At 58.4% G+C, this 55628-nt stretch carries 57 protein-coding genes, 3 tRNA genes and 1 other RNA gene (1 of these 61 running past the window's edge); 46 read left to right on the forward strand and 15 right to left on the reverse strand.

The features are described from left to right. The 3 genes from MLC70_RS00595 (at position 1) to nadA (ending at position 1380) form a co-directional block, all read left to right on the forward strand. Positions 1 to 76, forward strand: a tRNA-Lys gene (locus MLC70_RS00595). A gap of 51 nt (positions 77 to 127) precedes the next feature. After that, a tRNA-Lys gene (locus MLC70_RS00600) sits at positions 128 to 203 on the forward strand. A gap of 115 nt (positions 204 to 318) precedes the next feature. Beyond that, on the forward strand, positions 319 to 1380 hold the full coding sequence (gene nadA / locus MLC70_RS00605; protein WP_248181035.1) for a quinolinate synthase NadA: 1062 nt from the start codon (positions 319 to 321) through the stop codon (positions 1378 to 1380). Positions 1381 to 1385: 5 nt separating this feature from the next. On the opposite strand, the gene MLC70_RS00610 is transcribed toward nadA, so the two are convergent. Further along, entirely contained in the window at positions 1386 to 2804 is a 1419-nt protein-coding gene (locus MLC70_RS00610; RefSeq protein ID WP_248181291.1) for a M48 family metalloprotease, read from the reverse strand. Positions 2805 to 3018: 214 nt separating this feature from the next. Between MLC70_RS00610 and MLC70_RS00615 the strand changes: the two genes are divergently transcribed. The 7 genes from MLC70_RS00615 (at position 3019) to MLC70_RS00645 (ending at position 9029) form a co-directional block, all read left to right on the forward strand. Then, positions 3019 to 3246: a sulfurtransferase TusA family protein gene (locus MLC70_RS00615; protein ID WP_248181036.1), complete on the forward strand. Its 228-nt coding sequence runs from the start codon at positions 3019 to 3021 to the stop codon at positions 3244 to 3246. A gap of 61 nt (positions 3247 to 3307) precedes the next feature. Next, positions 3308 to 4387, forward strand: a complete 1080-nt coding sequence (locus MLC70_RS00620) for an AI-2E family transporter (RefSeq protein ID WP_248181037.1) — start codon at positions 3308 to 3310, stop codon at positions 4385 to 4387. Between the two features lie 87 nt (positions 4388 to 4474). After that, a complete protein-coding gene (gene dapA, locus MLC70_RS00625; RefSeq protein WP_248181038.1) occupies positions 4475 to 5353 on the forward strand; it encodes a 4-hydroxy-tetrahydrodipicolinate synthase in 879 nt (292 codons plus the stop codon). A 34-nt stretch (positions 5354 to 5387) separates the two neighbouring features. Then, entirely contained in the window at positions 5388 to 6485 is a 1098-nt protein-coding gene (bamC, locus tag MLC70_RS00630) for an NlpB/DapX family lipoprotein (protein ID WP_248181039.1), read from the forward strand. 44 nt (positions 6486 to 6529) lie between these two features. Next, positions 6530 to 7243: a phosphoribosylaminoimidazolesuccinocarboxamide synthase gene (gene purC / locus MLC70_RS00635; protein WP_248181040.1), complete on the forward strand. Its 714-nt coding sequence runs from the start codon at positions 6530 to 6532 to the stop codon at positions 7241 to 7243. Positions 7244 to 7278: 35 nt separating this feature from the next. Beyond that, positions 7279 to 8007: a TIGR04219 family outer membrane beta-barrel protein gene (locus MLC70_RS00640; RefSeq protein ID WP_248181041.1), complete on the forward strand. Its 729-nt coding sequence runs from the start codon at positions 7279 to 7281 to the stop codon at positions 8005 to 8007. A gap of 14 nt (positions 8008 to 8021) precedes the next feature. Beyond that, entirely contained in the window at positions 8022 to 9029 is a 1008-nt protein-coding gene (locus MLC70_RS00645; RefSeq protein ID WP_248181042.1) for an NAD-dependent epimerase, read from the forward strand. A gap of 48 nt (positions 9030 to 9077) precedes the next feature. Here the strand turns inward: MLC70_RS00645 and MLC70_RS00650 are convergent, their stop codons facing one another. Further along, on the reverse strand, positions 9078 to 9899 hold the full coding sequence (locus MLC70_RS00650; protein WP_248181043.1) for an RluA family pseudouridine synthase: 822 nt from the start codon (positions 9897 to 9899) through the stop codon (positions 9078 to 9080). Between the two features lie 135 nt (positions 9900 to 10034). On the opposite strand from MLC70_RS00650, the gene MLC70_RS00655 reads away from it, so the two are divergent. Then, positions 10035 to 10559 carry a lipocalin family protein gene (locus MLC70_RS00655; RefSeq protein WP_248181044.1) on the forward strand — a complete coding sequence of 175 codons (525 nt, stop codon included), beginning with the start codon at positions 10035 to 10037 and terminating at the stop codon, positions 10557 to 10559. Between the two features lie 86 nt (positions 10560 to 10645). Here MLC70_RS00655 and MLC70_RS00660 read toward each other — a convergent pair whose 3' ends face one another. The 5 genes from MLC70_RS00660 to MLC70_RS00680 form a co-directional block, all read right to left on the reverse strand. Next, positions 10646 to 11200 (reverse strand): PEP-CTERM sorting domain-containing protein, encoded by a 555-nt coding sequence (locus tag MLC70_RS00660; protein WP_248181045.1) that lies wholly within the window; start codon positions 11198 to 11200, stop codon positions 10646 to 10648. A gap of 233 nt (positions 11201 to 11433) precedes the next feature. Next, positions 11434 to 11510 (reverse strand) — tRNA-Val (locus MLC70_RS00665). A 54-nt stretch (positions 11511 to 11564) separates the two neighbouring features. Further along, positions 11565 to 12515, reverse strand: a complete 951-nt coding sequence (locus MLC70_RS00670; protein ID WP_248181046.1) for a DMT family transporter — start codon at positions 12513 to 12515, stop codon at positions 11565 to 11567. A 254-nt stretch (positions 12516 to 12769) separates the two neighbouring features. After that, positions 12770 to 13375 carry a YceI family protein gene (locus MLC70_RS00675; RefSeq protein ID WP_248181047.1) on the reverse strand — a complete coding sequence of 202 codons (606 nt, stop codon included), beginning with the start codon at positions 13373 to 13375 and terminating at the stop codon, positions 12770 to 12772. Beyond that, positions 13372 to 14097: a CDP-alcohol phosphatidyltransferase family protein gene (locus MLC70_RS00680; RefSeq protein ID WP_248181048.1), complete on the reverse strand. Its 726-nt coding sequence runs from the start codon at positions 14095 to 14097 to the stop codon at positions 13372 to 13374. Before MLC70_RS00680 ends, MLC70_RS00675 begins: the two co-directional genes overlap by 4 nt. Before the next feature lie 130 nt (positions 14098 to 14227). On the opposite strand from MLC70_RS00680, the gene MLC70_RS00685 reads away from it, so the two are divergent. From MLC70_RS00685 to MLC70_RS00700, 4 genes are read left to right on the forward strand one after another with little or no spacing between them, the layout of a single operon-like run. Beyond that, complete coding sequence (locus tag MLC70_RS00685; protein ID WP_248181049.1) at positions 14228 to 15274, forward strand: zinc-dependent alcohol dehydrogenase; 1047 nt, start codon at positions 14228 to 14230, stop codon at positions 15272 to 15274. 53 nt (positions 15275 to 15327) lie between these two features. Then, a complete protein-coding gene (locus MLC70_RS00690; protein ID WP_248181050.1) occupies positions 15328 to 15726 on the forward strand; it encodes a 6-pyruvoyl trahydropterin synthase family protein in 399 nt (132 codons plus the stop codon). Continuing rightward, positions 15713 to 17647 carry a glycosyltransferase gene (locus MLC70_RS00695; RefSeq protein ID WP_248181051.1) on the forward strand — a complete coding sequence of 645 codons (1935 nt, stop codon included), beginning with the start codon at positions 15713 to 15715 and terminating at the stop codon, positions 17645 to 17647. The genes MLC70_RS00690 and MLC70_RS00695 overlap by 14 nt, the downstream gene beginning before the upstream one ends. Next, the gene (locus MLC70_RS00700) at positions 17640 to 18602 is read left to right on the forward strand and encodes a lysylphosphatidylglycerol synthase transmembrane domain-containing protein (protein WP_248181052.1); all 963 of its coding nucleotides are present in this window, start codon (positions 17640 to 17642) and stop codon (positions 18600 to 18602) included. Before MLC70_RS00695 ends, MLC70_RS00700 begins: the two co-directional genes overlap by 8 nt. Here the strand turns inward: MLC70_RS00700 and MLC70_RS00705 are convergent. Continuing rightward, on the reverse strand, positions 18577 to 19473 hold the full coding sequence (locus MLC70_RS00705; protein ID WP_248181053.1) for a RibD family protein: 897 nt from the start codon (positions 19471 to 19473) through the stop codon (positions 18577 to 18579). The genes MLC70_RS00700 and MLC70_RS00705 overlap by 26 nt on opposite strands. A gap of 162 nt (positions 19474 to 19635) precedes the next feature. On the opposite strand from MLC70_RS00705, the gene MLC70_RS00710 reads away from it, so the two are divergent. Then, positions 19636 to 20052, forward strand: coding sequence for a helix-turn-helix transcriptional regulator (locus tag MLC70_RS00710; RefSeq protein ID WP_248181054.1), 417 nt, complete (start codon positions 19636 to 19638; stop codon positions 20050 to 20052). 13 nt (positions 20053 to 20065) lie between these two features. On the opposite strand, the gene galU is transcribed toward MLC70_RS00710, so the two are convergent. After that, positions 20066 to 20902: a UTP--glucose-1-phosphate uridylyltransferase GalU gene (gene galU, locus MLC70_RS00715; RefSeq protein WP_248181055.1), complete on the reverse strand. Its 837-nt coding sequence runs from the start codon at positions 20900 to 20902 to the stop codon at positions 20066 to 20068. Between the two features lie 353 nt (positions 20903 to 21255). Here galU and MLC70_RS00720 point away from each other — a divergent pair, with 353 nt between their 5' ends. From MLC70_RS00720 to MLC70_RS00760, 10 genes are all read left to right on the forward strand, one after another. Next, positions 21256 to 22431, forward strand: coding sequence for a ShlB/FhaC/HecB family hemolysin secretion/activation protein (locus MLC70_RS00720; RefSeq protein WP_248181056.1), 1176 nt, complete (start codon positions 21256 to 21258; stop codon positions 22429 to 22431). Positions 22432 to 22548: 117 nt separating this feature from the next. Then, positions 22549 to 22860, forward strand: coding sequence for a glucan biosynthesis protein (locus tag MLC70_RS18710; RefSeq protein WP_427902078.1), 312 nt, complete (start codon positions 22549 to 22551; stop codon positions 22858 to 22860). Then, the gene (locus MLC70_RS18485) at positions 22778 to 23068 is read left to right on the forward strand and encodes a glucan biosynthesis protein (protein WP_345799525.1); all 291 of its coding nucleotides are present in this window, start codon (positions 22778 to 22780) and stop codon (positions 23066 to 23068) included. Before MLC70_RS18710 ends, MLC70_RS18485 begins: the two co-directional genes overlap by 83 nt. Next, on the forward strand, positions 23011 to 23148 hold the full coding sequence (locus MLC70_RS18625; RefSeq protein ID WP_248181057.1) for a hypothetical protein: 138 nt from the start codon (positions 23011 to 23013) through the stop codon (positions 23146 to 23148). The genes MLC70_RS18485 and MLC70_RS18625 overlap by 58 nt, the downstream gene beginning before the upstream one ends. A gap of 76 nt (positions 23149 to 23224) precedes the next feature. Continuing rightward, positions 23225 to 23905: a GntR family transcriptional regulator gene (locus MLC70_RS00735; protein ID WP_248181058.1), complete on the forward strand. Its 681-nt coding sequence runs from the start codon at positions 23225 to 23227 to the stop codon at positions 23903 to 23905. Between the two features lie 71 nt (positions 23906 to 23976). Then, positions 23977 to 24864 (forward strand): methylisocitrate lyase, encoded by an 888-nt coding sequence (gene prpB / locus MLC70_RS00740; protein ID WP_248181059.1) that lies wholly within the window; start codon positions 23977 to 23979, stop codon positions 24862 to 24864. A gap of 119 nt (positions 24865 to 24983) precedes the next feature. Further along, positions 24984 to 26111, forward strand: a complete 1128-nt coding sequence (prpC, locus tag MLC70_RS00745) for a bifunctional 2-methylcitrate synthase/citrate synthase (protein ID WP_248181060.1) — start codon at positions 24984 to 24986, stop codon at positions 26109 to 26111. Between the two features lie 11 nt (positions 26112 to 26122). Further along, the gene (acnD, locus tag MLC70_RS00750; protein ID WP_248181292.1) at positions 26123 to 28735 is read left to right on the forward strand and encodes a Fe/S-dependent 2-methylisocitrate dehydratase AcnD; all 2613 of its coding nucleotides are present in this window, start codon (positions 26123 to 26125) and stop codon (positions 28733 to 28735) included. After that, positions 28732 to 29910: a 2-methylaconitate cis-trans isomerase PrpF gene (gene prpF, locus MLC70_RS00755; protein WP_248181061.1), complete on the forward strand. Its 1179-nt coding sequence runs from the start codon at positions 28732 to 28734 to the stop codon at positions 29908 to 29910. Before acnD ends, prpF begins: the two co-directional genes overlap by 4 nt. 122 nt (positions 29911 to 30032) lie before the next feature. Next, positions 30033 to 30716 carry a PEP-CTERM sorting domain-containing protein gene (locus MLC70_RS00760; protein WP_248181062.1) on the forward strand — a complete coding sequence of 228 codons (684 nt, stop codon included), beginning with the start codon at positions 30033 to 30035 and terminating at the stop codon, positions 30714 to 30716. Positions 30717 to 30868: 152 nt separating this feature from the next. Here MLC70_RS00760 and MLC70_RS00765 read toward each other — a convergent pair whose 3' ends face one another. From MLC70_RS00765 to MLC70_RS00790, 6 genes are all read right to left on the reverse strand, one after another. Further along, complete coding sequence (locus tag MLC70_RS00765; protein ID WP_248181063.1) at positions 30869 to 31114, reverse strand: hypothetical protein; 246 nt, start codon at positions 31112 to 31114, stop codon at positions 30869 to 30871. After that, complete coding sequence (gene prsR, locus MLC70_RS00770) at positions 31114 to 32385, reverse strand: PEP-CTERM-box response regulator transcription factor (protein ID WP_345799524.1); 1272 nt, start codon at positions 32383 to 32385, stop codon at positions 31114 to 31116. The genes MLC70_RS00765 and prsR overlap by 1 nt, the downstream gene beginning before the upstream one ends. A 128-nt stretch (positions 32386 to 32513) precedes the next feature. Then, positions 32514 to 34646: an XrtA/PEP-CTERM system histidine kinase PrsK gene (gene prsK / locus MLC70_RS00775; protein WP_248181064.1), complete on the reverse strand. Its 2133-nt coding sequence runs from the start codon at positions 34644 to 34646 to the stop codon at positions 32514 to 32516. A gap of 66 nt (positions 34647 to 34712) precedes the next feature. Then, positions 34713 to 35660, reverse strand: coding sequence for an SDR family oxidoreductase (locus MLC70_RS00780; protein WP_248181065.1), 948 nt, complete (start codon positions 35658 to 35660; stop codon positions 34713 to 34715). Beyond that, a complete protein-coding gene (locus MLC70_RS00785; protein ID WP_248181066.1) occupies positions 35660 to 36475 on the reverse strand; it encodes a lysophospholipid acyltransferase family protein in 816 nt (271 codons plus the stop codon). The genes MLC70_RS00780 and MLC70_RS00785 overlap by 1 nt, the downstream gene beginning before the upstream one ends. A 17-nt stretch (positions 36476 to 36492) precedes the next feature. Then, positions 36493 to 37386, reverse strand: coding sequence for a D-hexose-6-phosphate mutarotase (locus MLC70_RS00790; protein ID WP_486626034.1), 894 nt, complete (start codon positions 37384 to 37386; stop codon positions 36493 to 36495). A 146-nt stretch (positions 37387 to 37532) separates the two neighbouring features. On the opposite strand from MLC70_RS00790, the gene MLC70_RS00795 reads away from it, so the two are divergent. From MLC70_RS00795 to MLC70_RS00890, 20 genes are all read left to right on the forward strand, one after another. Beyond that, positions 37533 to 38288: a 2OG-Fe(II) oxygenase gene (locus MLC70_RS00795; protein WP_248181067.1), complete on the forward strand. Its 756-nt coding sequence runs from the start codon at positions 37533 to 37535 to the stop codon at positions 38286 to 38288. Between the two features lie 102 nt (positions 38289 to 38390). Further along, positions 38391 to 38487, forward strand: an RNA gene (gene ffs, locus MLC70_RS00800) — signal recognition particle sRNA small type. A gap of 141 nt (positions 38488 to 38628) precedes the next feature. Continuing rightward, entirely contained in the window at positions 38629 to 40587 is a 1959-nt protein-coding gene (dnaX, locus tag MLC70_RS00805) for a DNA polymerase III subunit gamma/tau (RefSeq protein ID WP_248181068.1), read from the forward strand. Between the two features lie 13 nt (positions 40588 to 40600). Next, positions 40601 to 40924, forward strand: coding sequence for a YbaB/EbfC family nucleoid-associated protein (locus MLC70_RS00810; RefSeq protein WP_248181069.1), 324 nt, complete (start codon positions 40601 to 40603; stop codon positions 40922 to 40924). 47 nt (positions 40925 to 40971) lie between these two features. Beyond that, positions 40972 to 41574, forward strand: coding sequence for a recombination mediator RecR (recR, locus tag MLC70_RS00815; RefSeq protein ID WP_248181070.1), 603 nt, complete (start codon positions 40972 to 40974; stop codon positions 41572 to 41574). Positions 41575 to 41594: 20 nt separating this feature from the next. After that, on the forward strand, positions 41595 to 42746 hold the full coding sequence (locus tag MLC70_RS00820; protein ID WP_248181071.1) for a ribonuclease D: 1152 nt from the start codon (positions 41595 to 41597) through the stop codon (positions 42744 to 42746). Then, positions 42743 to 43036 (forward strand): YcgL domain-containing protein, encoded by a 294-nt coding sequence (locus MLC70_RS00825; protein WP_248181072.1) that lies wholly within the window; start codon positions 42743 to 42745, stop codon positions 43034 to 43036. Before MLC70_RS00820 ends, MLC70_RS00825 begins: the two co-directional genes overlap by 4 nt. Then, positions 43033 to 43479: a YcgN family cysteine cluster protein gene (locus MLC70_RS00830; RefSeq protein WP_248181073.1), complete on the forward strand. Its 447-nt coding sequence runs from the start codon at positions 43033 to 43035 to the stop codon at positions 43477 to 43479. The genes MLC70_RS00825 and MLC70_RS00830 overlap by 4 nt, the downstream gene beginning before the upstream one ends. After that, a complete protein-coding gene (locus MLC70_RS00835) occupies positions 43479 to 43823 on the forward strand; it encodes a hypothetical protein (protein WP_248181074.1) in 345 nt (114 codons plus the stop codon). Before MLC70_RS00830 ends, MLC70_RS00835 begins: the two co-directional genes overlap by 1 nt. 35 nt (positions 43824 to 43858) lie before the next feature. Continuing rightward, a complete protein-coding gene (locus MLC70_RS00840) occupies positions 43859 to 45871 on the forward strand; it encodes a VWA domain-containing protein (RefSeq protein ID WP_248181075.1) in 2013 nt (670 codons plus the stop codon). 78 nt (positions 45872 to 45949) lie between these two features. Continuing rightward, on the forward strand, positions 45950 to 46792 hold the full coding sequence (locus MLC70_RS00845) for an AAA family ATPase (protein WP_248181076.1): 843 nt from the start codon (positions 45950 to 45952) through the stop codon (positions 46790 to 46792). A 22-nt stretch (positions 46793 to 46814) separates the two neighbouring features. Further along, positions 46815 to 47993 carry a vWA domain-containing protein gene (locus tag MLC70_RS00850; RefSeq protein ID WP_248181077.1) on the forward strand — a complete coding sequence of 393 codons (1179 nt, stop codon included), beginning with the start codon at positions 46815 to 46817 and terminating at the stop codon, positions 47991 to 47993. Between the two features lie 305 nt (positions 47994 to 48298). After that, a complete protein-coding gene (locus tag MLC70_RS00855) occupies positions 48299 to 48859 on the forward strand; it encodes an AraC family transcriptional regulator (protein ID WP_248181078.1) in 561 nt (186 codons plus the stop codon). Between the two features lie 24 nt (positions 48860 to 48883). Further along, positions 48884 to 50539, forward strand: a complete 1656-nt coding sequence (locus tag MLC70_RS00860) for a tetratricopeptide repeat protein (RefSeq protein WP_248181079.1) — start codon at positions 48884 to 48886, stop codon at positions 50537 to 50539. Further along, a complete protein-coding gene (locus MLC70_RS00865; RefSeq protein ID WP_248181080.1) occupies positions 50536 to 53340 on the forward strand; it encodes a tetratricopeptide repeat protein in 2805 nt (934 codons plus the stop codon). Before MLC70_RS00860 ends, MLC70_RS00865 begins: the two co-directional genes overlap by 4 nt. Continuing rightward, the gene (locus tag MLC70_RS00870) at positions 53330 to 53713 is read left to right on the forward strand and encodes a hypothetical protein (RefSeq protein WP_248181081.1); all 384 of its coding nucleotides are present in this window, start codon (positions 53330 to 53332) and stop codon (positions 53711 to 53713) included. Before MLC70_RS00865 ends, MLC70_RS00870 begins: the two co-directional genes overlap by 11 nt. A gap of 39 nt (positions 53714 to 53752) precedes the next feature. Beyond that, the gene (locus MLC70_RS00875; RefSeq protein ID WP_248181082.1) at positions 53753 to 54064 is read left to right on the forward strand and encodes a hypothetical protein; all 312 of its coding nucleotides are present in this window, start codon (positions 53753 to 53755) and stop codon (positions 54062 to 54064) included. Positions 54065 to 54080: 16 nt separating this feature from the next. Continuing rightward, positions 54081 to 54728, forward strand: coding sequence for a MotA/TolQ/ExbB proton channel family protein (locus MLC70_RS00880; protein WP_248181083.1), 648 nt, complete (start codon positions 54081 to 54083; stop codon positions 54726 to 54728). Between the two features lie 15 nt (positions 54729 to 54743). Further along, entirely contained in the window at positions 54744 to 55283 is a 540-nt protein-coding gene (locus tag MLC70_RS00885) for an ExbD/TolR family protein (protein WP_248181084.1), read from the forward strand. Further along, positions 55280 to 55628 carry the 5' portion of an ExbD/TolR family protein gene (locus tag MLC70_RS00890; RefSeq protein WP_248181085.1) on the forward strand. 146 nt of this gene lie beyond the right edge of the window, so only the first 349 of its 495 coding nucleotides appear in the window; it begins with the start codon at positions 55280 to 55282; its stop codon lies off the right edge, out of view. The genes MLC70_RS00885 and MLC70_RS00890 overlap by 4 nt, the downstream gene beginning before the upstream one ends.

Consider the following 55628-nt stretch of genomic DNA (forward strand, 5'->3'; position numbering starts at 1 on the left):
GGGTCGTTAGCTCAGTTGGTAGAGCAGTTGGCTTTTAACCAATTGGTCGAAGGTTCGAATCCTTCACGACCCACCAAATTGAAAGTATGGCAGCTGGCTGAGCGGTTGCGGTGCTTGATCCTGTTATGGGTCGTTAGCTCAGTTGGTAGAGCAGTTGGCTTTTAACCAATTGGTCGAAGGTTCGAATCCTTCACGACCCACCAATAAGAGACGAAGCGTCATGCTTCTGATCTGAAAAAGAGCCTTCGGGCTCTTTTTTTTTGCCCGCACGCACCCAATGATATACTCCGATGGCCACTGAAACACAGAGACGCAGTAATGACACAAGCCGAAGACCGCATTCTGGTTCAAGAGCATCTGGCGCACCAGGCTGAACCGAAACCGTTAAGCGATGACGAGAAAGCCCGGCTCGAAGCTCGCATCCGTCAGGCGTTGAAAGAGCAGGATGCGGTGTTGGTCGCGCATTACTACACCGACCCGGAAATCCAGCGTCTGGCTGAGGAAACCGGCGGTTGCGTCGCTGACTCTCTCGAGATGGCCCGATTCGGTAATCAGCATCCGGCGACGACCGTTGTGGTGGCGGGTGTGCGCTTCATGGGTGAGACCGCGAAAATCCTCAACCCGGAAAAGCGAGTGCTGATGCCCACTCTGGAAGCTACCTGTTCGCTCGACATCGGGTGTCCGGCGGATGAGTTCGCGGAGTTCTGCGATCAGCATCCGGACCGCACTGTGGTGGTGTATGCCAATACCTCAGCCGCGGTGAAGGCGAGAGCCGACTGGGTTGTCACCTCCAGCTGTGCTCAGGCCATCGTGGAATCACTCGATGCCAGGGGCGAGAAGATCCTCTGGGCGCCAGACAAGCACCTGGGCCATTATGTGCAGAAAACCACGGGCGCCGATGTGTTGTTGTGGGATGGGTCGTGCATTGTGCATGAGGAATTCAAGTATCGCGGTCTCGAAGATCTGAAAGCGATCTACCCGGATGCCGCCGTGCTGGTCCATCCGGAATCTCCGGATGCCGTTGTGGAAATGGCCGATGTGGTGGGATCCACTTCACAGCTTATCCATGCGGTTCAGACGTTGCCTAACCAGCAGTTTATCGTTGCCACCGATAACGGCATTTTCTATAAGATGCAGCAGCTGGCTCCGAACAAAACGCTGATTGAGGCGCCGACTGCGGGTAACGGAGCAACCTGCCGAAGTTGTGCTCATTGCCCCTGGATGGCAATGAATGGGCTAGAAAACCTGCTCCATGTGCTTGAGCACGGAGACCAGGAAGTGCTGGTGGGAGACAACCTCCGTGAGCAGGCCCTAAAACCACTGACGCGAATGCTGGATTTCACGGCGGGGATGAATCTGCAGGCTGCCGGCAACGCCTGATCCGGCTAGCTGCGCCGGGCAATCAACTGTTCGGTAATCTCGGTCAGGCGTTCGGTCACAATCTGGCGCATGGGTGCCCCGGCCGGCAGCTTTTCCTGCGCCTGGCGAAGCTGTCGCTGGGCTGCTTCCAGATTTCCCATCAGCGCCTCATACTCCGCCCGAGCCCGATGCACACCGACGATATTCCGTGCCATGCCCTCTGCCTCGGCGAGCAGGCTCCACAGAGTCTCTTGATTCGGACGTTCCCGGGTCAGTCGCTTCAGATAGTCGGCGGCTGCCTCGCCGTTGCCCTCAGCAGTTTCCACCTCCGCCAGCCGATAGGTGATCGGATAATTTCCCGGATTGCGTTCGAGCGCGTTTTTTAATCGGCTCCGGGCCTCGTCCAGGTTGCCCTGTGTGATCAGGGCTTCAGCCAACGTCACCACATAGGTAATGCGCCCGGGATTATTTTCCAGCAGCCTCTCCAGCACGGCGATGGCACTACCGGGGTCGCCGTTGCGCAGGTGAGCGGCGGCCAGGCCATACCGTATGGCATCGGTTTTTTCGGTGTCCGAACGATTCAGGTAGTCCTGGAAGGTATCCACCGCGACTTTGCCGGAGCGGGCGTAGTGAACCTGCAGCCGGGAGCGTATCAGGTGGTACTCCTGGGTGTCCTGGACGTCCCGAATCGGGTACTGCTCTGCGCGGTTACGGGTATCGGAGACGCGGCTCTGGGTAAGAGGGTGGGTCGAGAGGTACTCAGGGACCCGGTTTCCCTGCAGGCGGTTCTGCCTCATCATGATTTCAAACATTTCAGGCATGCCCCGTGGGTCCATACCGGCGTCAGCCAGAATGTCCATGCCGACCCGGTCCGCCTCCTGCTCGTGGGCGCGGCTGTAGGCGAGCATGTTCTGGATCGAGAGCGCTTGAGTGCCGGCAATCGCCGCAATGCCGATGTCAGACTGGGTGACGGCAGACAGCACGATGCCGGCGAGCATCCCGGCGAGGGCCAGCGGGGCGCTGGTTTCCTGTTGCTCCATCCGGCGCGCAAAATGCCGTTGGCTCAGGTGGGCCAGTTCGTGGGCCAACACGGAGGCAAATTGCTGCTCGCTGCGGGCATTCAGCATGAGGCCGCCGTTAATGCCGACAATGCTGCCAGGCACCGCGAAGGCGTTGATATCCGGGCTGTCGATAATCGCCAGAGTCAGGTCGCGGTTTTTCAGGGGGGCCGAGGGCACCAGGCGGTAGATCACGTCGTGCAGGTAGTCATAGACCAGTGGGTCGGATATCTGGGGCGCGGACCGGCGAATGGAGACCATGACCTGACGACCGATCTCTGTCTCCTGCTGCTCCGAGATCAGACCGCCGCCCGCTCCCCCGATGGACGGTAGCGTGCTGTCCTGGGCCTGGGCCGGGATTACCGGCAGTGCCGCGATCACAAGCATCAGCGCCCGTATCAGCCATGCCCGGGCCGGTGTGTGGTGAGAGGAGAAGGTAAGCATCAGTGTCTGAAATCCATTGCCAAATCGCTTGATAGGACAGCATTTTGCCATTAAAAGTTCTAGTACCCTTCATTAAATACGATTGAGGTGCAATCAGGGGGCAGTGCCGTCATAATGCCGCCTCGTTAATACAGGTTCTGCAAGGTGTGGACCGTTCATGGCTCAGAAAATTCTGGATGCATCCGGGTTGCGGTGCCCGATGCCCTTGTTGAAAACCAAGCTCGAACTCAACAGCATGTCGCCGGGCGATGAGCTTGAAGTGATCGCTACCGATTCCGGCTCTGCCCGTGACATTCCTGCGTTCCTGAAACTCTCCCGCCATCATCTGGTGAGTTCCGAGGAGGCCGGAGGCCGCTTCCGGTTCGTGATAAGGTGCGGCGACTGACAGCGCCGCCGTCGATGTTCAGGTACTAACGGTCCCACACCGTGTTTCCACGGAGATGTACATGGTCAGAATTTTACGCGGTCTTGCCCACAAATACTTTTCAGATGACGAAGCCGTCATCCTTTTTCTGCTTCTGATCACGGGCACGGTATTTGTCATTCTGTTCGGCGCCATGCTGGCGCCGGCGATTGCCTCGGTCATCATTGCGTTTATCCTGCAGGGTCTGGTTACCAAGCTGACAAGAACGGGTGTGCCTGAAATTGTTTCCATCATTGGCGTTTTTCTGGTGTTCCTGGGCATTCTGGTCGGGTTCATCTTTGGCTTGCTGCCGCTGCTGTGGACCCAGGTGACCTCGCTGGCCGGTGAGGCGCCCCGGATTATTCGGGAGTTGCAGTCCTACATGGAGTTGCTGCCGCAGCAATACCCGACGCTGATATCCATGGAAGCGGTCAGTACCGTCTATCGTCAGATCAGCACCGAAGCAGGGCATCTGACCCAATGGCTGGTGTCTTTTTCCCTCTCGAGTATTCCGGATCTGGTGGCGCTGCTGATCTACATAGTGCTGGTGCCGATTCTGGTGTTCTTTTTTCTCAAGGATCGCAACCTGCTGCTGACCGCGATCGCGCGGCTGCTGCCCCCGCAGCGTCCGATGATGCTCAGAATCTGGCACGAGGTGAACCTGCAGTGTGCCAACTATGTCCGCGGCAAAGCGGTTGAAATCCTGATTGTGGGTGGGGTCACTTACATCTCCTTCAAGGTGCTGGGCATGCCTTATGCGGCGCTGCTGGCCTTACTGGTGGGCCTGAGTGTGGTGATTCCCTACATCGGTGCCGCCGTGGTGACCATACCCGTGGCCATGATCGCATTGTTTGCGTTTGGCTGGGGCTCACACTTCATCTGGGTGATGGTGGTCTACGGCATTATTCAGGCGCTGGATGGCAACGTGCTGGTGCCGGTGCTATTTTCCGAGGTGAACAATCTGCACCCGGTGGCCATTATCGTGGCCGTGCTGTTTTTCGGAGGCATCTGGGGGTTATGGGGCGTATTCTTTGCCATCCCGTTGGCCACCATGCTGAAGGCCGTGTTTTCGGCGTGGCCGGTGAAGGACAGCCCAACTGAGGAAAGGGTCGAGCAGGGCTGATGGACAAGGGCATGACATCGCCTTTAATTCCCTTGTGTCAGTACGCACCCAACATTACCATATCGGTTTTATTCGGACGGAGCTTTTATGATTACGGGTAGCCTTGTCGCACTGGTCACACCCATGCATCCCAATGGTGACATTCACTGGGAGGATCTGGACAAGCTGGTGGACTTTCATCTTGAAAACGGCACCGACGGTATTGTTGCCGTGGGCACCACCGGTGAATCCGCGACACTGGATCCCAAGGAACATTGCCGCGTCATCGGTCACATCATAAAGCGTGTCAGTGGCCGTATCCCGGTTATTGCGGGAACCGGTGGCAACAGCACCCGGGAAGCCATCGAACTGACCACTGAGGCTCACAAGCTCGGCGCCGACGCTTGTCTGCTGGTTGTACCGTATTACAACAAGCCGACCCAGGAAGGCCTGTACCGTCATTTCAAGGCGATCGCCGAAGCCGTTCCGGGTATGAGCCAGATGCTGTATAACGTCCCGGGCCGCACGGCCTGCGACATGCTCAACGAGACGGTTGAGCGCCTGGCAGATATCCCCAATATTATTGGCATCAAGGACGCCACCGGTAACATTCCACGGGGTACTGAACTGATAGCGGCGGTGAAGGGGCGCCTTGCGGTCTATTCCGGTGATGATGCGACAGCCGCCGACCTGATTCTGGCCGGTGCCAAGGGCAACGTTTCGGTTACCGCAAACGTGGCGCCGAAGGACATGGCTCTGCTTTGTAAAGCAGCGATCGCCGGTGACCGTGAGGAAACGGCACGGCTGAACGAGTTGCTGATGCCGCTCAACCGCAAGTTGTTCCTCGAGGCTAACCCCATTCCCGTCAAGTGGGCGTTGCAGCGGATGGGGATGATCGGCGAAGGTATACGTCTGCCGTTGACCCCACTGAGTGACAAGTTCCACGGTGAAGTTGAAGATGCCCTCAAGGCCTCAGGTGTACTCTGAGCTTTCCGTACCACCAAAACTCTGGAGTAGCCTGATGGTGTTCCTGTTCAGGACAGCAAGAAAAAACGTGATGGGCACGGCAGCGAGGATAACCGGTCTGGCCGTGCTTCTCACTGTCAGCGGTTGCAGTCTTCTCGAGGACCGTTCCGAGCGTTACGTCAACGCCAGTGAGGGCGAGCCCCTGCGCCTGCCGGAACAGGCGGACGACGCCCGTTTCGGCCAGGTTATGCCGGTTCGGGAGGTGACTACCGCCGATTCTGGCAAAATGTACCGCGATTCCATTCCCACGCCGCCCGATATGACCTCGGAGATTCTCGAGGAGAACTACGTGGTGGAAGAGCTTGATGGCCAGATGTGGCTGTTGATCAATGACGTGCCCGGCCGGGTCTGGCCCGCGGTTTCGTCCTATCTGAATGACCGAGGCCTCGGTGTCGCCCATGACAGTCCGCAACTCGGGCTGCTGCAAAGTGAACTGGTCAACTTCAGCAAACGCGCGCGAACACTGATGGAGCTGGACAGCGATCCCGGCGCCGGAGAGCAACTGCTGGTGGTTCAGGCCCGTGTGGCTCCGGGCGTGCGCCGCAAGACCACAGAGGTGCAGCTGCGGGTGAACGAAGTGGACAGCAATCCGGATCAACTGCTGGCGTGGCAGACGGGCTCTGTACCTTCCCGGGATGACCTCGATGCGAGCGAGAAGCTTCTCACGGACATGGGCGAGTTCCTCAAAGGTCGCGAGGAGAGCAAGTCCTATTCCCGGGCAGCTCTCGGTATGGTCAGCGAGCCACTGGTGCGACTGAACTCCGAGAATGACCAGCCGGTGTCCATTGAACTGGACCTGGACTACGGTCGGGGCTGGTCTGAAGTCAGCCGTGCCTTGAATGAAGCGGAGATTCCGGTGGTCGACCTGAACCGCAGTGCGGGCTGGTTCAATGTGGATTTCCGCAGCGAGTCGGAACGTGATCCCGGCTGGTTCAGCTGGTTTGCCGATGAAGAAGAGGCGAAGCACACTTTTGATCTGAACGTTGAAGAGCAAGATGGCGTGTTGGTAGTAACGGCATCGCGAGCCGATGGCTACGACGGTGACAACCGTTCTCCAGAGCTGCTCTCGGAATTGTTCGAATATCTTTATTAATTACCAGGTGCCGGCTGCGGGCCGGTCATCTCCGGAGACCTGAAATGGAAAAGCGCGAAGAACTGTACGCTGGCAAGGCCAAATCTGTTTACCGCACGGACGATCCCGAGCGGTTTGTGCTGGTGTTCCGTGACGATACTTCTGCGTTCGATGGCGAAAAAAAAGAGCAGTTGAACCGCAAAGGCATGGTCAATAACCGTTTTAATGCCTTTGTCATGGAAAAGCTGGAGGCCGCTGGTGTGCCCACGCACTTCGAGGGGCTGCTGTCGCCGACCGAGTCACTGGTGAAAAAGCTGGATATGATTCCGGTAGAGTGCGTGGTTCGAAATGTTTCCGCCGGCAGCCTTTGCCGCAGGCTGGGTGTGGAGGAAGGGCAGAACCTGACTCCGCCCACCTACGAGCTGTTTCTCAAGAACGATGCCTTGCATGATCCGATGGTCAACGAGTCTCTTGCCGTAAGCTTCGGCTGGGCCAGCGCTGACGAACTCGCGCGAATGAAAGAGCTCACCTATAAGGTGAACGATGTGCTCAAGGCTTTGTTTGACGACGCCGGCATGCTGCTGGTGGACTACAAACTGGAGTTCGGCCGTTCTGGTGGCGATATCGTTCTGGGTGATGAGTTCAGTCCGGACGGTTGCCGTATCTGGGACAAGGAAACCCGCAAGAAGATGGACAAGGACCGTTTCCGCCAGGGATTGGGTGAAGTGATTGAAACCTACGAGGAAGTTGGTCGCCGTCTGGGCATTCAGTTCGACTGACCGACGATAACCATACAACAACGAATGGGTGTTACATGCGTAAACTGATTCTTGCCCTCGGCGGCGCCACCGCATTGGCAGCGCCTGTGGTTCACGCCGATGTTATCGGTCTGGGTGCCAACGTGAGCTACTGGGACTCGGACCTTTCCGGCGATGTCCGCAACGGCGGCGATGCGGTCGATGTGGATAACGATCTGGATCTGAGCAGCGACTCCAACGCCAATCTGAGCGCCTATATCGAGCACCCGGTTCCCTTGCTGCCAAACGTGCGGCTGAACTACACGAAAATCGAGCAGGACGGGCGTGGCGAAGTGTCGCTTGCCGGATTCGATGGCGTACAGGGCGAAGTCGATTCTTCCCTTGAGCTCACGCAGCTGGATCTGACGCTCTATTACGAAGTGCTGGATAACTGGGTGAATCTGGATCTGGGTATTACCGCCCGTGATCTTGACGGGGAGCTGACCGTGCAGGAGGTTCTCGGAACCGCCGTCAGTCAAACAGAAGTGGACGCTGTCATCCCGATGGGCTATCTGGCTGCCCGTTTTGACCTGCCGTTTACCGGCGTTTCCGTCGGTGGCGAAGCCAATGTTATCAGTTTTGACGGTGACTCAGTCTACGACTACAACGCCTACGGTCAGTTCGAGGTTGCGCTGTTGCAACTGCGAGCCGGCTACCGCCAAATTGCCATCGACTACGAAGATGGCGACGACGAGTTGGATATCGACCTCGGTGGCCCCTTTGTAAGCGCCGGCGTTCGATTCTGACAGGGAGAGATACCTTGAAAATCCTGGTAACGGGAACCGCCGGGTTTATCGGCTCGCACCTTGCTCACCGCTTGCTGGATCGCGGTGACGAGGTGATTGGCGTGGATAACGTCAACGACTATTACGACGTGAGCCTGAAGGAGGCCCGACTTGCGCGCCTGACTGGCAAGCCGGGTTTCACCGAAGTCCGCAAGGACGTGGCTGACCGTGAGGCGATGGAAGCGCTGTTCCGAGAACACAAACCGGAGCGGGTAGTGCATCTGGCAGCGCAGGCGGGGGTTCGTTATTCCCTCGAGAACCCCCATGCATACGTTGAGGCGAACCTTGTCGGGTTTATGAACATCCTCGAGGGCTGCCGTCATAACGACGTCAAGCACCTGGTCTATGCCTCCAGCAGCTCCGTGTACGGCGCTAACGAAGCCATGCCGTTCTCGGTGCATGACAACGTGGATCACCCACTGAGCCTCTACGCCGCCTCCAAGAAAGCCAATGAGCTGATGGCGCATACTTACAGCCATCTGTATAACCTGCCGACAACGGGGCTGCGCTTCTTCACGGTCTATGGCCCCTGGGGTCGCCCGGATATGGCTCTGTTTATCTTCACCAGGAAGATTCTGGCGGGCGAGCCGATTGACGTCTTTAATCATGGCCACCACAAGCGGGATTTCACCTACATTGACGACATCGTCGAAGGTGTCATTCGCACGCTCGACCATGTCGCCGAGCCCAACGAGGACTGGAGTGGTGCGCAGCCGGACCCGGGCACCAGCAAGGGACCGTACCGAATCTACAACATCGGCAGTAACAATCCGGTGGAGCTGTCGCGCTTTATTGAGATTATCGAAGAGCGGGTAGGCAAGAAGGCGGATAAAAACCTGTTGCCGTTGCAGCCGGGTGATGTGCCGGCCACCTATGCCAATGTGGACGATCTGATCAAAGACGTGGGTTACAAGCCATCCACAACGGTAGACGAGGGCATTGCCAACTTCGTCGACTGGTATCGGGATTTTTACAAGGTGTAGTCGACACACCAGACGAAAAAGGCCAGCGACTGCTGGCCTTTTTTACGATCAGGCTCTCGGCAAAACGCTGTTCAGAGAAGCTGGCAGATTAAGTTGACGTTTTTTTCGGCTCAGCGGGCAGGTGAACTCAAGCTCTGCGGCCACCAGCTGCAGGGGCACCGCAGCCGCGGTGCCGTAGAGCCGGTCACCTGTAATCGGGTGGTTCAGTCCGGCGAGGTGGCGACGGATCTGGTGTTTGCGGCCAGTTTCAATGGTCACCTCCACCACCGTCGTGTTGCTGTCCGGATCGTGCGCCAGGGTAGTGACATGGCTGATCGCTTCCTTGTCTTCCACCGGCGCATTGATGCACATCGCGTTGGCCTCGAGATGACCGTTGACCCGTGCGTGGTAAAGCTTGCGCAGGGCTCGTCCGGCGAACAGATCTGACAGCGCTGCGGCAGCTTTGCTGTCGTGGGCGATCAGCATCAGCCCCGCGGCGTCTGCATCCAGCCGGTGAACGAGAAAACAGGGCTTTGCCAGTCGCACCTCCGCCTCGCGCAACAGGCTGCAATGATCGCCCCACTGTGATCCCTGGGCCAGCAATCCGTGCGGCTTGAACCACACGCTGTACTGGCCGAAGTCGGTCAGCAGTTCTGCCGGCTCGGCCTTGCGCGCCAGTACGATGTCATCGTAGAACAGTTGCAGCCGGGTGCCGGCTTTCACTTCCCGCTTCGCCTTCCGCAAGCGCACCTGTTTGCCTTTGTTGGTCCAGCGACAGGCGCCCTTGGCCATCGCGTCCTTGATGCGCATCTTGGACAACCCGGTTGCCTCACTGAGTGCATCTACGGCGGTCTGGGGCGTTTTCAGGGTAATGTCTACAATCGTGCGCATAGGGTTTTCGGTTCCGGGTAGGGAAGTGGCTGATCGAATACGGGCAGTATACCCGTAGTTACTGATGGGTACGCCCACTCCTGCGGGATTCGTGGGTTAATATTCTTTGTGGGTGCAAATTCAGGGAGCAGGGATATGAGAACGTGGGCGTTAGTGGCATTGATGAGTTTGCTGGCGGGCTGCACCAGCGTGCCGGAGGGCATTGAACCGGTTCGCGGTTTTGATGCGGATCGGTACCTCGGCTCCTGGTATGAAATCGCCAGGCTGGATCATTCCTTCGAGCGCGGCCTGAGCAACGTCCGGGCGGACTACAGCCGTAACGCAGATGGCAGTATCAAGGTCACTAACCGTGGCTACAACAGTGAGGAAGGTAAGTGGGAACAGGCGGATGGACGCGCGGTGTTTGTGGGTGACGACAGCACCGGTCACCTGAAAGTTTCGTTTTTCGGACCCTTCTACGCCTCCTATGTGGTATTCGAACTGGAACAGGAGGACTATTCCTACGCTTACGTGACCGGCTACAACCGTGAGTACCTGTGGTTTCTCTCACGCACGCCCGAGGTCAGTGACGACGCTCTTGAGGCGTTCAGGGCGCGCGCCAGGGCGGAGGGTTTTGATCTCGATGAGTTGATCGTGGTAGAGCAGGAGAAGAACATTTAAGAAGCGAACCAAAACCCGGAGATAACGACTGCCCCCGCACGTCGAGATTATTTACAGTCGTCTGTATCACGTACCGGGGCACAGGTTTAGTGTTTCTTTGCTCTGAGGGAGTAGCGCCTCAGACCAATAACCCCGAGGCCGAGTCCAAGTAATGACAGCGTGGCAGGTTCCGGGACGATGATCTTCTCGCCTGGCATCCATTCTCCAATATAGGCGTTCGAGTGGTTTTCGGTTGAAAAAATGAAATGCTGACCATCCGTGCCGTTGTTGAGAAAATGGGCCGGATTGCCATTGATCGGCATTGTGGCCTCAAGAAACATGTTTATGCTGGTGCCGTCGGGCACGGCGCCTTCCATGAATGAATTGATGCCGTAGTAGCCCGATCCATCCTGGTTTAACCACCTGAACTGGGCTGTAATGTCCGCTCCTCCCTGAAAATCGATATCAAAAAACCGTGTCGTATAGCGAAGCTTTGTGATCTGACGCGAGTCTGCGTCAACCAGGAGCGTCATGTCGGCGCGATCCGTTGCTCCCCCAGGGGTGCCGGTGCGCTCTTTTGTCAGAACCTCAAACGTGTATTGAATCAGTGTGGCTTCAGCCTGAGCGGAAAGAAACAGCATTGTTATCAGAATCCATTTCATTGGTCGTGCTCCCTGAATTACTGAAAAAGTTCGACAGCAAGGATCAGGCCACCGTCAATAAATCAGGGACTTACTGCCGTGTACCCAGGTCAACTGTAAGGAAGTTTGACGCGCCGGGATGACGGCGCGACCCGGGCGAACTGCTGGTGGCGGGGATGGGGGATTAAAGCGAACACGCACAAAAAAAGCCAGCTCTCACGCATTACGCAAGCAACTGACTTTCTTCACAGAGGTGGTAGGACCACCCAGATTCGAACTGGGGACCTCTACCATGTCAAGGTAGCGCTCTAACCAACTGAGCTATGGTCCTGTCTCTGCAACGGGGACGAAATATACTGATTCCGGCTGTGTGGGTCAACCACTTTTATACGGGCTTTCGGTGGCGCAGCCAGCCTTTCAGTGCCTTGCTGATCACCCCCCAACGGTTGACCAGCAACGCAGCAAAAATCAGCCCGCAACCGGCGAGTTGTGAGGCAACCATGGTTTCGGAGAACCAGCCGGCGGCAAACAGGGCGACCCACACCGGTTCCAGCACCAGAATAACGACGCCATGGCTGTTGGCCGACAGGCTCTGGGCGTAGGTCTGCAGCAGGAAGCGCCCGGCGGTGCCGATGACCGCGCTGGCGAAAATCCACCACACCAGAATCGGGGAAAATGCTTCCGCCGCCGGTGTCCAGGACTCCAGCAGTAAGGATTCGATCAGGGTCAGCACGCCAACGGTGAGTAACGCGATGGCGGTCAGGGGCAGGGCGGGAACCCGATGTTTCTCGACCGATTCACCGCGGCGGTTAATGACCGTCCGTTGGTTGGCGGCGCGGGTGTTCAGAGTAAAGTACAAGGCAAAGATGAACGCGGCCATCACGAAGAACAGCTGACCGAGCTCTGGACGAAACCCGTTCTTGAGTGACAACAGCGCCAGGCCGGCTACGGCAATGGGAATGGCAATCCAGGTGCTTGCCGGTTGAGGTTCCTTGAAGATTACTCGCGCAATGATTGGCACGATGACCACCCCGAGGCTGGTCAGAAAGGCGCCCTCGCCAACGTGAGTGCCGTGGAACAGACCCATGATCCAGCAGCTCATGGCAGTACCGAACACCAACCCGACACCGACGCTACGGCTCAGTTGATCGGCGGAAAGGCGCTTGAGTGACCGATAGGACACCAGCGCCAGTAGCCCGCCGGCGAGCAAAAACCGCGCAGCCATAAACAGCAGGGGCGGCATCAACAGGACGGCCTCTTTGGAGAACATCCAGCTGATCGCCGCGAGCAGGGTCACAATGATCAGAAAAAGGTCGGATTTGTGCGCGTTGGACATCGGTGTTCCGCTTAACCGGTGAGCAGAAGAAAACAGGAAAGCGGACAATGTATAGTTTGCGAACTAAAAAAGAAAGATCCGCACGCTGGTGGGTTTGCGGTAGCGGCTGTCGCCCTTCAGCCTGAGCCACTCAGCCTCGTTTTCCAGCAGGCAAGGGATCACAAGGCAATCGGTGGTAAACCAGGCTCACTGGTCAAAGAGCTGGCCTGAGAACCCAAAAGAGTGTCTCAGGCCAGTAATCTTGCGCACAAATGCTAGAAGAAGCTGGAATCCTTGATCGCCTCGAAGCCAAACCTCAGTTTTACTTCATCGCCGACAAGTTCAGGATCCAGGCCGTAGGTCATACCCCAGTCGCTGCGCTTGATGGTGGCTTCTGCACTGATCCCAAGCGTGTAGTCCTTGTGCCCGATGGGGTACTTGTCGGATTTGTTGAGCGTGACATCCACGTCCACAGGCCGGGTCTTGCCCAGCATGGTGAGATCCCCGGTCACCGTGCCGGTGTTCTCGCCGGTGGTTTCGAAATCGGTCAGCTCGAACGTGACCTCCGGGTATTTTTTGCTGTCGAGGAAATCCGGTTTACGCAGGTGTTCGTCGCGTTTGTCGTGGTTGGTGAACACGCTATCGCTGCGGAAAATCAGAGTACCGGAACTGAGTTCGTTGGCCTCTTCATCGAATTCAAAGCGGCCTTCGATGTCACGGAACATTCCGATCACGGGGGCATAGCCAATGTGCATGACCTCAAACGCCATGGAGAAATGTTCGTCATCTACCACGAATTTTTCCGGTTCGGCCAGCACCGGCGTTGTCGTCGCCGTCAGCAGTGCCGAAAACAGGGCTGCGTGAGCAAGGTTGGATTTCATGTGGGTGTTCTCCTTTGATAAAGCCAGTGCATGTCCGTCGCGAAGGAATACACGAGCAGAGTCAGTGCAGCGGCCAGGGTCCAGGTCGCAAACCCGGGGCTTGCGGGTGGGAGTACAGCAACCATCAGCGTGGCAACCTGCCAGACGCAAACGGTTTTACGGCGAAAGCTGTCGGGAAGCGGATCGTTCAGAAAAGGCAGGAAATGCCCGGCTATGACGAAGGCATAGCGCATCAGTCCGAGCAGCAAAACCCACCATCCTGCCTTGTCCAGGGCAATGACCGCGACACACAAACCAAGAATGAAGAGTGCGTCCAGTTCCATGTCAAAGCGGGCGCCAATGGCGGTTTGTGACCGGGTCTTCCGAGCGATGGCACCGTCGACACCGTCCAGGATCAGTGCCAGCAGGCAAAGTACGCCATAGAGCCACAGCCACGGTCCCAGCCTGTCGGAGAAGGGCGCCAGGCTGATCAGGGTGATAACCAGGCTTCCGCGTAACAGCGTTGCCCGGTTAGCCCAGCCGAAGTCGCGGCCGGCAGGCCAGAAGCGGAGCAACAGTCCTGCCATTGTGCCGAATAGCGCAGCGGCGATGGCGTGCAGGAGAGGGCCGGTTTGAGCGATAACATCGGCCCCGAACACCAGCGCGGCGGTGACCATGCCCGCCCAGACAATATCCAGGTACGTCGGCCAGCCAACTTGTTCGGAGCGAAGGGGGGAATCCATGCTGTAACCTCGACGTATTTCAACAGGCCTTTCTCAACTATAGTTGTTGAGACTGAGTTTAGTTCCCTACGGCCGGCGGTTTGAAACAGACCTCCGCCCGGCGGTGAAACCCCCGAAGCAAGGAGGCATTATGTCCCGTTCTGACCCAGAAGTATCCGAAGCCTGCGATGAATCGGGGGTCGCTGACGATTCGGCCACGGAAGCGTTCTGGGTAACCGGGGCGGGCCGGGGCGCGATTCGTCCTACTGACGTCCGCACGGCCGCAGCACTGACGGCGTCGGAGGCGGCGCAGTCGGTGGTTGAGGTGGAAACCCTGTATTCCGGCGTGAGCCGGGGCACCGAATCGCTGATTTTCTCCGGTCACGTGCCTCCGGAAGAGTACCAGCGCATGCGCGCGCCTTTTCAGGAGGGAGAGTTTCCCTATCCGGTGAAGTATGGCTACTGCAATGTCGGCAAGGTCACCGAAGGAGACAAGACCTTGACAGGGCGAACCGTGTTCTCTCTGTTTCCCCATCAGCGCCGGTTCCGACTCCCGGCGACGGCGGTGATGCCGCTGCCGGATGGCGTACCGCCGGAACGAGCGGTACTGGCGGCAAATATGGAAACGGCCATCAACGGATTGTGGGATGCAGCGCCCCGGGTCGGAGACCGAATTGCCGTGGTGGGCCTTGGGGTGGTCGGCTTTCTGGTGGCCTGGCTGGCCAGCCGGATTCCGGGCACGCGGGTAACCGCCATCGATATTAATCCGGCCCGGTCAACGGTAGCCGGGGCACTGGGGCTGGCGTTTGAAACCCGAGCTCAGCGCGATGATCACGACCTGGTGTTCCACACCAGCGGCCATCCGGACGGTCTGAACACTGCGTTATCCCTGGCCGGTATGGAAGGGCGCATTGTCGAGATGAGCTGGTTCGGCACCCATGAGGTGTCCGTTGCTCTGGGCGGCGCATTTCACTCCAGACGTCTGGCCATGATCTCCAGTCAGGTCGGACAGATCAGCCCGATCCAGCGCCCCCGCTGGACCTACCCGGACCGTCTGAAACTGGCGCTGTCTTTGCTCGACAATGCCACGCTGGACGTCCTGATCACTGGCGAAAGCAGGTTTGAGGATCTGCCTCAGACCATGGCGACGCTGGCCGCTACCACCGATGAGCTTTGCCATCGTATACGTTATAACTGAAACATCCTCCACAGAATTCAGCCACAGACACCCTTGAAGAGGTTTTTGCGTTTATGTACAGCCTGACCGTCAGAGATCATATGATGATTGCCCACAGCTTTCGGGGCGAAATCTTCGGGCCTGCCCAGGCGCTCCATGGCGCCACTTACGTTGTGGATGTCACGTTTGAGCGGCCGGAACTGGACAGCGACGATCTGATCGTGGATATCGGCCTGGCATCGGATGTGCTCAAGCAGGTGCTGGCGGACCTCAACATGAAAAACCTCGACGACATCGAGGAATTCCGTGGCCGCAACACCACCACTGAGTTTATGGCTCGTCAGGTGTTCGAGCGGCTGGCCGCAGCCGTCAGGGCGGGGCATCTGGGCAGCACCGGTGCGGGCCTGACCGGAATGAAAGTGACTCTCGGAGAGTCGCATCTGGCCTGGGCGAGTTTTCATGGCAGCCTTTGACGGCTCCGCTGTGCTGACCGTTCTTGTGCCGGGAGATCCGGACCAGAACACCGGCGGTTACCGCTACGTCGGCCGGGTGGTGAGCGCGTTGAATGACTCCGGGCACCGAGCCCGGGTGGTCGGGGTGGACGGACGGTTTCCCTGTCCGGACGACACGGCATTGGCAGCGGTCGATGAGCAACTGGCACAAATGGCCGATGGGGCAGTGGTGATCCTGGACGGTTTGACCATGGGTGGCATGCCGGAGGTCATTGAGCGCCATGCTGAACGATTGAATCTTGTTGCGCTGGTTCACCACCCACTGGCGGATGAAACCGGTCTGGAGCCGGATCAGCAGGCCTTGTTTTTCCGCAGTGAGCAACGGGCTCTGGCCGCTGTGCGTGGCGTTGTAGCAACCAGTGACTACACCGCTGCCCGATTGGCGGATTTCGGTGTGCCTGCAAAGCGGGTCAGGGTGGCGCGGCCCGGTGTGGACGCGCTACCGACCGATCATTCGGGGGCGGCCAGTGATACGGACGGTGATTCGGCAACCGTTGAACTGCTCTGTGTGGCCCACTTGTCGCCCCGCAAAGCGCAGTTGCAATTGGTGGAGGCTCTGGCCGGGCTGGCTCGGTCACCGTGGCATTGCACACTGATTGGTTCAGACCAGCGGCATGCTGAATATGCGGCTCGGGTAACCGAAGCTGTGGTATCGCTTGGACTGCAGAGCCGGATCACGGTCGCGGGGGAATTGGACAGCCGTGAGGTTGAACAGGCCTATCGATGCGCGGATCTTTTTGTTTTCCCCTCATTGTATGAAGGCTATGGCATGGCCATCGATGAAGCGCTGGCGGCAGGCCTGCCAGTGGTTACGTCTGACGGGGGCGCGTTGTCCCGCGTGACGGGTACGCCCGGGGTTCGCACGTATCCGGCCGATGATACCGATGCCTTGACCGGCTTGCTGAGCGAGTTGCTCGGTCAGCCCGAACGGCTGGTCGCTCTCAGGCGAGACCTCGAGTCTGCGTCAACCAGTGTGCAGACCTGGGAACATACAGCTGAAGCGTTTGTTCAGGCCCTGGCGGAGCTCACCGGTGAGCGTGACGCCACTCTGTTCGATGCCACCTGGCTGGCGTTGCGCGAACCGGCGGATCATCGTGCCCGTGATCGCGCCCTGACCGAGCAACTGGCGGGCTGGATGACCCGGCGCTACCAGGCCGATCAAGACCGGGCGCCGATAGCCATTGCCGATCTTGGCAGTGGTGGCGGCTCGAACGCCCGGTACCTGTCGCCACGCATCGGGGTGCCTCAGCACTGGACCCTGCTGGATCAGGACGCCGAGTTGATGGGAATTGCGGAGGCACGACTCGCGTCCCTGGACGTGCCCCTGAAGCCTGTGATTGCGGACCTGATGCCGGAGACACTGGCGCAATACCTGCCGATGGATGCCGAAGTCATTTCTGCCTCAGCGTTGATTGATCTTGTGTCCAGAGACTGGCTGGAGGCGTTGGCCGCAGCAGCAGCCGAGCGAAACGCGACGGTGTTCGTAGTGCTCAGTTACGATGGCCATTTCAGCCTTGTTCCCGAGCACCCGGACGATGGTCTGATCCGGCAACTGGTGAACGAGCACCAGCATGGCAACAAGGGCGCAGGTGCAGCGCTGGGGCCGGGCGCGACCGCGGTGTTGCAGCAATTGCTGGAGGTTCACGGTTATCGGGTGTCAACCGGCTATAGCCCTTGGCAACTGGAGGGGTCAGACGCGGAACTTCAGCTCGCCCTGATGGACGGTTGGTGCGCTGCGGCGACCGAACAGGCGCCGGCGATGGCGGAGCGTATCAGGGGATGGCTGAATGATCGGCGGCACCAGGCCGAGAGGGGCGAGCTCGCCGTCCAGGTCGGCCACCAGGACCTGTTGGCCTTCCCGTCGGGGGCAAGTGGTGGCTGAACAGGTCCCTCGGCTTGGCCCGCTGTGGCGTTGGGCCGCGACGGCACTGTTGCTGCTGGGGCTGCTCTGGTGGCTGGATGTGCCTGAACTGATGGCAGAGCTGGAGCGGTTCCAGCTCTGGGTTGTGGTACCGGCGCTGGCACTCACCGTGGTGCAGGTGTGCGTATCCGCGTGGCGCTGGCGTTTCACCGCCCGATGCCTGAGTCTCCAGCTGCCGCTGGGCGTGGCGGTCAAGGAATACTATCTCGCCACCTTTCTGAATCAGGTGTTACCGGGAGGGGTGCTGGGGGATGTGAATCGCGCGTGGCGGCACAGTCTCGACGCAGCCTCCCGCCTCGCATCTGTTCATGCGGTGGTCATCGAACGGTTGTCGGGGCAGGTGGTGTTGTTTGCCCTGGCCGCTCTGCTGATGGCGGCTGCATTCGCTTTCGGAGGGGGCGTTAACGGCCGCCCGGCCGCCACCCTGCCAGAGTCCGGAGCGATGGATACCTCCCGCCTGCTGTTTGCTCTGGCTATCTGTCTCGCTCTGTTAGCGGCGGCCGCCGTGATTTTCCGCACCCGCCTGTTGCGCTACGGACGCCAACTCGCGGGAGATATCCGAGCTGCGCTGCTGCGCTGGCCAGTATGGCTGATTCAGTTGGCTTCATCATTGCTGGTGGTGGGAAGTTATCTTGCGGTGTTCGTGGTTCTTGCCTTCGGCGCGGGCTACCTGGTCGATGTTGACTCGCTGTTGATACTGCTCGCTCTGTGCAGCGGTCTGCTGCTCAGTATGGTGATCCCGGTCACCGTGGCCGGTTGGGGGGTCCGGGAGGGCGCCGCAGCCGTTCTCTGGCCCCTGGCGGGCTTGCCCGCGGAACAGGGCGTTGCACTGAGTATCGGTTATGGCCTGCTGGTGCTGCTGTCCAGCTTGCCGGGCGCGGTGTTCACCTTCAGTTCGGCGGCAACTGCTCGCTGAAATCCAGATCAAACAACATGTCGGAACCCAGGTTGACCAGTTGCGCCCGGGGGCGAAGGGCATCGGATAGCAGATCGATCTCCGGCAGTGAGAAGGCCGGCCGGCCACTGCCGATGATCATCGGGGCAACCATCACATGCAGACGGTCCAGCAAACCGGCATTGAGGAAAGCGGATACCGTCAGCCCGCCGCCCTCGACGAACACCTTCCTCAGACCGAAATCGGACAACACCCGCAGTATGATTGCCGGTGCCGCGGGTGTGTCAGCGTGGGCGTCGCCAAGGCAGGGCACCTCGACAGGACCGGATTGCTCAAGCATACGGGCCGCAGCGGCCGGCGACGCCGGGGGGCAGTAATCGCCGGCGGTCAGCCTCAGTGTGGGCGCTTCGCCGTCAGTGAACAGATGGTGGTCATGCGGAACGCGGCGCTGACGATCGATCACCACGCGCACCGGGTTGGCCCCGGACGCTTTCCGGACTGTCAGACGGGGGTTATCGGTTGTGGCCGTGCCAGCGCCCACAATCACTGCGTCGGATATTGCGCGGATGCGGTGGAGATGGGTGATGCCGTCCTCACCATTGATGAAACGGGATGCTCCGGTGACGGTGGCAATGCGACCGTCCAGGCTCTGGCCCAGTTGGCCGACCACACGGCAGCCCGAAGCAGCCGCCAATGGTCGACACAGGGGGAGAAAAATCTTCAGCAGGTTGCGGGCACTTTCGGTCGCCGGTTTCAACAACTGCCAGTGGTTGCCATTGAGCTCCAGTGATGGCGCGTCATCGTCCGGCAATGAGAGTGTCACATTGGTACGGTTGACTGCATCCAGCACCAGATGCCAGGCAGAATGTGTATCAAGTAGTCGGGCAGCCATAGCGTATTTGTCCGTTGCCGATGGATTCAGTATAGGCAGATTGTGTATAAAGCTATATGTACGTTACATTTCCAGATTGATTCACTTTCACGGCTTAATTGCGGGACACCCGGACGGGTCTCCTCGGGCCAACCTGTGCTGACCAGGCTGAGGCAAAGCGCTATGCGGTACCTGCAATCCTTTCATCGACGCCTGCGGCAGATTCGCGAGAGCGGGCATTTGTCCCGGGAAGATGTGGCGCGTATGTGCGGCGTTGATGAGCCGCGTGTGGCCAGCTGGGAAGCGGCTGAGGTAAAACAGCGCAGCTATCCGGGAGTCACCGAGCTGCTCGATCTGTGCATCCGCACCGATACGCCGCTTGAACATGTTCTGGATCTGGATGCGGCCAGTGACACCGGTCAATTGCAGCTACCCGGTCTGGCATTCAGTCACAGCGACGACCTGGGCGTGGCCCTGGCGGAGCTGGAAAAGGAGTTGAATCGCGTTCAGATCTCGGAAGAGGAGGGCGAGTTGCTGCGCCGGTTCCGCAAAGCGTCCACTGAAAACCGGCGTATGATCCTGCAGATTCTGGGCCGGTAAACCGGCCCGTGCCTTACTTACCTTTCTTGTAAATGTTCTCGTATACGTAATTGGTGGCTTCCACGAAGCCGTCGATGCTTCCGCAATCGAACCGTCTCCCCTTGAATTTATACGCCAGCACACAGCCGTTCTTGGCCTGCTCAAGCAGGGCATCGGTGATTTGTACCTCGCCGTTCTTGCCCGGCGGCGTGCGCTCGATGATGTCGAAAATATCCGGTGTCAGTATGTAGCGGCCGATGATCGCGAGATTGCTGGGAGCGTCTTCCGGCGCCGGTTTTTCGACCATGTCGGTGATGCGGTAGAGGCCATCTTTCATCGATTCGCCGGCGATAACCCCGTATTTGTGGGTTTCATCCGAGGGCACCTCTTCGATGGCTACGATGGAGCAGCGGAACTGGTTGTAGAGCTTGACCATCTGGGTAAGCACACCTTCCCCGGTACCATCTTCAACACAGAAGTCATCCGCCAGTACCACGGCGAAGGGATTGTCGCCCACCAGATTCCGACCGGTAAGAATGGCATGGCCGAGGCCTTTCATCTCGTTCTGTCGGGTGAACGCAAACGAATTGTTGTCGATCAGCTCACGGATGGACGTCAGCAGTCCTTCTTTTCCGGAGCCGGCGATCTGATGCTCCAATTCGTAACTGATGTCGAAATGATCTTCGATGGCCCGCTTGCCGCGCCCTGTGACAAACCCGAACTCGTGTATTCCCGCGTCAGCAGCTTCTTCCACGCCGTACTGAACCAGCGGTTTGTTCACCACCGGCAGAATTTCCTTGGGCATTGCCTTGGTTGCCGGCAGGAAGCGGGTTCCGTACCCGGCAACCGGAAAGAGGCACTTCTTGATCATAACGTTGGTCCTTATGTCTGCTGCGATGCTCGGCCTGATGTGCAAGGTCAGTCACGAAGTGTGCCAAGTGTAACCAAGTTGTTGGTCTAAATGGAGGCTCGGGTACGGAAATGTAGAGATTGGTAAAACAGGGAACTCTGCAGATTTCTGTGTTGGCGATTGATTTGCATAGAAAAAACTTTTAAATAACATTGTAACTGACTGTATTTAAGTCATATTCTGTTTGTAAATTTTGGCAACAGCCGATGGATTTCTGTGCTCTGATGCCATACATTCCCCCCATGAAAAATAATTCAGACTCGCCGGCATTTCGTTAGAGCTGTAGCCGCCGTTCTATGGCAGGACTCTGTAACTTGAAATTTCATCTGTTGATCGCACTGTTGTGGTGCGCAGTCAGTCAGCCCCTCCAGGCCGCAGAGGGTGGCACCTGGTCGCGTAATGGTTGGCAGCCTGACACCGACCCGTTCGGGGTTGGTGTGGAGGCCTACCGGGAGGAGCGGGAGCACTGGCTGCGATCACGATTGAAATTCTCCGGAAAAACGGACATGAGCAGCGACGGCCGTGATGGGGCCTTGGGCCTGGCGGCAGACAGCCTGATCGGTCAGAGGGATGCGATCGGTTTCAATTACCGGGACTCCCGGTCCTACAAGGATGATACCGATTCCAGTGCCGCCTCCATCCGCTACCAGTTTCCGGCCGGTTCCAGTCAGTTACAGGTTGAGGCGGGCAGTTCCCGTTATGACCATGCGGTCAGCAGCGATTCGCATCGCTATTCCGCCGGGGGAGAATCCCGTGTGCTGGGCTTCGGTGCCAGCCGCTCACTGTTTTCACAGTTCGGCATGGACTTTGATGGTCTTGTCAGGCATCGCGGGCGCAATCATGTGTCGTTCGAGGAAGACGAACAGGTGTCCGAATCCCGTTACGAGTTGCAATCACTGGGGCTTGAAGCCCGGGGTGGCCACGAACTGCCTGGCGGTCTGTTCGCCAGCACCCACATCCACGCGCTCAGCGGCCGTGAACGCTCCGCAACCGATTACCCACTGGATCAGAACACCTCGGACGCAGGGCAGTTTTATAAAGTGGCCATGTCCGCGTCTGTCGAGCAGGCATTGTACCAATGGACGTGGCGGGTCAACGGCCGGTATCAGTTTGCCAATGAAGATTTGCCGGTCTCGGAATACCTGACGGTAGCTGGCCCTTCCATGCTCACCGGGTTCAATGGTCAGTCGGTGGCAGCGGTCCGTGGTGGCTGGCTTCGCTTTGATACCGTCAGCCCGCTCTGGCACATGCCTTTCACGGACGGTGTGCTGTCGAGCCTGAACGTTTCTTTGCTGCAGGGCTGGGTTCCGTATTCGGCCGTCCAGGCGGACCGCCACGGCATCGCCAGCGCGGGACAGGTGTCGCTGAAGATGCAGGGCAGGGCCTTCACCGCCAACGTCAGCGTGGGGCGGATGATCCGGGCTTCCACTACGGCGATGACCATGCCGGATCACCCGGACGTGCGGTTTTCATTGTCCATGGGCATCTGACCCATCCAGGGTGCCTTGCCGTTCACCGGCCAAGCCTTACGAACTTGTCACTTGAGAAAGCGTTGGCTGCAGATGCTACATTAGTGATCAGGAGATCATTAAAGGGAGCAGAACGCCATGGAGTCAGGCTCAAGATTACTTGCGTTGCTGCTACTGCCGTGCCTTATCTCAGCTACACCGGCCCAGGCTTTCGAGTTCAGTCAGGTCGTCGAAAAGGCGAAAGAGCTGGTAGCTGGCGATTACGCACCGCCACCTGTGGCTCCGGACTTTCTGCGAGATCTGGATTACCCCGAATATCAAGCGATCCGGTTCAACCCGGAGGACAGTCTCTGGCGAGTTCTACGATCTGAGGCCCCGCGCCTGGGTCGAGCCCCAGGCTTCGTGGGGTGCAGGCAGTGTGCTGCTGGTGGAAATCCCCACCCGGGATGAAACGTTCGATAACATCGTCGCTTTCTGGAAACCAGAACAGCCATTGGAGCCGGGTCAGGAATATTTGTACGCCTACACCCTGACCTGGCGCGCGGAGCCACCTAACCGGCCAACGGATCTGGCAATCGTCAGGGCCACCCGTACCGGGCCATGTTTGATCGGGTCCCGGACGATTCGTTGGAGCCCATCGATCTGCGTCTGCAACTGAAACTGGGCGAGCAGGTGCTGACAGAGACCTGGCTCTACCAGTACACGCCGCCTCCGCAAGAAGAGCGAGAGCTTTTCTAGTTTCGCATGGATTGTTGACAAAACGACCAGTCAGGCGTAGATTTCCGGCAATTAAAGTCACTATTGTTGACAAAATATGCCTGAAGACGTGATTCAAACCTACACCCGCGCCGACGAGGCTTTCGATTGTCTGCAAACAGCGATCGTAAAAGGGGATCTCGCACCCGGTGAGAAAATTGGTGAGGTGGAGCTCTGTTCCCGCTTCAACCTGACCCGCGGCCCCCTGCGTGAAGCTCTCGGTCGGCTTGAGTCCCGCGGTTTGCTGGTTCGCAGGCCTCACGCCGGTGTCAAAGTGGTGTCCGTCAGTACCGACGAACTCATGGAGTTGTACCGCATCCGTGAGGTGATGGAAGGGCTTGCAGCACGCCAGGCTGCAGAACGCATGACCGACGATGAAATCACCGCTCTCCATACTACCCTGGATGCACACGAGGCCATGATCGAACAGGCTCACGGCCAGGCCTACTATCAGGCCGAAGGGGATTACGATTTTCATCACCGCATTGCCACTGGAAGCCGCAACGCCAAACTCGCGCAAATGCTGCTCGGTGATCTTTACTATATGGTCCGGATGTATCGTTACCGGCTCAGTACGGCCTCCGGCCGGCCACACATGGCACTGGGTGAGCACCGTCGCATTGTGGAAGCGATCGCTCAACGGGACGGTGAACTGGCCGAATTCCTGATGAAGCGCCACATCAATGCCGCTCGCCGTAATATCGAGCGAAAGATTGCTGAGGGCGGCTTGACCATCTGATTCCGCAGGTCGGATTTGCGGCAGGCAATATCCGGCAACGAACATTCCAACAGACAGAGAGGCCCAACACCATGTCCAGAAAACTCAGCCCGGGCGCCCGCTTCCGCAAGGCCCTGAAAGACAACGCGCCATTGCAGATTGTCGGTACCATCAACGCCTACTCAGCCATGATGGCCGAACGGGTGGGGCACCAGGCCGTTTATCTGTCTGGTGGTGGCGTCGCAAACGCTTCCTATGGTCTGCCGGACCTCGGGATGACCTCACTGAATGACGTGGTCGAAGACGTCCGCCGCATCACCGCCGCCACCGATGTGCCATTGCTTGTGGATATTGATACCGGTTGGGGCGGCGCCTTCAACATCGCCCGCACCATTCAACAAATGGAGCGGGCTGGCGCCGCTGCCGTTCACATCGAAGACCAGGTGGCACAGAAACGCTGTGGTCACCGACCGAATAAGGAAATCGTTTCCCAGGAGGAAATGGTCGACCGTATCAAGGCTGCTGTGGATGCCCGTGAAGACGAAGACTTTTTCATCATGGCCCGCACCGATGCGTTCCAGAAAGAAGGCCTGGAAGCGGCGATTGAGCGCGCCAAAGCCTGTGTAGCGGCCGGAGCCGATGGCATCTTCGCCGAGGCGGTCACCGAGCTGGAACACTATCAGGCGTTTTCAGAAGCGCTGGATGTGCCGATTCTTGCCAACATCACCGAATTCGGCGCAACACCGCTGTATAACCGCAAAGAGCTGGCGGACGCGGGTGCTGACATGGTGCTGTACCCGTTGAGTGCCTTCCGCGCGATGAACAAGGCGGCACTGATGGTGTATGAGAACATCCTGGAAAAAGGTGACCAGAAAGACGTCGTTGATCTCATGCAGACCCGCATGGAGCTCTACGATTTCCTGAACTACCACGATTTCGAGCAGAAGCTGGACCAGCTGTTCCAGCAGAAAAAGGATTAACCCGTTGTTGGATTACGGCTTCGCCTGATCCAACCTACGAAGACTCAGGCAGTAACCGTAGGTCGGATTAGCCGCAGGCGTAATCCGACAACCGAGACAAGATGAGGGGAGAAAGACCAATGGCTGAAGCAAAACAACTGAGTGGTGCAGGTCTTCGCGGCCAGGTAGCGGGTGTAACCGCACTGTGTACCGTCGGCAAATCAGGCGCAGGCCTGACGTATCGTGGCTATGATATTGCCGAGCTGGCGGAAAACGCCCAGTTCGAGGAAGTGGCGTATCTGTTGTTGCGCGGCAAATTGCCGAACCGTCAGGAGCTCGACGCTTACAAGAAAAAGCTTCAGAGCCTGCGAGGCCTGCCTGCAGCGCTGAAAGCCGTACTTGAGCAGATTCCCAAAGACGCGCACCCGATGGATGTGATGCGCACCGGCTGTTCGATGCTGGGCAATCTGGAAACCGAGCAGGATTTCAGCGATCAGGACGACAAGATCGATCGCATGCTGGCGGTTTTTCCGTCCATCATCACCTACTGGTATCGCTTTGCCCATGAGGGCGTTCGCCTCGAAACCGAGAGTGATGTGGACTCCATCGGCGGACACTTCCTGGAACTGCTGCACAACAAGAAACCCAGTGAGTTGCATGAGCGTGTGATGAACGTGTCGCTGATTCTCTACGCCGAGCACGAGTTCAACGCCTCCACGTTCACCGCCCGGGTCTGTGCATCCACGCTGTCAGACATTCACAGCTGTGTGACAGGCGCGATTGGCTCCCTCCGGGGCCCTCTGCACGGTGGTGCCAACGAGGCCGCCATGGAGCTGATCCAGCGTTTCCAGACGGCCGACGAGGCCGAAGCGGGCCTGATGGGCATGCTGGAGCGCAAGGAAAAAATCATGGGCTTTGGTCACGCGATCTACAAGGAGTCGGATCCGCGGAACGCCATCATCAAGCACTGGTCCAAGAAACTGGCGGACGAAGTGGGAGACACCGTGCTTTATCCGGTATCCGAGCGCTGCGAAGCGGTGATGTGGCGCGAGAAGAAGCTGTTTTGTAACGCCGATTTCTTCCACGCCTCCGCCTACCATTTCATGGGTATCCCGACTGAACTGTTTACCCCGATTTTTGTTATGTCGCGGGTATCCGGTTGGACCGCTCACGTTAAAGAGCAGCGTGAGAACAACCGCATTATTCGCCCGAGCGCCGATTACACCGGCCCGGAACATGCGGAATGGTTGCCGATAGACAAGCGCTGAGGGAGTACATGATGAATATCGATTACCGTAAGGCACTTCCGGGCACCGACCTGGATTACTTCGATACGCGCCAGGCGGTGGAAGACATCCAGCCCGGCGCCTATGACAAGCTTCCGTACACGTCCAAGATTCTGGCTGAGCAGCTGGTTCGCCGCTGTGACCCCGAGGCGCTGACGGATTCCCTCAAACAGCTGATCGAGCGCAAGCGGGATCTGGATTTTCCCTGGTACCCCGCCCGTGTGGTGTGCCACGACATCCTGGGTCAGACCGCGCTGGTGGATCTTGCCGGCCTGCGTGATGCCATTGCCGAAAAAGGGGGGGATCCTGCCAAGGTCAACCCGGTAGTGCCCACGCAGCTGATCGTCGATCACTCGCTGGCCGTTGAGGCCCCGGGCTTTGATCCGGACGCGTTCGAGAAGAACCGCGCCATCGAGGATCGCCGCAATGACGACCGTTTCCACTTTATCAACTGGACCAAAACGGCCTTCAAGAATGTCGATGTGATCCCGCCGGGCAACGGCATCATGCATCAGATCAATCTGGAGAAGATGTCCCCGGTGATTCAGAACCGGCCCGATGGCGAAGGCAAGCGGGTAGCGTTTCCGGACACCTGTGTGGGCACGGACAGCCACACTCCGATGGTCGATGCCCTGGGTGTTATCTCTGTGGGCGTGGGTGGTCTTGAAGCCGAGAGCGTGATGCTGGGCCGTGCGTCGATGATGCGCCTGCCGGATATTGTGGGCGTTGAGCTCACCGGAAAACTGCAACCGGGCATCACCGGCACCGACATGGTTCTGGCCATTACCGAATTCCTGCGCAAGGAAAAGGTTGTCGGGGCCTATCTCGAGTTCTACGGCGAGGGCGCGGACAGCCTGACCGTGGGGGATCGTGCCACCATCTCCAATATGACGCCGGAGTACGGCGCGACTGCGGCGATGTTCTACATCGACGGTCAGACCATCGATTACCTGAAGCTGACTGGCCGTGAAGACGACCAGGTCGCGCTGGTGGAAACCTACGCCAAGGAGGCGGGTTTGTGGTCGGATGGCATGCGGAACGCGGAATACGAGCGGATACTGAAGTTTGACCTCTCCAGCGTACACCGCACCCTCGCGGGCCCGTCCAACCCCCACGCGCATCTGCCAACGTCGGAACTGGCTGCGCGGGGCATCGCTGGTGCCTGGGAGCAGGAAGAAGGCAAGATGCCGGATGGCGCATGCATCATTGCCGCCATCACCAGCTGTACCAACACCAGTAACCCCCGCAACATGGTGGCGGCCGGGCTGATTGCCCGCAATGCCAACAAGCTGGGTCTGACCCGTAAGCCCTGGGTGAAAACCTCTCTGGCACCGGGCTCCAAGACGGTGAAAATGTATCTGGAAGAAGCCCAACTGATGTCCGAACTGGAACAGCTCGGCTTCGGCGTCGTGGCATTCGCCTGTACCACCTGTAACGGCATGAGCGGTGCTCTGGATCCGGTGATCGAGAAGGAAATCATCGACCGGGATCTCTACGCCACCGCCGTGCTGTCCGGTAACCGTAACTTTGATGGCCGGATTCACCCCTACGCCAAGCAGGCGTTCCTGGCGTCACCACCGTTGGTGGTTGCCTACGCGATTGCCGGTACCATCCGTTTTGATATCGAGAAGGATATTCTGGGTCACGACAAGGATGGCAACCCGGTCACGCTGAAAGACATCTGGCCGGACGATGCGGAAATCGATGCGATCGTAAAAGCCAGCGTCAAGCCGGAACAGTTCCGCAGTACCTACATTCCGATGTTTGATGTCACCCGGGATGCCCAGGCCAACACCAACCCGCTGTACGACTGGCGGCCGCAGAGCACCTACATTCGCCGCCCGCCCTACTGGGAAGGTGGCATGGTGGGCGAGAAAACCCTCAAAGGCATGCGCCCGCTGGCGATCCTGCCGGACAACATCACCACCGACCACCTGTCACCATCCAACGCGATCATGATGAACAGCGCGGCGGGGGAGTACCTGCACAAGATGGGTGTACCCGAGGTGGACTTTAACTCCTACGCTACCCACCGGGGTGACCACCTGACCGCCCAGCGTGCCACCTTCGCCAACCCCAAACTGTTCAACGAAATGGTGCGGGATGACGAGGGTAACGTGAAGCAGGGCTCGTTGGCGCGGATTGAGCCGGAGGGCAAGGTGACCCGCATGTGGGAAGCCATCGAAACCTACATGGAGCGCAAGCAACCGCTGATCATTATCGCCGGTGCGGACTACGGCCAGGGCTCATCCCGTGACTGGGCCGCCAAGGGCGTTGCGCTGGCCGGTGTCGAGGCCATTGTTGCTGAGGGCTTCGAGCGGATCCACCGCACCAACCTGATCGGTATGGGGGTGGTGCCGCTGCAGTTCGAAGAAGGGACCACGCGCCAGACTCTGGCCCTCGATGGCACTGAAACCTACGATGTGGAGGGCACGCCGGCGCCCCGCGCCGAGCTGACCCTGGTTATCCATCGCAAGAATGGCAGTACCGAGCAGGTACCCGTGATTTGTCGACTGGATACCGCTGAGGAAGTGTCCATCTACAGTGCCGGCGGTGTACTGCAGCGCTTTGCCGAGGACTTCCTGCAATCGGAAGGTGCAGCATGACCCATCCCGCGCAAATCCGAGTGCGCGCCACCTATATGCGTGGCGGCACCAGCAAGGGGGTTTTCTTCCGGTTGCAGGACCTGCCAGACACGGCGCAAGTCCCGGGCGAGCCCCGGGACACGTTCCTGCTGCGGGTCATCGGCAGCCCGGATCCCTACCAGAAGCAGATCGACGGCATGGGCGGGGCGACCTCCAGCACCAGCAAAACGGTCATTCTGGCGGCGCCGACCCAACCGGATCACGATGTGGACTACCTGTTCGGTCAGGTGTCCATCGACAAGCCCTTTGTCGACTGGAGCGGTAACTGTGGCAACCTGACGGCGGCAGTCGGTGCGTTTGCCATCAACGGCGGTTTCGTGGCCAAAGAGCGCATCCCGCAAAACGGCATCTGCACGGTCCGGATCTGGCAGGCCAATATCGGCAAGACCATTGTCGCCCATGTGCCCATTACCGACGGGGAAGTGCAGGAAACCGGTGATTTCGAACTGGACGGCGTGACCTTCCCGGCCGCGGAGGTTCAGGTGGAATTCATGGATCCCGCAGACGGCGAAGGCTCCATGTTCCCTACCGGTAATCTGGTGGACGATCTGGAGGTGCCGGGTGTGGGCACGCTGAAAGCAACCTTGATCAACGCCGGTATTCCCACTATTTTCGTTAACGCCGAAGAGATCGGCTATAAGGGTACCGAACTGCAGGAGGACATCAATTCCGATCCTGTCGCTCTGGCGAAATTCGAATCCATCCGCGCTCACGGTGCGGTGAGGATGGGATTGATCAAGAGCACAGAGGAAGCCGCCAACCGCCAACACACCCCGAAAGTGGCGTTTGTGGCCAGGCCCTCGGATTACCTGTCCTCCAGTGGCAAATCCATCGGCGCCGGAGACGTGGACGTTCTGGTCAGAGCCCTGTCCATGGGGAAGCTGCACCACGCCATGATGGGAACCGCAGCCGTTGCCATTGCAACCGCCTCGGCGGTACCGGGAACGCTGGTGAACCTGGCAGCCGGGGGCGGAAACCGCTCCCAGGTGACCTTCGGCCACCCTTCGGGAACACTGCGGGTGGGCGCGGAAGCGCAAGAGCGGGATGGCGAGTGGACAGCCACCAAAGCCATCATGAGCCGCAGCGCGCGAATTCTGATGGAAGGGTGGGTGCGCGTGCCCGGGATTGTCGATTAAATTTACACATTCATAAATGAAGACAACTAACTAGCTGTAAAATAAGAATAAAAATAGTTGGCAAACTGTTTGCTACCTGTCGCTTGCACGATCATAACGTCAAGTTACACAGGAGCAGTAACATGAAAATGACTTCAAACCTTCTGGCCGCAGGATTGCTGGCCGGAACCTTCTCCATGGCGCATGCCGCGCCGATGAGTGTGTTCGATCTGAAAACCGATTCCGGCAATGCGGTATTCAGCGACACACTCGGAGAGGGTGATTTCTTCGATAACGGCGCAACCTTCGCCACACTTCAAGACACCGATGGCACCCAGGATTCAGCAGGTGCCTTTCTGCTTTTCGAATTTGCCGGGTTTGCCAACATCAACAGCTTCGGCATCTATGACGTACAGGACACCAGCCAGATGCTGCAGGTGTTTTCCGGTGGCGATGCGTCCGGTGGTCGCCAGGTCGAGTTTGATCTGGGTGCCGGCACCGCAGAGACCGTCTACGGTACGGCAAACATCGGAACCTCTTTCGGCTTTTATCTTCAGCGTGGCGACAACGTCTTCTACTCTGACGCCGGTCTGAACGGCGGCGTGGATATGACACGTATCTTCGACGTTACAGCGAGTCAGAATACTGCTTTTTACGGCAGCTCCCTGATCGTGGCCTTTGAAGATCTGATCGATGGCGATTTCGACTACAACGACCTGATTGTGGGTATCTCTGACGTCAAGGCTGTTCCTGAACCGGGTACGCTGGCCCTGTTTGGTCTCGGTCTGCTGGGCTTCGGTATGATGCGCAGAAGCAAGTCGGCCTGACTAATGTCACCCCGGGTAAACAGATTGTTCCGGGGTGTCAATCAATATTACGTTTCAAATTGTCAAAGTTGTTAACAGTGCGTTGCAGTATTGTAAAAATGCAGTAAACTTTGTTCATTTTCAGTCCTGATGCATCGGATGCGCAGGCGCTTTTACAGTGAGCAACAAAAGGAGTTGGCGTGGCCCACGTCAGATTGTTCAGGCACTACATTCACGTTCCTTTCGTAATACTGGGCCTTATCGACTTGGTGGTGTTGGCCTTCAGCTTCTGTATTGCCGTTTTTTTCCGGCATTTTGGTGAAGTTTCCTTCTTCCTCGATAATATCCAGTATCTGCTTCCCTCGGCCATTGCGTTCGGTGTGGCGAACCTTGTGGTGATGATTGCCCTGGGCGTTCATCAGTCGCGCCTGGAAGAGGGTATGTCCGGCATGATGTTGCGGACCATCTTTTCCCTGATCATTGGCGTTCCGGCGTCCGCGTTTATTTTTCTGCTTGGCAATGACTGGCTCTGGTATCTGGGGTTCAGCGACATCCTGACGTCGGCGTCGGTATTCGGGCTTTTCCTGTTGGGCATCTCCCGCACGTTCCCCGGCCACGGGTACTGGCTGATGGCGCAGATGGCGTCTTCGGTGAAAGAGAGGTTGGGGCGGTCCATCTGTTTGCCGAGGGTTTTCAGCAGCGACTGGGCGATAACCAGGGCATCGCCGTCGCGATCGCGCAGTGCGGGTACGTCCAGTGTGATTTCGCTGATCCGGTAGTAGAGATCTTCACGAAATTCAGCGCTATCGATGAGTTGGCGAACATCCCTATGGGTAGCGCACACGACCCGCACATCCACCGGAATGGGATTGACCGAACCGACACGATCGACCACGCGTTCCTGCAGAAAACGCAGCAATTTGGCTTGTAGCGCCATCGGCATGTCACCGATCTCGTCCAGAAACAGGGTGCCGCCGTTGGCGTGCTCGATCTTGCCTTTCTTGCTCTGGGTCGCCCCGGTGAATGAGCCCTTCTCGAATCCGAACAGTTCGCTCTCGAGGAGGTTTTCGGGAATCGCTGCGCAGTTAATGGCCGCAAAGGGCTTGGCAGCGCGATGGCTGAGATCATGAAGGGCGCGGGCCAGCAATTCCTTACCGGTGCCGGTCTCCCCGGTGATCAGTGTGGTGACATCCGTTGGTGCCACTTTTTCGAGGGTGCGGCAAATGCCGAGCATTTGCGGGCTGGCCGCAACGATGCCCTTGATGCTGGTGCCATTACGATGTTGGGAAAGCTCGCGGTTTTCTTTCTCAAGTTCCGCCAGACGGAAGGCGCGATGCACCACGAAGGTGAGTATTTCCGCATCCAGGGGTTTCTGGTAGAAGTCGCAAGCCCCCATGCCAATGGCCTTGACGGCGTTGTCCTTGTCTTCGCGGCCAGTAACCACGATGACCTTGGTCTGGGGTGACAGCCGAAGAATTTCCTCAAGCAGGCGGAATCCTTCGGAGGCGCCGCCCGCATCCGGTGGTAATCCGAGATCCAGGGTGACCACGTCGGGTTCCGTGCGTCGCAAGGTCGTCAGCGCAGATTCACGGTCGGCGGCGACAGTAACGTCAAGATCGTCACTGAAACACCATCGCATCTGGCTTTGCAGGCCCGGGTCGTCCTCTACGATTAACAGTCGTCTACTCACAACAGCTTAAATCCCTTTCTGTCTGTGACTGCATTGATGCCCAATGGCTCAATTCTTCCCTGCAGTGATTCTTAACCGAAGATTGACGCTTTGCAATGATTCCGTGAGCTGAATTTTGAAAACGACGGTTATTTGGCACTTTGTTCGGATTGTGGTTGTTCACAAACCGGTTTTTCCTGTATCGCGGGCTTTTCGTGCGAATCGGTAGCGGCCAGTGGGAAGCGCACGGAGAAGCACGAGCCAACACCCGGTTCGCTGGTTACATCAATATTGCCGCCTACTTTGCGCACATACTCTCTGGCCTGGTAGGCACCAATGCCCATTCCGGTCAGGCCCTTGGTGCTCTCGAAGGGCTTGAACAACTGGGAGCTGATAAAGTTCGGGGTCATGCCCGTGCCGGTGTCATGGATAAACAACACCACGTGATCACGGGCGTTCTTCAGGGTCAGAGTGATTTCGCCACTGGGAGGGGTTGCATCCTGGGCGTTCTGGATGAGATGACCGAGAATGCTGCGCAATTGCTCAGAGTCCGCTTCTATAAGGGCGGGTGAGGGTGTCCCGACCAGGTGTGGGGCCGGCTTCTGACGGTTGTAGTGCTCTACAAGGTCCTTCACCACATCGCGCAAATCCAGCACATCGGTGCTGTCGTTGTCCTCAAACGGCTTGCGAATGTGGTTAACCAGATTGGCCATCTTGCGTACAGCGTGATCGGTTGTCTGGATCATGTCGTCGATGAATGCCGGGTTGTTGCGGTGTCGGGGGGCGTTCTTCACCAGCAGCGATAGTTGGGCGATCAGAGTTTTGAGGTCATGAACCATGAAGGCGGATGCCTTACTGACCGCTTCAAACTGCATGGCGCGGGATAGCCGGCTCTGGGCGTCCGCCTGGGCGAGCAGGTTGCAGGTCTGCCGCGCAACCACCTTGATCAGGTCAAAATTTTCCCAGTTAAGTTCAACCGGCGCGTAGGGGTTACCGATCAGTGCAATGCCGTATAGCTCGTTTCCAAGGTAGAGTGGAATGATCAACCAGCCGTCGGCAATCCGGGTGATGGAGTCGGGGATCTCCAACAGGTTGTAGCGCACGGGATCTGATCGGTACTCATGAAGATCGATAATCCACTCCCGGTCACTGAAAAAGCGACCGATCTCGCTGTCTGCGTCAATGCTGGTAAACCGTGGGGCGGCAAGGTTAACTGCGGTTTTCAGCACATAGGCGTTCTGTTCGTCGCGAATCCACAGGGCACCTGCATTGCTTTCGACCAGACCAGCAAGAATCCGTATCACACGCTCCGGTAGCGGAGGTTCATCACCAAGGTTGGCCAGTTCCCGGGTCATGTTCAGCCACTGTTCGCGGTAATCGTACTTATAGTCGAAAAAGTTCTGGCTGATGAAGACCATCAGGCGTGATCGTACCCGGCGCGACATCAGCAGGGTGACCAGGAAGGTCAGTGCCACCGTCAGGAATAGCACCTGCAGGGCTTCACCCCATGCGCCGCCAAGCGCACGAACGTAGTAGCCGCCGACGGCGAGGAAAAGCAGGTAGGCACCGGCAAACATGAAGGTGCCGGCGTGAAACACCGCGGAGCGGGACAGCTGGAATTCGACCGGTTGTTTGCGGGTATTGATGGTGTTGATGGCGAACAGCGGCACGAGGGCCGCGTTGACCAGACCTCGGGCGTTCCAGAAGGAGTCTGAGACCTGGCCGAACAGGAGCGCATCGGCGTACATGAAGAAGTCGAACACGAACATGGCGGCAACGCCGATGCAGATGTACTTCATGCTGGAACGACCGAATGAAACGGCGTTGCGCCAGATCTGTTCCACCAGTGACAGGCCCATCAGTGAGAGCGCCATCTGACCCACTACTTTGGTTTTACCATTCAGCAGGTCGAGGTCAAAGGTGTACTCCAGTACCCCAAACCCCAGTAACAGCAACAGTAAGGTGATGGTAGCGGCGCCTAGCATGCGCCTCAGCCGACCCACGATGGGCGTCGAGCGGAAAGAGTCGCGGAGAAGGGCAAACAGGAGTGTGATCCAGGCCCCGTCTCTCAGGAGTTCAAGCAGGTAGCGGACGAAAAACGAAGGCTGACCCCAGAGGCTCTGGGCTGCCAGCGCGACTGCCCAGGTAACCGAGACAACGCATGCCAGCAGGAGCACGCGATCAACATCCCGGCGCAAGTAGCGGGAGGAAACAAGCAGGCCCAGCAGCGCGAATGCAAGCGCTGCCACAGAGTGACTGATAAAGCTGAAATCATTCAACATGCCGCGCGTCCTGCGTCGTCCTCATTCGATCCCTGACTTGCCCTGCCGGCCGACAGGCAAGGGCTGTCACACGGGCTTCTTGTTCTCCCGGTAAAAGCGGAAGATCTCTTTCAGCGGCCTTCTTGGGGTAAATCCGAATTCCTTGCCAAAGGCTCTGCCGTCAATGACGACAGGATACTTGAAAAAGTGCATCAGATACGACGGAAAACTTCTCAGATTCAGTGTCCGTAATATCAGTCTCGGCACAATCGGAGGCACCGACGGAATCGGCAGGCGCTGGCAGCCACAAAGCTTCAGAGCATGCTGATAGGCCACCCAGTCTTCGGGCGCCACATTGAAGACGCCCCGCTGGGTTTTGTTGTAGGCAAGTACAATGGCGTCGGCCATGTCGTCGATGTGGATGAACTGCATCATCGGGGAAAAGCCCGCCAGAACCGGCGCCCGCTCACTGGCCAGCAGGGTGCTGATAGAGTTCCTGACCCCGGGACCGACAATGTTGCAGGGCCGCAGAATGGTGATATTCAGTTCGGGATAGCGCCAGAGGTAAATATTGGCCAGGTTCTCCAGCTCAACCGAATCAACCAGATCGGCGCTCAGCCCGACACTCTTGAGGGGCGCCTCTTCGTCAATCAGCGCCGGATTGTAGGCAACGGCGCCGTAGACGTGAAAGGTCGACAGCACCACAACCCGCCGAATACCGTATTTGTGGCTCAGGTCCAGTAGCTTCTGAGTGCCCAGCACGTTGGCGTTGTAGCGGCGCATCCGGGTCAGCTGGCTGGACATGATGCGGCCAAGATGAATCACGCCGTCGAACTTGTATCGCCGGAAAAGATCCTCGAAAACCCGTTTGTTGAAGTCAATGCAGTAGCTCGGGATGTCATCGCCCAGATAGACCTGTTCCCGGAAATCCACAGCGACCAGATCGCAGTGATCCCGCAGGCGATCAATCACCTGTTGTGCCAAAGCACCGGCGACGCCGGTTACCAGAATGCGTGGTCTTTGTTGCTTGCTCATCAGAACAGCCTTTTCCTTTCGCTCAGCCCCTTGTCAATCAGCTTGCTGATTTCGCCTTTGACCTGTTCTACCCGTTCGGTCACCTGCTCTTCGGGGATTTCCCGGTCATCAAAGAACATCGGTGGACCGAAGTTGAGGTGCACCTTGGCCGGCAGGATGACCGGCAAAGCCACCGGTGCATAGGGTACGCCCAGGGCCTTTGCCAACGGCTTGATGTTGGCAATGGCCGGTATGGTTTCCTCGCAGCCGACCACGCCCACCGGCACGATCGTCGCCTTGTATTTCATGGCCAGATGCATGAAGCCGTTTCCGAATCGCTTGAGCTGGTACCGGTCCTGGTAGAGCTTGCCCGATCCTCGCACCCCTTCAGGAAACACAATAACCGCTTCGTTGTTGGCCAGCATTTTGGCGCAATTGGTCGGGTCGCCCAGCACGGCGCCTACCTCGTTCAGCAGGTTGCCAAGATAAGGGACCGTGGGAAAGAAACGTTCAATCATAGCTCGCGGAATTCGTGGTTTTTCTTTCCGTGAGGCCAGGGCGTACCCGATCAGCAGCCCGTCAATCGGAAGCTGTCCGCTGTGGTTGGCGATAATCAGCACCGGTCCCTCGGCGGGGATGTGTTCAACGCCGCTGGCCTCCACCCGGAAGTACTTCTCATACACGTGGCGGGTCAGCGAGAGCCCGTATTTGATGGCCTCGTTGTTGTAGCCCCAGGGGTCGTATCCCAGGCTGCCGATAGGCTTGCGGATCCGGTTGATCTGTTCGCTCAGTTCCGCCGGAACCAGTTTCGATTTCAGAATGGATGCCAGACTCATGGCGACTCCCTGATGGTTTAAATTCGTCCGATCAACACGCCAAGGGTATGGCTTTGGCCTTCATTCAATACCCGATAATCACTTAACGCATTGGCGGTTTCGACACACAGCATGGATTTCCAGCCACTGTCCGGAAAGTCGCTGAGCGCTCTGGCTTTGGCGGGGCCGGGGTTCCAGACTACGGTTGAGTCGCTGCCGATGGCGTTCAGTGTTCGCCGCGACGCTGGTGAGGCTACTACCATTGGCGCCCCGGATTCGTAGATCCTGTCCGTTTCTCCGTCAAACGTGACATCGCCATGCTGGGGGTGGTAGCTCCAGTCAAGCAGCGTGTCGACATAATCCGCACCGGCAAGGCCTTCAATGCGGGTTCGGTGTATATCCGGTGTTGGCAGGTAAGTGTGCAGAGCCTGGGTAAACGCCAGAGGTGCGGCGCCCAGATTGGTGGTGGTCAGCGCAATCTGGCAGCCCTTGACCGAAAAACTGAAGGTGGCGAGGAGCAACGCATGCCCCTCCCACGTGTCTGCAAAATCATCATTGGCATCGAGAGACAGGCAGATTTCCACCTCGTGGGCGGACTCCCGGACGTCTTCGAGTTTCCACAGGGCGGTTCGCGCAAAGCCATGGGCGGAATTGGTATGGATTCGCTTGCGGACCTCCGGAGGATTCCGCTCCGGTGCGCCAAACCACGGCCAGCAGACAGGAATGCCGCCACGGATTGCCCGCCCGGTTGCGAAGCGGGCTGTATCGCTCAGCCACAGCCAGTCGGGCTTGTCATGGGTGGCAAAGTGGGTCAGGTGAGCACCCTGTAGAAACAGTTGGGCGCGGAAAAGCGGGTGGTGCACTTCCATGGCCTCCAGTTCCCCGTGGGTTTTCCAGCGGGTAAACGACCAATGCCCGGGTTTCGTCGTCACTAGGTGCCTCATACCGCAGAAAGTTTCTTTAATTCGCCGGCCCTGCGCCGGGGATTACGTGTATTTGCGTAGCCACAGAGTAAATTAAAACTGACGCTGTCGCGAGATTCCGGCCTAAAATATCGGCCTGTCACAGGAGGCAATGCATGAAATCCAGCGTCATCAGACCCATTCGTGGGCGTCTTCCCGGAGGAGCCCGACCGGCACTCGGAGCGGTATCTGGCGACGTGGATCTTTGTGTCCCGGCGCGTGAAGCGCCGGCGATCGATGTCCCGGTCAGTGAAGCGTGGCTCGACACCCTGGCCGCAGGCCTGACGGACTCCGGCTGGATGAGCCTGGACGTGCGCGAAAAGCTGGGCCGAAGTCTGTTGCAGGGGCTGCTGGATGAGGTGCGCATCCTCGACGTGACCGAGTCAATGAAGGATGCGGGCATCGGCCGCGGCGCCGATCTGATCCGCGACCGATCGGTACGGCGCGACAAGATTGCGTGGCTGCAGGGCGCCACGGTTCCCCAGCAGCTCCTGCTCCGCTTTCTGGATGAAGTGCGCATGGGCCTGAACCGCCGGCTGTTTCTTGGCCTGAAGCGCATTGAATCCCACTATGCGACCTACCACTCGGGGGATTTTTACCGCCGGCATGTGGACAGCTTTGCCGGCCGTGCTTCGAGGGTGGTCAGTCTGGTTCTTTACCTGAATGACGAGTGGGCCAGCACCGATGGAGGGGCGCTGCAGATCTACAGCCGCGACAGTCAGAACAAGGTCTGTGGAACGGTCCTGCCAGAGATGGGGAGAATCGCGCTGTTCATGAGCGAGGATATTCCCCATGAGGTGCTACCGGCCAACCGCACCCGCTACAGTCTTGCCTGCTGGTTCCGGCAGGACGAAGTGCCTCTTCCGTTGTAGGAAGCGCTGCTTTCCGTTTTAAGTCGTTGTAGTGGGGCACCCCATTTGCTACTATGCGCGCCGCTTTCGGGGAATTGTCCCGGAACGCCGTTATGGTGGCTCCATTGGTGCCTCCGCAACATGAAACCGTGAACCCGGTCAGGCCCGGAAGGGAGCAGCCGAAGCGGTGGAATTGTGTGCCGGAGTGTCGCTGGTGGAGTCACCCCCAGACCTCCTCCTCTTCTCGTTTTTATCTGGCTGAAATCATCGCTTTTTCCAGTTCCGACCCGGCGCTGTCCGTCTTCTTCTCACGCTGGGACCGTGCTAAGGTTAAGGTCATTTTCACAGCAGTTGGCGAAACATGAGCTACCAGGTACTTGCCCGTAAATGGCGCCCCCGCACATTTGAAGACATGGTCGGCCAGGAGCATGTGCTGCAGGCACTGATCCACGCTTTGAAAAACCAGCGTCTTCACCATGCTTACCTGTTCACGGGGACCCGAGGTGTGGGTAAAACCACCATCGGCCGGCTGCTGGCGCGATGTCTGAATTGTGAAACCGGTGTTAGCCCGACGCCCTGTGGCGAGTGCAGCAGTTGCCGCGAGATTCAGGATGGCCGGTTTGTAGACCTCATCGAGATCGACGCCGCGTCCCGCACCGGTGTCGACGATATGCGCGAACTGACAGACAACGTGCAGTACGCGCCGACTCGTGGCCGCTTCAAGGTGTATCTCATTGACGAGGTGCACATGCTGACAAACCAGTCCTTCAATGCCTTTCTGAAAACACTGGAGGAACCGCCGGAGCATGTGAAGTTCCTGCTGGCAACCACCGATCCCCAGAAGCTTCCGGTAACGGTGCTGTCCCGGTGCCTGCAATTCAATCTGAAGCGCATGACGCCTGAGCACATTGCCGGTCATCTTAAACATGTGCTCGGTGAAGAGCATATTCCATTCGAAGACCCCGCGTTGTGGCTGCTGGCTCGCGCCGCCGATGGCAGCATGCGGGACGCCCTGAGCCTGACCGATCAGGCCATTGCCTTTGGCAATCAGAAACTGGCAGCCAGTGATGTCAGCAACATGCTGGGTACCATTGATCAGCGTGATATCGAACGACTGGTCCATGCCTTGGTGGAAAATGATGGGCCCTCACTGCTGGCTGAAATTCAGCGTATTTCCGATTTCGCGCCAGACTACAGTGTGATCCTGGCTGACCTGCTGTCGCTGTTTCATCGGGTCACCATGGAGCAGGTGGTACCCGGAAGTGCCGACAATGCCCTGGGTGACGCCGCTCAGGTGCAGGCCCTGGCCCGCAAGCTCAGTGCCGAAGATGCGCAACTGTTTTACCAGGCAGCGTTAATGGGCCGTAAAGATCTCGCGGTCACGCCCGACGCCCGCATGGGATTCGAAATGACTCTGCTGCGCATGCTGGCGTTTCGTCCGGGAACGGACCGCCGGGAGCCGCCGGCAACCGGTTCCTCGCGTACCGGCGCCGACGCTCAGGAACCTCGCGACGAGCCTGAACCTGTCTCCGCCCCGGCATCAGCGCCTGCGGTTCGACCTGAGCAGGCGGCCGAACAGGTGCCGGAGGTGCCGAATACTGAGGCACCTGAGGCGCGGCGCGAGCCCGCAGTCGAGTCACCACCCGCTTCGGTAAACGATGTTGGCGCCACTGACGACTTCGATCCCGGCCCGGTGCCCGATTACCTCAGTGATAACGAGCCGCAGCCGGTTGAGCCTGGGTCCGCTGCGTTGCAGCGACCTTCCGGGATGGAGTCTGAAGCGCCTTTGGCGGAAGCTGATGCAGAGCTAACCGCTGCAAATCCTGAAGCGCCCTCAACGGCGGATCTTGAAAAGCCCTCAGTGGAGGAAGTTGACGAGACAGCGGCGATGCCAATGCCAGAGCCCGAACCTGCTTCAGAGCCCGCGCACAGCGGCGATTTCAACTGGCAGCGTGATTTCCGCAGTCTGGGCATCGTGGGCATGCCTGGCAACCTGGCCAGCCATACGGCGATGGTCCGGGAAGGTAATCAGATTCTCCTCACCATGGAGGAAGGCCACGCGCGGCTGTTGAACGCAAGGCATCAGGACAAAATACTGGCTGCCTTGAGAAACCGGTTTGGCGACGCCATTACTGTGCGTATCGAGCAGGGGAATACGGGCGGCCATACTCCGGCAGCCTGGGAAGAGCACCAGCGGGTGGCGCGGCAGAAGGCGGCCGTGAGTTCGATTCAGAGCGATCCGCTGGTCAGGTCCATCGTTGAACGTTTCGAGGCACGGGTCGTTGAAGAGAGTATCCGGCCCGCTCAGAATTCAGGTTGAAGGAGAACACGCTATGATGAACGGCATGGGCGATTTAATGAAAAAAGCCCAAAAAATGCAGGAAGACATGCAGAAAGCCCAGGAAGAAATTGCCAAGGCCGAGGTCACAGGCGAGTCCGGAGCGGGACTGGTGAAAGTCACCATGAACGGTCGCCACGACGTCCGCAAGGTCGAGATTGACCCTTCGCTGATGAGTGAAGAGAAAGAGATTCTGGAAGACTTGCTGGCGGCGGCTGTCAATGACGCGGTTCGGCGGGTCGAGGCCAATCAGAAAGAAAAGATGTCCGGTATGATGTCCGGCATGGGGATGCCGCCGGGCTTCAAGATGCCGTTTTAGTTCAATGGCCTAAGCGTATCTTTTAATGTGAAGTAAGAGGAATTTGCATGGCGTTCAGCCCGCTGGTAGATGAACTGGTGGAGTCCCTTCGGTGTCTTCCCGGAGTAGGCCAGAAAACCGCGCAGCGTATGGCGTTTCATTTGTTGGAGCGCGGTCGTCCGGGCGGTGTTCGTCTGTCTGAAGCATTGGGTACCGCCATGGCTGACGTGCGCCGCTGCGACAGCTGCCAGAACTTCGCCGATTCGTCACGGTGCGGCATCTGTGAGAATCCGGAGCGGCACAACGGTACGCTCTGTGTGGTCGAGAGTCCGTCGGATCTGCTAGCGATCGAGCAGGCGGGTGACTATCGCGGCAGCTATTTCGTGCTGATGGGGCACCTTTCGCCCATCGACGGCGTGGGCCCGGAAGAGATTGGTATCGAGCGCCTGCTGAATCGCATCGCGCAGGAAAATGTGACCGAGCTGATTCTCGCCACCAATCCCACGGTGGAGGGCGAAGCCACCGCCCATTACATCGCAGACCGTCTCGATGGCCGGGGCGTACTGATTACCCGTCTGGCTCACGGCATTCCTGTGGGTGGCGAACTTGGCTACGTGGACGGCTTCACGTTGACCCACGCATTCCGGGGCCGCAAACCCCTCTCTGAATAACGACGGATCGAGCATTTCCTATGGCCCCACCAACCACTCCGGTCGCAACCGCGCCCCCGGCGCCAACAACTATTGAATGGATCACCGAGCCCGAATCACTCGACCAATGGTTGCTGGCGGGTAAGAACGAGCCACTGGCGCTGGATACGGAATTTGAGCGGGTAAGCACGTTCTTTCCGATTCCTGGCCTTGTGCAGTTGGGGCTGGGCGAACAGTATCGTCTGGTGGACCCAGCGGTCGCAGAGCAATCCGTTGAATTTCGCCGGGTTCTCGCGGACAACCGTCAGCCAAAACTGCTTTATGCCATGAGTGAAGATCTGGAGCTGTTTCGCCATTGGCTTCAACTGGAGCCCGCCGGCGTTATCGATCTTCAGATTGGCGCGGCGCTTGCCGGAGCGGGATTCTCGGTGGGTTATGCTCGCCTGGTGGAAACGTTGTTCGGTGCTACCCTCGACAAGTCCGCTACCCGCTCGGACTGGGTTTCGCGGCCGCTCAGCGAAGCGCAGCAGCGTTACGCGCTGGACGATATCCGGTTTCTGGCGCCTGTGTACGATTGGGTGATGTCCAATCTGTCGGTTCGTGGTTTTGAGGCAGCTCTCGCAGAGGAGTCCGACCGGTTTGCATCGGAGCTCGCCAGCCAGGACGATCCCGAGAATCATTATTTGAAACTCCGTGGCGGCTGGGCGCTGCCTCTGCAGCAGCAGACTGCGCTCAAAAGGCTGGTCCTCTGGCGGGAGCAGGAATCCCGTCGTCGCGACCGCCCGCGTAATCGGGTGGTAGGGGATCCACTGTTGATCGCAATCGCCGAGCGCATGCCCGGTTCGCTCAAGGTGTTATCCAATATCCAGGGGCTACCGCAGCCGGTCATCCGTCGTTATGGTGATAAGATACTGGAGCTGCTGGATGAGGGCCTTGATGCGCCCACGGCAGATTTCGAGCCAATACAGGCCCCGCTGACTCGCGACGAGCAGGCATTCTACAAGCAGGTCAAACGGGTACTTGTCGCTGCCGCCGAGAGGGCAGATGTGCCCGTGGAATTGCTGGCACCCCGGAAACGGCTTGAGGCGGTGGTTCATCGCCGGGATCTTGCTGCTGGTCTTTTCAACAGCGGGTGGCGCAGTCAGATTATCGCGCCGGTTCGTGAGCAGCTTGAGGATTTATTGAAATCATGAGTGACAAACAGTTTGTGTCGGTGTTCCGCAGCAGTAAAAAAGCGGACACCTATCTTTATGTCCGTCGCGGGCAAATCTGGGAGGAGCTTCCCGAAAGCCTGCGCGGTATCTTCGGGACGCCGGTTCATGCCATGGATCTGATTCTTACGCCGGAGCGGAAACTTGCCCGCACCAGCGGAAGGCAGGTTCTGGATGCCATCGCAGACAAGGATTTTTTTCTGCAGATGCCGGAAGAGCAGGATTCCTACGTGGTGGACTTCCGGAGAAAGCCGGAGCAACGCCAGTCATGATCGCGCAGATCCCGTTCTGGCAGCGCAAACGTCTCGACGAAATGACGTCTGCGGAGTGGGAATCCCTGTGTGACGGCTGCGGCAAATGCTGCCTCGCCAAACTGGAGGATGAAGACACCGGAGAGGTGTATTACACCGATCTGGTTTGTCGTTACATGGATACGGACAGCTGTCGTTGTACCGTCTATCCTGAGCGGCTAGACAAAGTGCCGGCCTGCACCGTGCTGACGCCGGACTCGTTGGCAGACTATCACTGGTTGCCATTCACCTGCGCCTATCGGACGCTGGCGGATGGTCGACCCTTGCCTGACTGGCATCCGCTTCGCTCAGGCGATCCGGATAGCGTGCATGAGGCAGGCGTTTCGGTTCAGCACCGGGTTGCGTCCGAAGCCGGCGTCGCTGAAGAAGACTGGGAAGAACATATAATTCACTGGGTTCTGTAATGATTGATACTGACGCTCAACTCGCTTACGGCATTTTCTGGGTCATCTATGCCGTGTCATTTGTGGTTTTTTTCTACACCATGTCCCGCTTATTCAGGATTTTGCCGCTTTATGGGCTCCGAACCTTGTTACAGTCCGCGCTTATCGTGCTGTTACTGACCCCCGTGGAGTCTGCGGAAGTCAGCAGTTGGTGGGTGCCCGCCTGGCTCTACGGTGGGTATGAGCTCATTCTCGGTGATGCGGAAGCGTCCGGCAGGGCGATTTTCAACCTGGGGGTAGCGGCGTTGGCCATGTTGTTGGTGTGGGTGCTGGATCTGGTTCGCTACCGCCTGGTGAAACGCTAGGCTGATAACTGTAAGAACAAGAAAACGGAGCCGAGATGCGACGGATACTGAGCAAGATTTTTCTGGCCTCATTCCTGGCTGGCCTCTTCCTGCCCGCCTCGCTTGTCGCCCAGGCACCGCCTGCGCCTGAGCTGGCCGACAGTGCTGACGTGCGCATCATCGTCGATATATCCGGCTCCATGAAAGACAACGACCCCGATAACCTTCGCCAACCTGCCGTCCGGCTTCTGGCGCGTTTGCTTCCGGAACGCGCAAGCGCCGGTGTGTGGACCTTCGGGCAGTACGTCAACATGCTGGTGCCCTACGACTCTGTTGACGACGCCTGGCGCGAGCTCGCCATCAACCGGTCTGCAGGCATCAACTCCGTGGCCCTGCGAACCAATCTGGGCGAAGCCATCAAAGTGGCCAGCGATGACTACTTCACGAAGGGCGACCTTAGCGGCACCGACTTCATTCTGCTGACCGACGGCAAAGTGGACGTATCGGCGAGCGCCGACGCTAACCGGCAAGAGCGCGAGCGTATTCTTGGTCCGGTCCTTGACCGGCTGGTTCGCAAGGGGGCAACGTTCCATACTGTGGCGCTGTCCGACGAGGCTGACCGCGAGTTTCTCGAAACCCTGGCCGATCGCACTGGTGGGAGCTATAACGTGGCGCCCTCGGCGAACGCGCTGAACCTGGCCTTTTTGGACGCCCTCAATGCGGCGGTTCCACAGGAACAGTTGCCCATTGAGGGAGACGGCTTTGTCGTAGACAGCGGGGTGCAGGAATTCACCGCGCTGATTTTCTGGGGAGAAGATGAAACCAGTGCAACGCGGAAGCTGGAACTGACCGACCCCGAGGGCAGTGGGGCGGTGGTTGGTGACACGGGAGAAGGCATGCGGTGGGCGCGCGAGCCCGGTTACGACCTGATCACCGTCACTGAACCGCGACCGGGCAAATGGCGGATAAACGGTGAGCTGGGCGAGGGCAGTCGTGTCACCGTTGTCAGTGACCTGCGCATGGTTGTGTCGCCGGTGCCGTCATCGTTCAGCGAAGCGCAGCCTTTGGCTCTGCAGATTGCCTTTTTCGAGGACGAGAAAAAGCTGACCGATCCGGACTTTCTTGGGGTGCTGGAGGTTAGGGTGACGGTGACGTCGGAAGACAACCGAAGCGGCACCAAGGTTTTGTCTTCCGGTCAACCGCCGGCCAACGGGCTATACGGCGATACCATCAGCGCGCTCCCTGCGGCCGGCCGGTACACCATTGAGGTGATCGCTGATGGCCAGACCTTCTCCCGGAAATTCAGCAGTTTCAGTCGTTTCGAGATGCCGGAGGAAGCGGTTCTATCCCCGCCTGACGATAGCCTGCTGGCCGCCGGCGAGGATGCTCCAGCGACCGAGAACCGTGAACTCGCAGGTGAACCGGCTTCAGGGCAAAAAGCCGAGTCCGAAGCCGAGCCTGCGGGCGGTGGGCCTATCGATATCAGCAAAGTGGAAGAACCGACCAACATCGAGGAAGCGCCGCCCCGGCCTGCACCTGCTGAAAGCGAGGAGCCGGGCTCCCCGGCGTGGCTGTTGGTGGCCGCGGCTTTGGGTGCGGTTGTGGTGGCGGGAGGTGGCCTGTTTCTGCTTTATCGCCGTAAAACAGCGTCGGAGCCGTCCGGGGACCCGGACAGTGGCGCTGTTGATAACATCGACAGTCACGAAGAGACGGTGCCGGTTGTCGAGCCTGAGGGGATATCCGACGAAGTTCCCGAGCTGGAGCCAGAATCCGAGCCAGTGCAAGAATCGAAGCAGGAACCGGAGCCCGGACCGGAACCAGCGACAGCGGCTGAAGCCACTGATGCCGGGGCAACCGATGACAGCGATGATGGCATTCCCGTTGGCGAGCCGTTGAACGAGCCTGAGGAGGAACTGCCGGTTTTGGCAGAAGGCGAAGACGAGCCTGTGGATGAGTTCGGCCTCGAAGACTTCGATCTGTCAGAGTTTGACGATCTCCCGGATTTCGATGACCAAAAGAAGGGCCGGCTCGATAACGATGAGCCCGATGAAACAGAACCGAAAAAATAGTCCGGGGTGTTAAGGTGGTGGCTCAGGCCTTTATACTCCTCGCCCGGATGATTTGATAACCGAACAGGAACCAACAGCATGAAGTTTACCGGTACCGAAAAATACGTAGCCACTGATGACTTGCAAATGGCGGTGAATGCGGCCATCTCGCTGCAACGCCCGCTGCTCATTAAAGGTGAGCCCGGCACCGGCAAAACCCTGCTGGCAGAGGAAATGGCGTCTTCCCTGGGAATGCGGCTGATCCCCTGGCACATCAAGTCCACGACCAAGGCTCAGCAGGGGCTTTACGAGTACGATGCGGTATCACGCCTTCGCGACTCTCAGCTTGGTGATGAAAAGGTCAAGGACATCAGCAACTACATTGTCAAAGGCAAGCTCTGGGAAGCCTTTGAAGCCGACGAACAGGTGGTACTGCTGATCGACGAGATCGACAAGGCAGACATTGAGTTTCCAAACGATTTGCTGCTCGAGCTGGATCGCATGGAGTTTTTTGTCTATGAAACCCAGCAGTTCGTGAAGGCCAAGCAACGTCCCATCATCGTCATTACCAGTAACAACGAGAAGGAACTGCCGGATGCCTTTCTGCGTCGCTGTTTCTTCCACTACATCAGTTTTCCCGATCACGATACGATGAAAGATATCGTCGATGTGCATTTCCCCGGCCTGCAGCAGGCCATTGTACGTGATGCTCTCGAAGTCTTTTTCGATGTGCGCAAGGTACCCGGGCTGAAAAAGAAACCGTCCACCTCGGAACTGATCGATTGGCTCAAGCTGCTGATGGCCGATGAACTGTCTGCCAAAATGCTTCAGGAAAAAGACACCAGCTCGGCTCTGCCACCGCTCTACGGGGCGTTGGTGAAAAACGAACAGGACGTTCACCTGTTGCAGAAACTGGCATTTATGGCGCGTCGTCGCAGCTGACATTCAGCAAGAGCTATACCTTATGTTGATCGATTTTTTTCTCGAAGTACGGCGGGCGAAAGTGCCTGCCAGCCTGCGCGAATTTCTCGACCTGCTGGAGGCCCTGCAGCATCGCCTGGCCTTTGCCGATATGGAAGAGTTCTATTACCTGTCAAGGTTGTGCCTGGTGAAAGATGAGCGCCACTTCGACAAGTTTGATCGAGCGTTCAAGGCCTATTTCGAAGGTATTGAAAACCTTGAAGACCTGATGGAAATGCTGATTCCGGACGATTGGCTCCGTGCCGAGTTCGAGAAGCATCTCAGCGAGGAAGACAAGGCCAAGATCGATTCCCTGGGCGGCCTTGAAGAATTGATCGAAACCTTCAAAAAGCGCATGGAAGAGCAGCAGGAGCGGCATGCCGGTGGTAACAAGTGGGTGGGCACCGGGGGCACGTCGCCTTTCGGGGCCAACGGCTACAATCCCGAGGGTTTCCGGATCGGCCAGAAAAACGGCCGTCAGGGCCGCGCTGTCAAAGTATGGGAAAAGCGGGAATACAAGGACCTTGATGACAGCATTACCCTTGGTATCCGCAACATCAAAGTGGCCATGCGTCGGTTGCGTAAGTTTGCCCGCCAGGGTGCCGCCGATCAGCTGGACATGGACGACACCATACGGTCCACCGCCCGTAACGCCGGTTACCTCGACCTGAAAATGGTCCCCGAGCGTCACAATGCGGTCAAAGTGCTGATTTTTTTCGACGTTGGTGGTTCCATGGACCCCCACGTGCGGGTGTGTGAGGAGTTGTTCTCGGCTGCCCGTATGGAGTTCAAGCACATGGAGTACTTCTACTTTCATAACTTTGTGTATGAGAGTGTGTGGAAGAACAACATTCGCCGCATGAACGAGACCACCAACACCTGGGATATCCTCAACAAGTACACACCGGACTACAAAGTCATTTTCGTGGGTGATGCCACCATGGCACCCTATGAAATTTCCCACCCTGGCGGTTCCATTGAGCACTGGAACGAGGAAGCCGGGGCCACGTGGTTTCAGCGGATAACCGATCATTTCCGCAAGGTGGTCTGGTTGAATCCGCTACCGGAAAGTTACTGGGGAAGCGGTGGCTCTCTGGGCATGACCCGTCAGCTGGTGGAAGATCACATGTACCCACTGACGATGGATGGTCTCGAGTCGGCGATGAAGCAACTGAGCAAATAAAAAAGCCGATGCGGTTGAGTGCATCGGCAAAGCTCGGCATTTCAAACGGGGTAGCGGTCAAGGCTCCCCCGTCCCCTGAGCCTGAGCAATTACGGGGCCACCTGAAATTTCTTCTTTGAAAACAGTGCGCAAGTGGACTGTCCGGGTCGCACCAGCCTGTCCGGGTGTATCATTTGTGCAACACCCGTCAAAAAAGTCGACACGTCGAGTTGTCCAATTGGTGATCTGGATACCGTTCTTGCCGATTACCTGATGTTACCCTCCCTGTCAGTTTGTAACGGAACATTACAAAAGGCAGGAAGCGTATGGTCGCCACAGAACAGGCAAGGGTAGCTACCGCGAGAGTGTCCCGGGCGGGGCAGAATGCGCTGGCAGCAGCAGTCGCTCTGCTGATCGTAATGACCCCGGCACTGACCACCGCTGACGATCTCAACTCTGATATCAATCGCCTGAAAGCCCAGGTCGCCGATCTGGCCGGCGAGCTCTACGCGCTTGAAGAATCCATTTTGCATCCCGCCGATACCCAAGTGGCAGTATTCCTGACACTTGCCCGCAAAGATGTCCTGGAACTTGATTCTATTGAGCTGTTCGTCAATGACACTCCGGTGTCTTCGCATCTGTACACCGACCGGGAACGCCAGTCGTTGCAACAGGGTGGGGTGCAGCAGCTGTATCTGGGCAATGTGCCTCACGGGGAACATGAGCTCAGGGCGGTGCTGACAGCACGAACGGGCAATGACCGTTACATTCGTCGAGAAGCCGAACACCGCTTTCAAAAGCGTCCCGGGGAATCACGTATCCAGTTGTCGCTGGACGCACGGGCTCCGGATTACGAACCCCGGTTCCTGTTCTCGGAATGGAAGTAGTGTGGCATGGATGCTGACGTCAGGATGAGTCGCTCTTTCGTTCGTAACGTCCGGTTCGCTCTGGTTGCCGTGGGCGTCCTGACGGTCTGTGGGCAAAATGTTGCGTTTGCGGGCAATGCCACAGAAGTCGCGCGTATGGCTGCGCTGGCGCAATTCGACCTTGCTGCCGGTAAGCCCCGGTTGGCGCTTGCGCGGACGGAGGGCTCACAAGGCGAGAGTGTGGCCTGGCAGAGGGCCCGGGCGCTTATGGGAACCGGGCAAGTGGTCAGGGCCCGCGACCTGCTTGAACGCCAGCTGCAAGGTCAGACCCACCGTGGTGACGCTGCGTTGATATTGGGGCGAATCGCTAACAGTGAGGGTGATGCCGCCGGCGCATCCCGCTATTTCGACACGGCCGCTAGGCTGGGTTTCGGGGAAACGCGACAACAAGCCCTGTATGAGCTGGCGGCTTTGAAGCTCGGAGCAGATGATCCGGACGCCGCAGGACAGTTGCTTGCTAAGATGGAGCCGGGGTATTGGGCTGCACTGGGCTATATGAATCTGGCGGGCGTTTACAGCATCAGGGATCTCAACGCGGCTCGTCCGCTGGTCGCGTTGCGAGTTGCCCTGGCGATGTCAGAGCAGGATGCCATGGGTGAGCGGAGCGCTTCATTGCGCAGCCAATTACTGGTCAGGGTGGGGTACCTGTCCTATCTGCAGGAAGATCATGAAAAGGCCATCGGGTTCTTTGAACAGGTTCCCCTCAATAGCTATCACATGCCACGGGCTCTGTACCTGCACGGCCTTGCTCTTGCCGCTCGTGATAACCATCGGGCAGCCATGCAGTCCTGGCATCGCGCCAGGAAATACCCGCTGGCTTACCCGGGTGTTGAGGATGCCTGGCTCGGAATGGGCCGGGGGTACGACCTGTCCGGTTACCTGGGACAGGCGGGTGAGGCGTATCTTGCTGCCAATGCCTCCTATGAGAGCGAGCGGGTCACTCTGAAAAAGCTGGCCGCTCGAATAGAGGCTGACGGGGCCTGGAAGGCGTTGATCCTAGACGCCAGGGGATCGGATGCCCAGTGGTTCCTCGCCGACAGCCGAACTCTGACCCAGCCGCGCATGGCCTATCTGCTGCAATTCATGGAGAGTTCGGTGGCCCAGGAGGCGGTCAGCCGGGTCTCTGAACTGGTTGACCTCAAGCTTTATCTGGCGGAAAAGCAACAAAACCTTATCGTGTGGAAGACCTCATTGCGCGAACGGCTGGCTACAGATCCCGGTTCAGCCGGGATGCGCTGGGCAGGTCTGGCTGACAGGGCGGAAACGCTGAGGGAACAGGTTCAGGCGCTGGCACAACGCCAGGGTGCCAAGTCAGTCCCGGATGAGCTATCGAACACGGCTGAGACACTGAGCGCCGTGGAAAACGCGCTGAACGCATTGGAGCAGCGGTTGGCGAAAAGAGACGCCCAGATTGCTGCTCTGGTGCGCCGTGCGGATGCCGCCCTGACTAACATTCAATCGCTCAGCTCACAGGTGGCGAAGCTGCAGGAACGGGCCGAATCCAGTCTCGACCGTGTAGCGCTGACCTTTGTTTCAGATCAGGACAAGCGGATGGCGTTCGCTCTGGACAAAACCGAGCAACAGATTGCCCACCTTTACGAATACCTCGCCCTGGAAGCGCTTGAGCGGGGTGGACAATGAGTCACCTGATTTACGGCATGTCGCGTCGCTGTCGTGACTGGGTTGGCGTCGTCCTGTTGCTGACGGCAACGCCGGTGCTGGCCCAGGAATCCTTCCGTGTCGAATTGGGCCGTGACGGTGAAACCATCGGCGATATGCGTCCGGTATTCCTGACGTTCGAAGCCCGCCCCATGCCGGCGATATCGCCGGAGGAAGTAGCTCGCCGTTATCAGCGGCTTTTTGACTCCACCGACAAGCCGGAGGTGCGAATCGACGCGCTGAACCGGTTGGCCAATATCCAGCACGCTACCGGGCACGTGGTGCAGCCTGATGTCGAAGAGGAACAGCGGCTTTACCGCGAAGCTCTGGGGAGTTATGAGGCGATCGTTGAACGGGGTGCCTTTCAGGGCAAGCTGGATGAACTGCTGTATCAGATGGCCAAGGCTCATGCCTATGTGGGGCAGGGAGGCGAGTCCATGCAGCGGCTCAAACAGCTGGTTGGGCTGTATCCAGAATCAGCACTGGTGCCGGAAGCACGCTTCCGCATTGCCGAATCGGCGTTTTCGGCCGGCCGCTACGTCGAAGCGGAGGCAGAATACGGCCGCTTGATCGCCGGTGATGAGGGGGGCGGTTTGAAAATCAAAGCCCGCTACATGCAGGGCTGGAGTCAGTTCAAACAGGGCGCCGGAGCCTGGGGCCGGTCGGCCGCCTCGTTTCTTGAAGTGCTGGATCAGCGCATGCCGGATCAGGCCAGTATCGCGCACGTTTCCGACAGTGATCTGGAGCTGGTGGATGATACGCTCCGTATGCTGGCGCTGATGGCCGCTGAGACCGACGGGGCAGATGCGTTGTTAGCCTGGCTCAGTGAGGCTGGCTCAAAACCCTATGACTACCTGTTGTTTGATCGACTCGCGGACTATTACGCAAGCAAGGGCCGGCATGCCGACAGCGTGGCGGTGAATCAGCGGTTCGTGGAATTGCAGCCCGGACACATGGCTGTGCCGGCGTTTATGGCGCAGGTGGTGGAAGTGTGGCGTCAGTCTGGCGAGCAGGGGCAAGCGCGGCGCGGCCAGGCAGCATTCGTCGCGGCGTTCGAGGAGGCGGAAGCATACCAGCGGCTGGATGCGAAGGATCAGGCATTGTGGCGGACGTTCGGCCGCGAGCTTGCGGACTATCACTACAGCCGGGGTCAGAACAGTTCCGATCCGGAGCAGTTTGCCCGCGCCGCTGGGTATTACGAGCGCCTCGGTATGCATGACGCAGCGCCGGGAGACATTTTCAGGCTGGCAGGGGACGCGCGCCTCCAGTCCGGTGACTTTGCTCGGGCGCTGACCAATTATCGGCAGGCCGCTTATGACACGCCCGGTTATCAGGACTCTGCCGATGCCGCCTGGGCGGCGGTCGTCATCCAGCGTGACGGCGCGTACCAGCGCATTGACCACCCGGTCACGCTCGAGGCGCTCTCTGACGAGGCAGAGCGTTTCGAAGCCATCTTTCAAAATGACGCGAGGCTACCCGCCTTGTATGCCGATCTTGCCAATCGGTGGCTTGAACAAGGAGAGCTGACTCAAGCCCGGCGATTTGCCGAACGCGTGCATCAGCTGCACGGATCACAACCTGCAGATCAATACATTGCCTGGCTGGTTTTGGGCGAAATCCACACAGATTCGGACGACCATCGAGCCGCGGAAAATGCCTGGCGCAAGGCTGACAGCCTGATTCAATCCGGTGTCCTGAAGGATATCGATTCCGAGGAAACCCGGGCTGTGAAGCGCCAACTGGCTGCCGCCATATACCGTCAGGGCGAGGCCGCCCAGAGTTCCGGTGAGACCGATCTGGCTGTGGCCCACTTCCAGCGCGTTGATTCCGTGTTTCCGGGCTCAGATATTGCAATCAAGGGCCGCTACGATGCCGCAAACAGCCTGCTTCTGGCGGAGCGCTGGCAGAGTGCCGTCAACGAATTCATCCGGTTCCGCGGCGATTTTCCCGAACATCAACTGAGCCGCCACATCAGCGATAAGCTGGTGCTGGCTTACGAATCCTCTGACCAGCCGGTTCGGGCGGCTTTGGAGCTGATGGAAGCGGCCCGGACGGCCGCCGATCCCTGGCCGAACACTCTGCAGGCCGCCGAGTATTTTCATCGTGGGCAGGCCACGGGACGGCGTAATGCCATATATCAGGATTACCTGGCAATCGCATCGGAGCCTTCCGGCGCTCCCGAGCATCTGCGTCTGCAACGTATGCGTCAACGTCTGATTAATTCCGGAGTGTCGGTCCCGCACTACCGTCAAGACATGGTGAGCGCAGAACTGGCCAGCCAGTGGCATTCTGAGGACACACTGCGCTGGTCTGCCAACTCGGCCCTGGCATTGGGAATATCGGCTGCGGAGGCATTCGGGGCCATTCCTCTGAACCATCCCCTTCAACAATCCCTGAGCCACAAGCAGCAAGCGCTGGCGCTGGCCACCCAGCGTTTTTCGGAAGCAGAACAGTTCGATCAGCAAGGTGTCAGATCTGAAACTCTTTACCGACGCGCGGAGCTTTACCGGACCCTTGCCCATGACCTGATGAACTCGGCCGTTCCCGATGAGCTGAACGATCTTGAGCGGGCCCAGTACCGGATGCTCCTGGAGGAGGAGGCGTATCCCTTCGAGGAAAAAGCGATCAACCTGCATGCGCGAAACCACCAGTTATTACCCGACCATGGCTACAACGAATGGGTGGAGAAAAGCCTGAACGCTCTGGCGGAACTGTTCCCGGGCCGCTACGACCGCGACGTTCGATGGATGACCTGGACTGGAGAGACGAACGATGACGCCTGAACGCGTATTGAGCGGATTGCTGGTATGGATGCTGATGTTGGTGGGATGCGCCTCTCAGCCTCAGCCCATGTCTGAAAAGCCGCCGGCCCAACCCGCCACTCTGGACCCGCAGGCAGTGGTGGCCCTCAACAATCGAGCCCTTTCTCTGAAGGACGAAGGCGAGTTTCGTGAAGCGGCCAGACTGCTCCGCACCGGTGTTGAGGCGTCTCCTGCAACACCCGAGTTGCACTACAACCTTGCGGTGATTACTGAGCTGTACCTGCTGGATCTTGAAACCGCTCTGGCTCACTACCGACGCTACCGTGAGCTGACCGGTGACGACGACCGACAGGTGGCTGGCTGGATGGCTGATCTGGAACGGAGGCTGCAGTAAATGGTTCAACGGATAAAACCATGGTCAGGATGGGGCAGGGTGGGTTGGCTGTTAACCGTATCCCTTGTATTGGCAATGATCAGCACTGTGCCGGTTGCGGCCGATCCACAAACGGAAGTGTCCGGGGCGCTCAGGGTGGAGGGAATTTCCAACCATGCTGCCGACGACGATCCCGGTGTTCTGTACATTCTGCCCTGGCAGCCCCCCACCTTACCCCGAAGGCCTCGGGCGCGGCTGGATGAGGGCGCGCCGGACCTGCTGGAACCCAAGGATCCGGTCGCGCTTGAGCGCCACCGGGTGTTTCGTGAAACCCTGAATCCATCGCTGGATTCATCCCTGTCTTTGCAGTAACTGCGGGAGTCTGAGAATGCTGGAAACTGTGATTCGTTTTTTTCAGGAAGGTGGTCCCTTCATGTACCCGATAGCGGTTGTGCTGATGATAGGTCTGGCCATCACCCTAGAGCGCTTTATCTATCTGGGGAGCGTGCGACGGCGTAACCGCCTCGCTTTTGAGAAGGGTATTCTGCCGTTGCTGCGCAAGCGGGATTATCAGCGTGCGATGAAAGCCGCCAACGGTTCCGACAGCGCCATTGCCTCGATCATGGGTGCCGGAATCGGCCGTTTGCTCAATAACCACCGCCGTGCGGACATCGAGTGCGCCATGGAAGAGGGGCTGATGGAAGTGCTGCCGCGTCTCGAGAAGCGCACTCAGTACCTGGCGACCCTGGCGAATATTGCAACCCTGATGGGGCTGCTGGGCACCATTATCGGACTGATTGCGGCGTTTACCGCCGTTGCCGCAGCGGATCCGGCGCAGAAGGCCACATTGCTGTCGGAGAGTATTTCGGTGGCCATGAATACCACGGCGTTCGGGTTGATGTCAGCGATACCCCTGTTGATGTTTCATGCCCTGTTACAGACTCGAACTAACGAAATCGTAGACAGTTTCGAAATGGCCGGGGTGAAGCTGTTGAACATCATCTCCGACCAGTTTCCCGGCCAGTCTGCGGCCTGAGCCGGAGGACACGGTATGAGACGCAGACATCGCAGGGCGGTGAGCAACCCGGAACTGGACATTACCGCTTTTCTCAACCTGATGATTGTTCTGGTGCCGGTGCTGTTGCTGGGCATGGTGTTCAGCCAGATCCGCACCATCGAACTGAGTTTTCCCGGCATGGCCCCCGGCGAGGCACCCTCGGTGGAGGAATTGCGACTGGTGGTCACCGTGATCCCGAGCGGCATCGAAGTGTCTGACAGTGAACGTGGTGTGATACGGACTCTGCCGTTACTTGAAAGCACTCAGGACTTTGACGGGTTGCGAGCGGTTCTGCAGCAGATCAAGGCAAGGGTGCCCGAAAAAACCGATCTGGTACTGGAGGTCGGTGCAGATATTGACTACCAGACGCTGGTGACCACCCTGGATACGGTTCGCTCCTATGCTGCGGTGGTAGCGGCCAGTCAGGTGGAGGCGGAGCTTTTTCCGGACGTTTCACTGGCTGATGCGCCGGATGACCGTGAGCTGGCGGGCACCGCCAGTGCCGGGACGGCTGACACCGGGGAGGGGGCATGAAAACATCCCGTCGCTCCCAGCGAATGAAGCGCCATTACGCTCGCATGCACCGTGCAGGCGGGCTGAATCTGGTGTCTCTGATGGATATTTTCACCATTCTGGTGTTCTTTCTGATGGTGAATTCATCCGACGTCAAAGTCATGCAGAACACGGCGGACGTGCCGTTGCCCCAATCGACAGCGCAGCAGGCCGCAGAGGACACCCTCACGGTGCAGGTGAGTGGGCAGTCGATACTGGTGCAGGGCCGGGAAGTCGCTCGCCTCGACACCATTCAGGCCGGGGATTCGACGGTGGCGGGTTTGGCGAATGAGCTGAGCTGGCGGCGGGATCGTCGCGGCGAGCCGC

The sequence above is a fragment of the Marinobacter goseongensis genome, assembly GCF_023156235.1.
Taxonomy (GTDB): domain Bacteria; phylum Pseudomonadota; class Gammaproteobacteria; order Pseudomonadales; family Oleiphilaceae; genus Marinobacter; species Marinobacter goseongensis.

Coding starts and splice junctions, on each gene's coding strand:
- nadA (WP_248181035.1), top strand. CDS start 319: ATGACACAAGCCGAAGACCGCATTCTGGTTCAAGAGCATCTGGCGCAC.
- MLC70_RS00610 (WP_248181291.1), bottom strand. CDS start 2,804: ATGCTTGTGATCGCGGCACTGCCGGTAATCCCGGCCCAGGCCCAGGAC.
- MLC70_RS00615 (WP_248181036.1), top strand. CDS start 3,019: ATGGCTCAGAAAATTCTGGATGCATCCGGGTTGCGGTGCCCGATGCCC.
- MLC70_RS00620 (WP_248181037.1), top strand. CDS start 3,308: ATGGTCAGAATTTTACGCGGTCTTGCCCACAAATACTTTTCAGATGAC.
- dapA (WP_248181038.1), top strand. CDS start 4,475: ATGATTACGGGTAGCCTTGTCGCACTGGTCACACCCATGCATCCCAAT.
- bamC (WP_248181039.1), top strand. CDS start 5,388: ATGGTGTTCCTGTTCAGGACAGCAAGAAAAAACGTGATGGGCACGGCA.
- purC (WP_248181040.1), top strand. CDS start 6,530: ATGGAAAAGCGCGAAGAACTGTACGCTGGCAAGGCCAAATCTGTTTAC.
- MLC70_RS00640 (WP_248181041.1), top strand. CDS start 7,279: ATGCGTAAACTGATTCTTGCCCTCGGCGGCGCCACCGCATTGGCAGCG.
- MLC70_RS00650 (WP_248181043.1), bottom strand. CDS start 9,899: ATGCGCACGATTGTAGACATTACCCTGAAAACGCCCCAGACCGCCGTA.
- MLC70_RS00655 (WP_248181044.1), top strand. CDS start 10,035: ATGAGAACGTGGGCGTTAGTGGCATTGATGAGTTTGCTGGCGGGCTGC.
- MLC70_RS00660 (WP_248181045.1), bottom strand. CDS start 11,200: ATGAAATGGATTCTGATAACAATGCTGTTTCTTTCCGCTCAGGCTGAA.
- MLC70_RS00670 (WP_248181046.1), bottom strand. CDS start 12,515: ATGTCCAACGCGCACAAATCCGACCTTTTTCTGATCATTGTGACCCTG.
- MLC70_RS00675 (WP_248181047.1), bottom strand. CDS start 13,375: ATGAAATCCAACCTTGCTCACGCAGCCCTGTTTTCGGCACTGCTGACG.
- MLC70_RS00680 (WP_248181048.1), bottom strand. CDS start 14,097: ATGGATTCCCCCCTTCGCTCCGAACAAGTTGGCTGGCCGACGTACCTG.
- MLC70_RS00685 (WP_248181049.1), top strand. CDS start 14,228: ATGTCCCGTTCTGACCCAGAAGTATCCGAAGCCTGCGATGAATCGGGG.
- MLC70_RS00690 (WP_248181050.1), top strand. CDS start 15,328: ATGTACAGCCTGACCGTCAGAGATCATATGATGATTGCCCACAGCTTT.
- MLC70_RS00695 (WP_248181051.1), top strand. CDS start 15,713: ATGGCAGCCTTTGACGGCTCCGCTGTGCTGACCGTTCTTGTGCCGGGA.
- MLC70_RS00705 (WP_248181053.1), bottom strand. CDS start 19,473: ATGGCTGCCCGACTACTTGATACACATTCTGCCTGGCATCTGGTGCTG.
- MLC70_RS00710 (WP_248181054.1), top strand. CDS start 19,636: ATGCGGTACCTGCAATCCTTTCATCGACGCCTGCGGCAGATTCGCGAG.
- galU (WP_248181055.1), bottom strand. CDS start 20,902: ATGATCAAGAAGTGCCTCTTTCCGGTTGCCGGGTACGGAACCCGCTTC.
- MLC70_RS18710 (WP_427902078.1), top strand. CDS start 22,549: ATGGAGTCAGGCTCAAGATTACTTGCGTTGCTGCTACTGCCGTGCCTT.
- MLC70_RS18625 (WP_248181057.1), top strand. CDS start 23,011: ATGTTTGATCGGGTCCCGGACGATTCGTTGGAGCCCATCGATCTGCGT.
- MLC70_RS00735 (WP_248181058.1), top strand. CDS start 23,225: ATGCCTGAAGACGTGATTCAAACCTACACCCGCGCCGACGAGGCTTTC.
- prpB (WP_248181059.1), top strand. CDS start 23,977: ATGTCCAGAAAACTCAGCCCGGGCGCCCGCTTCCGCAAGGCCCTGAAA.
- prpC (WP_248181060.1), top strand. CDS start 24,984: ATGGCTGAAGCAAAACAACTGAGTGGTGCAGGTCTTCGCGGCCAGGTA.
- acnD (WP_248181292.1), top strand. CDS start 26,123: ATGAATATCGATTACCGTAAGGCACTTCCGGGCACCGACCTGGATTAC.
- prpF (WP_248181061.1), top strand. CDS start 28,732: ATGACCCATCCCGCGCAAATCCGAGTGCGCGCCACCTATATGCGTGGC.
- MLC70_RS00760 (WP_248181062.1), top strand. CDS start 30,033: ATGAAAATGACTTCAAACCTTCTGGCCGCAGGATTGCTGGCCGGAACC.
- MLC70_RS00765 (WP_248181063.1), bottom strand. CDS start 31,114: ATGAACGCCCAGGGCAATCATCACCACAAGGTTCGCCACACCGAACGC.
- prsK (WP_248181064.1), bottom strand. CDS start 34,646: ATGTTGAATGATTTCAGCTTTATCAGTCACTCTGTGGCAGCGCTTGCA.
- MLC70_RS00780 (WP_248181065.1), bottom strand. CDS start 35,660: ATGAGCAAGCAACAAAGACCACGCATTCTGGTAACCGGCGTCGCCGGT.
- MLC70_RS00785 (WP_248181066.1), bottom strand. CDS start 36,475: ATGAGTCTGGCATCCATTCTGAAATCGAAACTGGTTCCGGCGGAACTG.
- MLC70_RS00795 (WP_248181067.1), top strand. CDS start 37,533: ATGAAATCCAGCGTCATCAGACCCATTCGTGGGCGTCTTCCCGGAGGA.
- dnaX (WP_248181068.1), top strand. CDS start 38,629: ATGAGCTACCAGGTACTTGCCCGTAAATGGCGCCCCCGCACATTTGAA.
- MLC70_RS00810 (WP_248181069.1), top strand. CDS start 40,601: ATGATGAACGGCATGGGCGATTTAATGAAAAAAGCCCAAAAAATGCAG.
- recR (WP_248181070.1), top strand. CDS start 40,972: ATGGCGTTCAGCCCGCTGGTAGATGAACTGGTGGAGTCCCTTCGGTGT.
- MLC70_RS00820 (WP_248181071.1), top strand. CDS start 41,595: ATGGCCCCACCAACCACTCCGGTCGCAACCGCGCCCCCGGCGCCAACA.
- MLC70_RS00825 (WP_248181072.1), top strand. CDS start 42,743: ATGAGTGACAAACAGTTTGTGTCGGTGTTCCGCAGCAGTAAAAAAGCG.
- MLC70_RS00830 (WP_248181073.1), top strand. CDS start 43,033: ATGATCGCGCAGATCCCGTTCTGGCAGCGCAAACGTCTCGACGAAATG.
- MLC70_RS00835 (WP_248181074.1), top strand. CDS start 43,479: ATGATTGATACTGACGCTCAACTCGCTTACGGCATTTTCTGGGTCATC.
- MLC70_RS00840 (WP_248181075.1), top strand. CDS start 43,859: ATGCGACGGATACTGAGCAAGATTTTTCTGGCCTCATTCCTGGCTGGC.
- MLC70_RS00845 (WP_248181076.1), top strand. CDS start 45,950: ATGAAGTTTACCGGTACCGAAAAATACGTAGCCACTGATGACTTGCAA.
- MLC70_RS00850 (WP_248181077.1), top strand. CDS start 46,815: ATGTTGATCGATTTTTTTCTCGAAGTACGGCGGGCGAAAGTGCCTGCC.
- MLC70_RS00855 (WP_248181078.1), top strand. CDS start 48,299: ATGGTCGCCACAGAACAGGCAAGGGTAGCTACCGCGAGAGTGTCCCGG.
- MLC70_RS00860 (WP_248181079.1), top strand. CDS start 48,884: ATGAGTCGCTCTTTCGTTCGTAACGTCCGGTTCGCTCTGGTTGCCGTG.
- MLC70_RS00865 (WP_248181080.1), top strand. CDS start 50,536: ATGAGTCACCTGATTTACGGCATGTCGCGTCGCTGTCGTGACTGGGTT.
- MLC70_RS00870 (WP_248181081.1), top strand. CDS start 53,330: ATGACGCCTGAACGCGTATTGAGCGGATTGCTGGTATGGATGCTGATG.
- MLC70_RS00880 (WP_248181083.1), top strand. CDS start 54,081: ATGCTGGAAACTGTGATTCGTTTTTTTCAGGAAGGTGGTCCCTTCATG.
- MLC70_RS00885 (WP_248181084.1), top strand. CDS start 54,744: ATGAGACGCAGACATCGCAGGGCGGTGAGCAACCCGGAACTGGACATT.